Genomic DNA, 50051 nt, shown 5'->3' with positions numbered 1-50051 from the left:
GGCATCCTGCCCTGACGCCAAACTGGCCGGCGTCCCTGCCGGCCACCCTTCGGGCTATTCCTCCACCCACCCGCCGCGCCATAGGGGAAGGGAGGTCAAAAGCCGGAGCGAAAAGCCAAGAGCCAAGAGCGGAATCGTCTCCGTAGGAACGCACCTTGTGAGGAAGTGCTTCTGGCGATGACCTCCACGCTATCGCACACGGTGCGGTGCTACAGAGCGAAATGCGGGATTTGCGAAGCGATGTGTCGCGCAGCGGCACGAGCCGTCACCCATACCCCTGTGAGGCGGTGAGGGGTGGACGAATAGGCCCGCAGGGGGATCGACAGGGATGTCGATCCCTTTTCGTCCGGGCAGGAGCCCGGTCGAAAAGCCCGGCCGCCGCTCACGGACTGGGCGGGCCGCAGGCCCGGCCAGCGCCGAGTGGGGTGCCATTTCTCTTGGCATTGCCACCATCTCGGTGGTTACTTCTCTTTGGGCAAGCAAAGAGAAGTGACCCGGCCTCCGGCAGGAGGGCGGAAGCCCGCCGCAGGCGAGCCGGATCGCGATCAGGTCAATTCAGAAGCGAAGGGCAAAGTCGCTGGATCCCAGCTTTCGCTGGGATGACGGTGAGGGTGATGGCGCCATCGTAAACATTGAGCGAGTTTCGCGCTCCGGCGCGCTTCAGAGCCTTATTTCTTGGCCCACCGAAACATGCTCATCGAACAGACCCGCGCGGAACCGATGAACCGCAAGCTCATCACTCCCGCAACAACAACCGGTAAGCCGGATTCTCACTCTCATCCCGATACGGATAACCCAGCGTCTGCAGGAACGCCTGGAACAGCGCGCGCTCGTCCGTCGGCACCTGGATGCCGACCAGGATGCGGCCGTAGTCGGCGCCCTGGTTGCGGTAGTGGAACAGGCTGATGTTCCAGTCCGGGTGCATGTGGCCAAGGAAGCGCGTGAGCGCGCCAGGGCGCTCGGGAAATTCGAAGCGGTACAGCAGCTCATCCTTCGCCAATGGCGAACGCCCGCCGATCATGTGGCGCAGGTGCAGCTTCGCCAGTTCGTCGTCAGTGAGGTCAAGCACGCCGAAGCCGTGGGCGTGGAGCGCCTCGATCAGCGTCTCCCGCTCGTCGCGTCGGCTGGTTTGCACGCCCACGAAGATGTGCGCCTCGGCGGCATTGCCGATGCGGTAGTTGAATTCGGTGATGCTGCGCTGGTCGAGCGCGGTGCAGAAGCGACGGAAGCTGCCGCGCTCTTCCGGGATGGTGACGGCGAATACCGCCTCGCGCTGCTCGCCCACCTCGGCCCGCTCGGCCACGAAGCGCAGCCGGTCGAAGTTGAGGTTGGCGCCGGAAACCACGGCGACCATCGGCGCCTGCTGCGCGCCATGCGTGGCCACATACTGTTTGAGGCCGGCCAGCGCCATCGCGCCGGCAGGCTCGGGCACGCTGCGCGTGTCCTGGAACACGTCGCGGATCGCGGCGCAGATCGCGTCGGTGTCGACCCGCACCATCGCATCCACGTGGCGCTGGCACAGTGCGAAGGTGAGATCGCCGACGCGCTTGACGGCCGTGCCATCAGAGAACAGGCCGACCTCGGCGAGGTTGACGGGCTCTCCGGCATCCAGCGACTGCGCCATCGCGTCGGAGTCGGCGGTCTGCACGCCGATCACCTTCACCTCGGGGCGCAGCGCTTTCACGTAGCCGGCGACGCCAGCGAGCAGGCCGCCTCCGCCCACCGGCACGAAGATCGCGTGCAGCGGCCCCGGGTGCTGGCGAAGGATTTCCATCGCCACGGTCGCCTGTCCGGCGATCACCGCCGGATCATCGAACGGGTGGACGAAGGTGTAGCCATGTTCGGCCTGAAGTCGCGCGGCCGCGGCCTGGGCGTCGCTGTACGAATCGCCGGCCAACACCACTTCCACCTGCGCGCCGCCGAAGCGTCGCACCGCATCCACCTTCACTTGCGGCGCGGTCACCGGCATCACGATCACCGCGCGGATACCAAGGCGCGCGGCGGCCAGCGCCACGCCCTGCGCGTGGTTGCCGGCGGACGCGGCGATCACACCTCGCGCACGCTGCCCCGCATCCAGTGACGCCATGCGGTTGTAGGCGCCGCGCAGCTTGAACGAGAACACCGGTTGTTGGTCTTCACGCTTGAGCAGCACCGGCTGGCCTAGCCGGGCGGACAACAACGTCGCCGGTTCCAGCGCCGTCTCGCGCGCCACGTCGTACACGCGGGCGCTCAAGGTCTGCCGCAGCAGCTGGTGTTCGCTGAGATCCGCCTCGGGCGCGATGGGCTGCATCAGCGCGTTCATGGTGCGACGGTGGCCGGATGGCTGACTTCGATCACGTCGACCAGCTTGCGGGTCTGCTTGATGATCTGCTCCACCGTGTCATCGGCACCGTGCATCACCAGGGTGAGCTGGGACACCGCCGGATCGCGCGTGGCGGCCACGGTGAGCGAGTCGATGTTGCAATGGCGCGCCGCGAACAGGCCGGCGACCCTCATCAGGGCCCCGGATTCGTTTTGCAGCAGGATGGAAAGCGTGTGTTTCATGATGAGGCTCCGTAACTACCCCTATCCGTCATTCCAGCGAACCCCAAAAAGGGGGCAAGCGCTGGAATCCAGTGCCTTGTGGGCCAGAAGTCGATGGGACGGCGGTTTAGAACATGTTTGACGTGGGGTCCGCAGCCTTCTCCGGAGCCACACGTGACGGAATGAAATCGCCGGTGATCATCTGCGCGTAGGTCGCGCCCGGTCCCACCATCGGATACACGCCGGCATCCGTGTCGATCATCACTTCCAGGAAGGCGGGACCTTCGAAGCCGAGGAAGTCGGCGATGGTGGCCGCCAGGTCCTCCTTGCGCTCCAGCCGGCGCGCCCACTCGAAGCCATCGGCCTGCGCGGCCTTGATGAAGTCCTTCTTGTGCAGGCTCTTGTCCGAAGAGGCGAAGCGGCCGCGGAAAAACAGCTTTTGCCACTGGCGCACCATGCCGTCGCCGATGTTGTTGAGCACCACCACCTTCACCGGCAGGCCATAGGTGGTGACGGTCTCCAGCTCACCCAGGTTCATGCGGATGCTGGCGTCGCCGTCGATGTCGATGACGACCGCGTCGCGCCGCGCGAACTGCGCGCCGATCGCGGCGGGCAGGCCGAAGCCCATGGTGCCCATCGAGCCCGACGTGAGCCAATGCCGAGGCTCGCGGAAATCGAAGTACTGCGCCGCCCACATCTGGTGCTGGCCCACGCCGGTGCTGATCACCGCGCGGCCTTGCGTGTGGTGGTTGATCGCCTCGATCACGGCCTGCGGTTGGATCAGCGGGCTCTCGCGGTCGTAGTTCAGCGCATGGGTGTGCTTGAGCGCCGAGATGTGCGCATGCCAGTCGGCGTAACGCCCTTCGGCGGAAAAATGCAGGTTGTGGCGCACGCCGTATTGATGCAGGCGCGACAGCGTGCGGTCGAGGTCGCCGTGATGGTGCCAGTGCACCGACTTGACCTTGCCAATCTCCGCCGGATCGATGTCGATCTGCGCGATGAAGCGCGCGTTCGGTGCGAAACGGTCGGCCACGCCGGCGACGCGATCGTCGAAGCGCGCGCCGAGCGCGAGCAGGAAATCGCAGTCTTCGACCGCGTAGTTGGCATAGGCGGTGCCATGCATGCCCAACATGTGCAGCGCGAGCGGCTCCGTGGTGTCGACCGCGCCCAGTCCCATCAGCGTGGTGGTGACCGGCAGGCCGAACTGCTGCACGAAGGCGCGCAGCGTAGCCGAAGCCTCGCCGGCGATGATACCGCCGCCGGCGTAGATCAGCGGGCGCCTGGCCTTGGACAACGCCTCGAAGAATGCCGCGCACTGCTCGTCATCGACGCGCGCGTTCTGGATCGCGTGCTGGCGAGCACGATAGCCGGGGATCGGCAGCGTGCCTTCACCGGCAAAGGTGAGCGAGGTGTTCTGCACGTCCTTTGGGATGTCGACCACCACCGGACCGGGCCGGCCGCTGCGGGCGATCTCGAAGGCGGTGCGCAGGGTGATCTCAAGCCGCTCCGGGTCGGTGAGCAGGAACACGTGCTTGGCGCACGGGCTCATGATGTTGCTGACCGGCGCTTCCTGGAACGCATCGCTGCCGAGTGCGCCGGTCGGCACCTGACCGCAGATCACCACCATCGGCACCGAGTCGGACATGGCGTCGCGCACCGGCGTGACCATGTTGGTGGCGCCGGGTCCGGAGGTGACGATCGCCACGCCCACCTTGCCCGAGGCGCGCGCATAGCCGGCAGCCATGAAGCCAGCGCCCTGCTCGTTGGCGGGCACGATCAGCGGCATCGGCTCGCCGCCGATCGGCGAGAGATGGGTGGCGTTGTAGCGGAATACCGCGTCGTACACCGGCAGGATGGCGCCGCCCGAATAGCCGAACAGCACGTCCACGCCTTCGTCGGCCAGTACCTGCACGACGACTTCCGCGCCGCTCATGGTCTGACCGGCCAGCGGATGGGTGGAGGCCGGCGTCGGCGTGTCCTTTTGCAGTGGCAGGTTCACGGTGTCGCGTTTCCTAGGGTTCGCCGTGGTGGCGGCGGTATGAACAGCGCGTTGGCAAAACTCCCTCCCTTGGCCGGCAAGGGAGGGACGATGTGGGGTGTTGCGTGCCTTCGGAAAAAAGCGCCCCTCGTTGGTGATGCAGGCACTGGTGAGCAAAGCGGTAGCTTCTTGCTCGTCATCCCCGCGAAAGCGGGGATCCAGTGCCTTTGAAATTCACCGGGATGTCGAAAGTCGCTGGATCCCAGCTTTCGCTGGGATGACGGCATCGTTCGACGTCTCGGTATTCCCGTATCAGCCCACCTTCTTGAGCGGCTCGGCGGCCTTCGGCGCATTCGCCTGCAGCCACGGCATGCGCGCGCGCAACTTGGCGCCAACCTGCTCTATCGGGTGCTCGAGATCGGCCTGCTTGAACTTCTGATAGTTGGGCAGGCCAGCCTTGTGCTCGGCGATCCAGTTGCGGGCGAAGGTGCCGTCCTGGATGTCCTTGAGCACGTCCTTCATGCGCGCCTTGGTGCCGGCGTCGATCACGCGCGGGCCGCTGACGTAGTCGCCGTACTGGGCGGTCTCGGAGACGAACTCCAGCATGCGCGAGATGCCGCCTTCGTAGAACAGGTCCACGATCAGCTTCAGCTCGTGCAGCACTTCGTAGTACGCGATCTCCGGCTGGTAGCCGGCTTCCACCAGCGTCTCGAAGCCGGCCTGCACCAGCGAGCTCGCGCCGCCGCACAGCACCGCCTGTTCGCCGAAGAGGTCGGTCTCGGTCTCTTCCTTGAAGTCGGTCTTGATCAGCAGCGCGCGGCCACCGCCGATGCCGTCGGCATAGGCTTTGGCCTTGGCTTCGGCCTGGCCGCTGACGTCCTGGTGGATCGCCCAGATGCTCGGCACGCCGCGGCCGATTTCATACTCACGGCGCACCAGCGCGCCCGGGCCCTTCGGCGCCACCAGGATCACGTCGATGTCGGTGCGCGGATCGATCTGCTTGAAGTGCACGTTGAAGCCATGCGCGAACAGCAGGGCGGCGCCCGGCTTGATGTTCGGAGCGATGTGTTCGCTGTACAGCGCCGGCTGCACCATGTCGGGGGTCAGCACGGCGACCAGGTCGGCGTCCTTCACCGCCTCGCCCGGCTCGGCGACGTTGAAGCCCTCGGCGCGGGCCTTCTCCCACGAGGGGCCGCCCTTGCGCAGGCCGACCACGACGTCGAGACCGGAGTCGCGCAGGTTGAGGGCGTGGGCGCGTCCCTGGCTGCCGTAGCCCAGGACGGCGATGCGGGCATTGGCCAGCGTGTCGTTGGTGGTGCTCATGCGGTGACTCCTGCGTTCGTGTCTTCGTTGACGTGTTGAGAAGAGGTGGATGCGGACGTGATGCGTGAAGCGGACGGGTGCGTGGTGGCGCCGTCGGAGGCTGAGCCAACCAGCAACGCGTACTTGGCCAGCGCGCCACGGGTGACCTTCGGCGCCGGCGGCTGCCAGCCGGCGCGGCGCGAGGCCAGGTCGGCGGTGGTGCTGATCTGGCGCGTGTCGGCGTCGATGCGGATGGGGTCGCCTTCGCGCAGCAGCGCGATCGGGCCGCCGCGCGCCGCTTCCGGCGCAATGTGGCCCACCATGTAGCCGTGCGTGGCGCCGGAGAAGCGGCCATCGGTGATCAGCGCGACGTCGTCGCCCAGGCCGCGGCCGACCAGCGCCGCGGTGACGCCGAGCATTTCGCGCATGCCCGGACCGCCTGCGGGGCCTTCGTTGCGGATGACGATGACGTCACCCTTCTCGATGCCGCCGCCCTGCACCGCGGCGAAAGCCTGTTCCTCGCTCTCGAACACGCGGGCGCGGCCTTCGAAGTGGTTGGCGCCCTTGCCGGCCAGTTTGAGGATGCAGCCCTCCGGCGCGAGGTTGCCGTACAGGATCGAATAACCGCCGCGCGGCTTGAGTGGCTGCGTCACCGGATGCACCACATACTGCTGCTCGGCGCGCGGGGCGACCGCGGCTTCCTCGAACAGGTTGCGACCGGTGATGGTGGGCGCGTCGTCCAGCATGCCGGCGGCGATCAGTTCCTGAGCCACGCGTGCGCTGCCGCCGGCGCCGAACAATTCGACCGCCGTGTAACGGCCACCCGGCAACAGGTCGGCGATCACCGGCGTGTGCTTCGATGCCGGCTCGAAATCTTCCAGCGTCCACGGCGTGCCGGCTTCACGGGCGATCGCCAGCAGATGCAGTACGGCGTTGGTGGAGCCGGCGGTCGCGGCCACCATGCGCGCGGCGTTGCGGAACGCGGTGGGCGTGAGCATCGAACGCGGCGTGCGGCCTTCTTTCAGGCATTCCATCACCAGCTGACCGCAGCGGCGCGCCGCGGCGGTCTTGGCCGGGTGGGTGGCGGGGATGTCGTTGAAGCCCATCGGGGAAAGACCGAGCGTGGACAACACCATCGCCATCGTGTTGGCGGTGAACTGGCCGCCACAGGCGCCGGCGCCCGGGCAGGCATCGCGCTCCACCGAGGTCAGCTCGGCATCGTCGATCTTGCCCGCGCCGTACGCGCCCACCGCCTCGAACACCTGCTGGATGGTGATCGGGTGGTTATCGTGGGTGCCATGGGCAATGGTGCCGCCGTACAGCGCGACGCTGGGGATATCCAGGCGCGCCATCGCCATCGCGGCGGCAGGAATGGTCTTGTCGCAGCCGCACAGCACGACCATCGCATCGAGGCAGTGGCCGTCGACGGCGAGCTCGATCGAATCGGCGATCACCTCGCGACTGATCAGCGAGGCGCGCATGCCCGGCGTGCCCATGGCGATGCCGTCGGTCACCGCGATGGTGTTGAACTCGATCGGCGTGCCGCCGGCGGCGCGAATGCCTTCAGCGGCGTGCTCGGCCAGCTCGCGCAGGTTGAGGTTGCACGGGCTCACGTTGGACCACGTGTGCACGATCGCCACCAGCGGCTTGGTGATGGCGGCATCGTCCAGCCCGGTGGCGCGCAGCATGGCGCGCGCCGGGGCGCGATCGGGGCCGGTCTTGATCAGGTCGCTACGCATAGATTTCCCAGTGCTCATCCGCAGGCCCGCCCCCAGCGAAGAAAGGCGGCTGCATTGCAGGCGTGTTCGTCGAGTGCGACCAGCACGGCGTCCAGCACCTCCTTGGTGCCGGCCTTGCCGCCGATGTCGCGCGTGTGGGGGCCGTGCTCGATCACATCGGCCACAGCCGCTTCGATGGCGGCCGCTTCCTGCTCCAGGCCCAGCGAATGACGCAGCAGCATGGCGGCGGAGAGGATCGCGCCCAGCGGATTGGCCACGCCCTGGCCGGCGATGTCCGGCGCCGAACCGTGGATGGGCTCGTACAGGCCACCCTTGCCTTCGCCCAGCGAGGCCGAGGGCAGCAGGCCCAGCGAACCGGCCAGCGCGGCGGCTTCGTCTGTGAGGATGTCGCCGAACAGGTTCTCGGTGACGACCACGTCGTAGCGGCCCGGCTGGGTCAGCAGCAGCATCGCCATCGAGTCGACCAGCTGGTGCTCCAGCTTCACGTCCGGGAATTCCGCGGCGACGCGCGTCACCGTGCTGCGCCACAGGCGCGAGGTTTCCAGCACGTTGGCCTTGTCCACCGAGGTGACGTGCTTGCGGCGCTCACGCGCCAGCTGGAACGCACGACGCACCACGCGCTCGACCTCGGCCACGGTGTACTTGCACTCGTCGGTGGCGGTGTCGATGGTGCGGGTCTTGGCGCCGAAATACGCGCCGCCGGTGAGTTCGCGCACGAACAGCACATCGACGTTCTTGAGCTTCTCGTTCTTCAGCGGTGACAGCTCGGCCAGCGCCTCGTGCACCTGCAGCGGGCGCAGGTTGGCGTACACGCCCAGCGCCGCGCGCAGCGCCAGCAGGCCCTGTTCCGGGCGCACCGGTGCATTCGGGTCGGACCACTTGGGGCCGCCTACCGCGCCCAGCAGCACCGCGTCGGCAGCCTTGCAGGCCTCGAGCGAGGCGGCCGGCAGCGGTTCGCCGGTGGCATCGATGGCGCAGCCGCCGATCTGATGCTCCTCGAAGTGGAAATGGTGATCGAAGTGCGCGGCGACAGCGTCCAACACGGAGACCGCGGCAGCGGTGACCTCCGGGCCAACGCCATCACCGGGCAGGGTGACGATATGCGCTCTCATGCGGCTCTCTCCACGCGTTGTTCGTAAGCGGTGATGGCATCACCGTGTTGTTGCAGGTAGCCCAGCTGGTCGACGCCGTTCAGCAGGCAATGACGGGCGAACGGCTCCAGCTGGAAACGGATGCGGCCACCGTCGGGCAGCGCGATGTACTGCTCGCGCACGTCGATGCTCAGCTCGATGCCAGGGTTGGCGAGCAGCCAGCGGTGCTCGGCTTCGTCCAGCACGATCGCCAGCAGGCCGTTCTTCAGCGCGTTGTTGCGGAAGATGTCCGCGATCTCGCTGCACAGCACCGCGTGGATGCCGTAGTCCAGCAGCGCCCACGGCGCATGCTCGCGCGAGGAGCCGCAACCGAAGTTGCGGCCCGCGACGAGGATCGAGCAACCCTTGGCCTTGGGCTGGTTCAACGGAAACGCCGGGTTGTCGCTGCCGTCGGCCTGGTAGCGCCAGTCGTTGAAGCACAGCTTGCCCAGGCCCGCGCGCTCGGTGGTGGTGAGGAAGCGCGCCGGGATGATGCGGTCGGTGTCGATGTTCTCGTCGGCCAGGACGGCGGTGCGGGAGTGGATGCGGGTGACGGGGCGCATGTCAGAAAACCTCCGAAGGACAACAACCGAACAGCGCGTACGCATTGGCTCCCTCTCCCCTCCGGGGAGAGGGTTGGGGTGAGGGGTGGGTGCTAGTCGTAACGTCGGATGAAGCGAGGCTTTCGCAAGATTGACCCCTCACCTCGGTCCTCTCCCCGGAGGGGAGAGGAGGAAAAGCGCGCACCTTCATGCCGCAACCTCCGTCAAGTACTCACGTGGATCCGCAATGCGCCCTGCCACGGCGGATGCGGCGGCGGTGGCTGGGCTCGCCAGCACCGTGCGTGCGCCCTTGCCCTGGCGGCCTTCGAAGTTGCGGTTGGAGGTGCTCACCACCAGCTGGCCCGGCTGCGCCAGGTCGCCGTTCATGGCGATGCACATCGAGCAGCCCGGAACGCGCCATTCGGCCCCGGCGGCGGTGAAGACCTCGTGCAGCCCTTCGCGCTCGGCGTCGCGGCGCACCGCTTCGGAGCCCGGCACCACCAGCATGCGCACGCCCTCGGCGACGCGGCGGCCGCGCAGCACATGGGCGGCTTCGCGCAGGTCCGACAGGCGCGAGTTGGTGCAGCTGCCGACAAACACCACGTCCACCGCCATGCCCTGCATGGGCTTGCCGGCCTCGCTCTTCATGTAGTCGAGCGCGCGCTTCTCCACCGCGTTGCGTGCGGCCGGCACCGGCTTGTCCATGGCAATCGCCATGCCCGGGTGGGTGCCGTAGGTGACGGTGGGCCGCACCTTGCTGGCGTCGATGCGCACTTCGCGGTCATACGTGGCGCCGGCGTCGGTGCGCAGCGCGCGCCAGCGCTCGACCGCCGCATCCCACGCGCTGCCCTGTGGCGCGCGGGCGCGACCCTTGAGCCAGGCGAAGGTGGTGTCGTCCGGCGCGATCAGGCCCGCGCGGGCGCCAGCCTCGATCGACATGTTGCACACCGTCATGCGCTCTTCCATCGACATGGCTTCGATGGCGCCGCCGCGGTACTCGATGACATAGCCGGTGCCGCCGTCCACGCCGATCTCGCCGATGATGTGCAGGATCAGGTCCTTGGCGCCCACGCCCACCGGGAGCTGGCCGTCGACATGGATCGCCAGCGTCCTGGGCTTGCGCTGCAGCAGGCACTGTGTGGCCATCACATGACCCACCTCGGTGGTGCCGATGCCGAAGGCCAGCGCGCCGAAGGCGCCGTGGGTGGAGGTGTGGCTGTCGCCGCACACGATGGTCATGCCCGGCTGGGTGGCGCCCAGCTCCGGACCGATCACGTGCACGATGCCGCGATCATCGCTGTCCCAGCCGTGCAGTTCGACGCCGAACTCGCGGCAGTTCTTTTCCAGCTGCGACACCTGGGCTTTCGCCTCGGCGTTCGCGTACGGGCGTTCACCGTCGGCGCCAGCGGGCAGGGTGGGCGTGGAGTGATCCAGCGTCGCCAGCATGCGATCCGGACGGCGCAGCTTCAGGCCGCGTTCGCGCAGTTCGCTGAAGGCCTGCGGCGAGGTGACTTCGTGCACCAGGTGCAGGTCGATGTAGATGATCGCCGGCGTGTCGCTGGATTCAGCTGCAACGACATGAGCGTCCCACACCTTTTCGAACAGGGTCTTGGCCATTACGCAGCCTCCTGCGCGGTCTCGACCTGGACCGGCGTGAGCCATCCCCATTGATCTTCAGTCGTGCCGTCGAACAAGCCAAAGAAGGCCTTCTGCAGCGCGCGCGTCACGTCGCCCGGGCGGCCCGTGCCCACGGGCTTGCGGTCAACCGAGCGCACCGGGGTGATCTCGGCGGCGGTGCCGGTCATGAACACTTCGTCGGCGGTGTACAGCGCCTCGCGCGGCAGATCGCGCTCTTCCACGGTGATGCCCAGCTCGCCGGCCAGGGTGATCACGGACTCGCGCGTGATGCCAGCCAGGATGCCGGCGCTGCTCGGCGGCGTCAGCAGCTTGCCTTTCTTCACCAGGAACAGGTTCTCGCCGGCGCCTTCGCTGAGCAGGCCGTTATGGCCCAGCGCGATGCCTTCGGCGTAGCCGCCGCGGCGGGCTTCCAGTGCGATCAGCTGGCTCGACAGGTAGTTGCCGCCGGCCTTGGCCCAGCTCGGGAAGGTGTTCGGCGCCGGGCGATGCCAGGACGACACGCACACATCCGCGCCATGCTCCAGCGCGTCGCCCAAATAGGCGCCCCATTCCAGCGCCATGATCGCCACGTCCACCGGCGAATCGCCCTTGGGCAGCACGCCCAGGCCGCCGGCGCCGCGGAACACGATCGGGCGCACATAGGCCGACTTCATGCGGTTGGCGCGGATCACTTCCTGGCAGGCGGCGTTGATCTCGTCCTCGCTGTAGCCGATGTCGATCTCGTAGATCTTGGCCGACTCGAACAGGCGGCGGGTGTGATCGGCAAGGCGGAAATAGGCCGGACCCTGCGGCGTCGCGTACACGCGCTCGCCCTCGAACACCGAAGAACCGTAATGCAGCGCGTGGGTGCTCACGTGCACGGTGGCCTCGGTCCAGGGTTTGATCTGTCCGTTGTGCCAGAGGAAGGGCGTGGTCATCGGGTGCTCCTTGGAATCACAGGCTGGCGACAGCGGCCGGCTGCGGCGCCGGGGCTTGTCGCTCGATGCGGTTGACGATGGCGAGCGCGGCGTGCGCGGTCGCTTCGATGATGTCGGTGCTGACGCCGTTGCCGCGCCACTCGCGTTCGGCATGACGGGCGGTGAGCTTGGCCTGGCCCTGGGCGTCGCCGCCTTCGCTGACCGCGCGCACCTGGAACTGGGTGATGTCCAGGGTGGTGCCGGTGGCGCGTTCGATCGCGCGCAGCACGGCGTCAACGGGGCCATCGCCGATCGCGGCCTCGCCGACCTCGGTGCCGTTGTCGTGCACCAGCCTCACCGAGGCGGAGGCGCTGCTGCCCAGGTGCGAGTTGGTGTTGAGTTGCGAGATGCGCCAGGGACCGGTGGCTTCCGGATCCATGCCGAGCGCAATGGCTTCCAGGTCTTCGTCGTGCACTTCGCGCTTCTTGTCGGCCAGTGCCTTGAAGCGGGCGAAGATGCTGTCCATCGCCGCCTCGTCCGGCTCGTGGCCCAGCTGCTGCAGGCGCTGGCGCAGCGCGTGGCGGCCGGAATGCTTGCCCAGCACCAGCTTCGTCTCGCCCATGCCCACGTCCTGCGGACGCATGATTTCGTAGGTGCCTCGGTGCTTGAGCATGCCGTGCTGGTGGATGCCCGACTCGTGTGCGAACGCGTTCTCGCCCACCACGGCCTTGTTGCGCGCCACGGCCTGGCCGGTCAGCTGGGTCAGCAGGCGCGACGTCGGATAGAGCTTGCGCGCGTCGATGCCGGTGTCGACGCCGAAGAAGGCGCCGCGCACGCGCAGCGCCATCACCACTTCTTCCATCGAGGCATTGCCGGCGCGCTCGCCGATGCCGTTGATGGTGCACTCGACCTGGCGGGCGCCGGCGGCGACGCCAGCCAGGCTGTTGGCCACAGCCATGCCGAGGTCATCGTGGCAATGGGTGGAGAAGACCACCTGGTCCGCGCCGCGCACGTGCTTGCGCAGGTAGGCGATGCGTTCGCCCATCTCGGTCGGCGTGGTGTAGCCCACCGTGTCGGGCACGTTGACCGTAGTGGCGCCGGCGGCGATGGCCGCGCTGAACACCTCGACCAGATACTCCGGCTCGGTGCGCATGGCGTCCTCGGCGGAGAACTCCACCTCGTGGCACAGCCCCTTGGCGCGCTCGATCGCCGCGCAGGCGGTGTCGATCACCTGCTGCTTGCTCATGTTGAGCTTGTGCTCGCGATGCAGCGGGCTGGTGGACAGGAACAGGTGGATGCGCGAGCGCTGGGCGCCCTGCAGGGCGCGGGCGCAGGCATCGATGTCGCCGTCGTGGCAGCGGGCGAGGCCCGCCACGGTGGGACCCCGCAGCACGCGGGCGATCTCCGCCACGGAGGCGAAATCGTCCGGCGAGGCGTTGGGAAAGCCCGCCTCGAGAATGTCGACGCCAAGCGCTTCGAGCGCATGCGCCATGCGCAGCTTGGCGCGGCGGTCCATCGAAAAGCCGGGCGCCTGCTCGCCATCACGCAGCGTGGTGTCGAAAATGCGCACGCGTTCGGCGGCTACGTCGCCCACGTCGCTGTTCTCGCTGTTCGGGTTGTCCTGGGGGTTCATCGTTTGGCTCCGCTGGCACGCGCCGTTGGGCAACAAAAAACCCCGCATCCGTTACCGGGTGCGGGGTTCTTCGGTGGTATTCAGGTCAGTTTTGCTTTACCTGGACACACGCCCTCAGCCCGCACCTCCGTTGGTAATAAGGAGTACGAGTACAAGGGCAAGAAGGAGGTTGTCGCGAAGCCGCAGCGGTACCGTGACCGCCCTTGGGCGGATCGGTTCGGCGATGCGATCGTGGCTGTTGCGCTGCGACATGGGATCGACCGTAACGGGGGGTGCAATCCCTTGTCAACAGTTTCTTGTGAAATTTTTGCAATCGTGTGTTCGTGTGCGCATTTGGACGTCCAGAAGTCCAGATGCGCCGGGCCACGTGCGCTGGCGCATGGTCAGCCTGTTTGCGCGAGATCTTTCAGGTACAGCTCCAGGGTGCGCCGCAGCTGGGTTTGCGCGCTCTGGCGCAGGGCGGCGGGCTGCTCGTTCTGCAACGCGACCGCCGCCTTCATCAGTTGCTGCACGACCATGGCCGCGGGCCGCAGCTCGCCGGCGGCGAGGCCCGGCGCGTGGATCGCGAGGATGCGGCAGAGGTAGTCGCGCATCCGCTGACGTATGGTGCGCCCCAGCATCGGCGGCAGCGAGCCACCAGCCTCCACCAGTGTCGTGAACGAAGGATGCTGCCGGCGGTAGTCGGCGAACGTGCGGATGAGCCGGGTGGCAAGTTCCTGCGTGTCCCAGCCCGGGGCCTGCTCGACCAGCCGCTCCATCCGCGCATACAGCGCCTCGGCGTGGTCGGCCATCAGCGCCTCGGCCAGCGCCTCCTTGGTCGGAAAGAACTGGTACAGCGAGCCGATCGAGGCGCCCGCACGCGCCGCCACCTCGGTCATGGTGGTAGCGTCGTAGCCTCTTTCGACGAAGCAGTCCGAGGCTGCCGCGAGCAGCGCCGCAACCCGCTCATGACCACGGCGGCGCTGCGGCGGGCGACCGCCCTGGCTTGAAATACGTGAGGCCATCCTCATAAACTCCAATGTGAGGCTACCCTCACATATCTGATCCCTGCCAGGGTCTCGGCGGGGGCATCGAGGCCCGTCCCGTACCTGCGGCCTCCATGCTTTTACTTATCGCCGGGCGTCCGGGCAAGTCTTGCAGCGGCGCCGGCCCGAGAATGCCGGAGCACCACCATGGAAACGTTGGACCCCCGCAGCACCGCGCTGGTGCTGATCGACCTGCAGAAGGGCATCGCCCCGTTCGCCGCCGGCCCGCACACCGCGGGCGACGTGTTCAGCCGCGCCGGCCAGCTCGCCGCCCGCTTCCGCGAACTGGGCGCGCCGGTGGCGCTGGTGCGCGTGGGTTTCTCGCGCGATGGCGCGGACATGCTGCGTCCCCTCACCGACCAGCCAGCGCCCGCCGCGCGCGACTTGCCGCCCGACTGGATGACCTACGCCGACGAGCTTCATGCGGGCGAAGGCGACATTCACATCGTCAAGCGCCAGTGGGGCGCGTTCTACGGCACCGAACTGGAGCTGCAGCTTCGTCGGCGCGGCGTTACGCAGATCGTGCTGGGCGGCGTGTCGACCAACATCGGCGTCGAATCCACCGCGCGCCAGGCCTTCGAGCTGGGCTTCCATCAGGTACTGGTGGAAGACGCGATGAGTTCGTCGGACGCCTCGCATCACGCCTTTGCCGTGGAAAACATCTTCCCGCGCCTGGGTCGCGTGCGCTCGACCGCGCAGATCCTTGCGGCGCTGGGCTGAGCCCACGCGTTACCCGTTCGCCGTGATCCGGGCGTTTGCCGGGATGAGGGGATGAAAGCTGCGGCGCCGCGGGCGCCGCAGATCAGCCGGCTACGGCCCTCTCCGTCTCCGCCTGCGCACGCAGCCACGATTTCAGCGCGGCATCGCTGGCGGCGAGTGGCGCCGCGCTGGCCGGACGTTCCAGCATCGCCGCCAATGCGGGCGGCACCGCCACTTCGCGACCGATCAGCGGCTCCACCACGCTGTCGAACTTGGCCGGGTGCGCCGTGGCCACCACGGCCCAGGGCGCGCTGATCACGCCCATGCGGTCGAGCACGTGCACCGCAGTGGCGGTATGCGGGCAGAACAGTTCGCCGTGGTCGCGGGCATGCCGCACGATGGTGGCGCGGATGGTGTCGTCGTCCACGCTGGTGGCGTGCAACTGCATGCGCAGTTCGTAGTCGCGCGGGAAGGTCCAGCGCAGCCGTTCGAAGTTGCTGGGCGCGCCCACGTCCATCGCATTGGCCAGGGTGGGGATCGCCGGGCGTGGCGTGTAGGTGTCGCCGTCGAAGTAGTCGCTCAGCGTGGCGTTGGCGTTGCAGGCCAGCTGGATGTCGCCCACCGGCAGCCCCATCTCGCGCACCCACACGCAGGCCAGCGCATTGCCCAGGTTGCCGGTCGGCACGATGACGTTGAGCGGCGCGTCGTGTTTGCGCCATGCGCTCAACGCGGCATGTGCGTAGTAGCTCATCTGCGGCAGCAGCCGTCCCAGGCTGATGCTGTTGGCCGAGGACAGCGGTACCGCGGATTGCAGCGCCTTGTCGTTGAGCGCCGCCTTCACCATGCGCTGGCAGTCATCGAAGCTGCCCGCCACGCGCAAGGCCTGCACGTTGTCGCCGAAACAGCCCAGCTGGTGGGCCTGGCGCGGCGACACGCGACCGTCCGGGTAGAGGATCACCACGCGCACGCCCGGCTGCCGATGGAAGGCGGCAGCAACGGCGGCGCCGGTGTCGCCCGAGGTGGCGACCAGAATGGTCAGCGGGGCGTCCGCCTCAGGCCGCAGGCGCCGGAAGCAGGCGGCGAGGAAACGCGCGCCGATGTCCTTGAACGCCGCGCTGGGGCCATGGAACAGCTCCAGCACCGAGGCGCCCTCGCGATACGCGAGCGGCCGCAGTGGCACTGGGAAATCAAAGGCTTCGTGGCAAATGCCCGGCAGTTCCGCAGCGAGCGCGCTGCTGCGAAAGAAGGGGTCGAGCAGGGTGGTGGCGGTATCGGCCAATGAGCCGTTCGGGTCGAACGCAGCGGGTTCGCGCTGTGGCAGCGCCTCCGGCACGTACAAGCCCCCGTCTGGCGCCAGGCCTGCGGCAATCACCTGATCGATGCGTGCCCCATGGCTGGCGCTGCGGGTGCTGCGATAGTGCAAAGGCTCACTCATTCCACTTCCTCGTCGACCAGCGTCGCGGCCGGCCCATTGATGGGGGAGACCAGCGTGTCACTGGCGATACCTTCCTCGGCGAAAGCCGCGGCCATCGCGCTGGCGGCGCGTTCGGCGTCCTCGCGCCGCTCGTACCAGCCAAACACGCTGGGACCGCCGCCGGAGATACTGGCGCCCATGGCGGCATTATCCAGCGCCGCCTGTTTCACTCGTGAGAACCCCGGGACCAGCGGGGCACGGCGGGGTTCGACCAGTACGTCCTTGAGGCCCTCGCGCACCAGCGTGGCATCGCCGCGATGGCAGCCGGTAAGCACCAGCGCAAGATTGGCGTGTTGCGCCACCACCTCGGACAGGGCGAAGCCGTCCGCCAGCACGGCGCGCGAACGGCGGGTTTCCAGCACCACGTGCGGATGCACCAGGGCGCAATGCCAGGCTTCCGGGACCGGCAGGCGCAGCAGTCGATCGCGCGTGGCCAGCACCAGGCCGCCCAGCAGCATCGGGCCAAGGTTGTCGCCATGGCGGCTGCCGCTGGCGACGGTCTCGCCGTCGAGCGCGAAGCTGTACAGCGCCTCGCGCGGCAGCGGACGTTCCAGCAGTGCATTGGCGGCCACCAGCGCCGCCACGCACGAGGCCGCCGAGCCTCCCATGCCGGAGCCCAGCGCGATGCCCTTGTGCAGCTCCACCTCGAAGCCGTGCTGCAGGCCCAGAGCGCGACGCAGCGACAGCAGGGCGGCGCCGGCGGTGTTGCGGGCCGCGTCCATGGGGAGCTCGTGCGAGCTGCCGTGGATGGCGGCGATGCGCACCGTAGGCTCGTCAATGCGGCGCACCACGGCGCGGTCGCCGGCGCCCGCCACGCTGTGGCCAAGGATGTCGAAGCCCACCGCGACGTTGCCAACGCTGGCAAAAGCCATGGCTTGCGCGCTCAGCGCGCGCTGCGATGAGATCATGGGTTCGGACAGTTGCGCGTTCATCAGCGCACCTCCAGCGATTCGGCAATGCGCAGAAGATCGCCGAAAACCCCTGCCGCCGTCACCTCCGGACCGGCGCCAGGCCCCTGCACCAGCATCGGGTTGTCGCGATAGCGGTGGGTGGTGAACTGCACGATGTTGTCGGTCAGCCGCGAATGCGCGAACGGATGCGCCGCCGGCAGTATGGCCAGGCGCACGCTGGCATGGCCCTTGGCGTCGAGGCTGGCCACGTGGCGCAGCACGCAACCCTGTATCTGGGCCCGCGCCAGATGGGCGCTCATCGGCGCGTCGAGACTCTGGAGCTGTTCCATCGCTTCCTCCGCCGACAGCGAGGCCAGCGTCTTGGGCACCAGGCTTTGCACCGCCACGTCGTCCAGCGACAGCGACCAGCCCGCCTCGCGCGCCAGGATCACCAGCTTGCGCGCCACGTCCATGCCGGAAAGATCGTCGCGCGGATCGGGTTCGGTATAGCCCAGCGCATGCGCCTCGCGCACCAGCGCGGAGAACGGCCGGCTGCCGTCGTACCGATGACACAGCCAGGCCAGGGTGCCGGAGAACATGCCTTCCACCGCGAGCAGTTCGTCACCCGTGTCGAGCAGGTCGCGCAGCGTCTGCACCACTGGCAGGCCCGCACACACCGTGGCCTCGTAGCGGAAGCGCGCGCCGGTACGGCTGGCGGCGCGGATAGCCTGCAGGCGCGACAGGGAGCCGCTGCCGGCCTGCTTGTTGGGCGTCACCACATGGAGGCCCGCGGCCAGCCACTCGGCATAGCGCGAAGCCACTGCATCACTGGCGCTGCAGTCGATCAGCATGGCGTGGCGGCTGCCGTCGCCGCGCACGTGGGCGACGAATTCGTCGAGATTGCTGGGGCGCCAGGTCTGCGCGCCGCCGAAGCGCCCGTTGAGCTCGGGATCGTCGGCATCCAGCCACATGCGCCGACTCGCGGCGACGCCGCACAGCCGCAGATCGAGCCCGCCACGCGCCAGGCGCGGCCGCGCCGCGCGCAGCTGGTCGAGCAGGGCGCTGCCGACACGGCCCGGGCCGATCAGGCCCACGGCAAGCACGCGCTGGCGTGCGGTGACCGTCGGCAGCGCCACGGCATGTGGCGGCAGCGACGGCTGGTCTAGCGATGGCGATACGGCAAGATTCACGGTGGCCTCCAGTTCGGGGCCCGTGCTCGCGGAGGGGAGTCGGAGAATGCACCGGCCCGCCTCTTCGAGGGCGGGGCCGTTTGCGTTAGTGACTTATTCGCGCACGGACTCCCACCCCGACCCAGTGGTAATAGTGGTCGTGGTGGTGGTCATGGCGGAGATGGTGATGACGCTCGTATGCAGCGGCACGCGCCCGGTGTTCACCGGTGCGGAATACATGCGTGCTGGCGTGGCGATGAGCGACATGGACCTGACCTTAGGTGGATTGCTGCAGTGCAGTCAACAGGTACGTTTGAAACTTTTCGGCGGTGGGTCTGGACGTCCAAACGTCCACCTGCCATGGACAGGCGCCCTCAGTCGCGCCCACGCCGCTGCGGTTCGCCCTTCAGCCAGCACACCGTCAGCAGCAGCGCGAGCAGGAGCGCGACATAGGGCAGTTGCAGGCCGCTCGTGCGCAGCAGGGGCATGCCCACCGCCATCAGTACGACGAAGGCAACCAGCACCAGTGCGCCCTGCCAGGTAGTGGGAAGGCCCCAGCCCCAACCGACCCGTTTGGCGGGAAACCAATATGTGCGTTCTTTCTGCATGCAGGAGTTCCGGATGATGTGGCGCGGTGGAGTCCAGGCCGCCGCGCCGGGTTTGCCGGGATTGTCAGTGCGACAAGTCGATGGCGTAGGTGGCGGCGCCGTCGCCGTGGTCCTTCAGCTGGCGGATGCGGGTGAGCCCGGTCTCGCTCGCCACGGTCTGCTTGTCGGCCGCCCCCTTGAAGACCACCTCGCCACGCGTCTTGAGCGGGGCGAAGCGCCAGGAGGTTTCGGGCAGGTCCTTGGCATCAATGGTGTGCTTGTTCTGCAGCCACCGGGCGAGGATCTCGCGGGCGCCGTCGGGCGCCGACAGCACGATGTTCTTGCCGTCCAGACCCGGGAAGTTGCCGCCGCCGCTGGCGCGGTAGTTGTTGGTGGCGACGATGAACGGCTGGTCGGCGGTCACCGGCTTGCCCCGGTAGCGGAGCTGGCTGATGCGCTGGCCGGCCGGGCGGGACAGGTCGATCTCGTAGCTGATGTCGCCCTGGATCTGGTCGAAATTGAAGCCGGGATAGTGGTCGTCGATCAGCCACTGCTCGCCGTCTTTGTTCGGGTCGATGCGGTTGAAGCGCTCGGCCGATTTCTCCAGCCACGCCTTGAGGCCGGCGCCGTCGACCTTCACCGCAGCCAGGGTGTTCGGGTAGAAGTACAGGTCCGCCGCGCTGCGCAGGGTGAGTGGACCGGGCGCGACATCGGTGTAGTCGTCGGGGCCGCCGAAGCCGGTGCGGAAGGCGGCTGCAGCGGAAAGCACGGGCACTCCGGCCAGTTCCGGGCGCTGCTTCGGCAGCTCGGTCTGCACGTAGTCGCGCAGTGCGGCGTTGATCGGCGCCAGCGCGCTCATGTTGCCCTCGTCGGCGAAGTAGCTGCTCATGCGCACGCGGGTTTCGCCGATCGGGGTGTTCACGTAGTCCACGGCGGCGGCATGAGCCCCTGCCACCAGCGGCGCGATCGCGGGGTCCGCCGGCACGCAGTCATGCTTGGTCGGACAGATCGGACGCACTTCGCTGTGCGTCTGCCCGGCGTCGACCACCCAGCGTCCGTCGCGGCGCGCCAGGTCCAGGTCGATCACGCCCAGGTCCTTGCCGAAGAAGCCACCCATCACCGCCGGCTTGCCGCGCACGAAGCCGCGATCGGCATCCACCTCGGCCAGACCCCGGTAGTGGGGGCCGGGGAACTCGGTATGCGAATGGCCCAGCAGCACCACGTCGATGCCCGGCACGCCGGCCAGGTGCCAGCCGCCGTTCTCCATGTCGGAGGTGTATGGGGCAGTGCTGAGGCCGCCATGCAGGATGGCCACCACCAGGTCCGGGTGCTGCGCCTGCAATTCCGGCAGGTATTTCTGCGCGGCCTCGACCACCCCGGTGACGGTCACCTTGCCGGCCAGGTTCTGCTTGTCCCACTCCAGGATCGGCGGCGGAGTGAAGCCGATGATGCCGACCCTCAGAGGTACCCGGCGGGTGACCCCATCCGGCGCGGTAACCGCGATGTCCTTCTCCACCACCGTCCACGGCTTGAAGATCGGCGCGCCGTCGCGGGCACTGAACACGTTGGACAGCACCAGCGGGAAATGCGGACCGGCGCAGCGGTCGCTGCGGCCGCCGTCCACGTTCATCGGCGTGCCGGTCACCTGGGAGAGGAAGCCCAGGCCGTAGTTGAACTCGTGGTTGCCGGGGGCGCCGCCGTCGTAGCCCATGGCGTCCATGGCTCGGTACACGCCCAGTTCCTCGCTGCAGGCGATCGGCTTGACCTGGGCCTGGTAGTCGGCCAGCACGCTGCCCTGGATGGTGTCGCCGCTGTCGAACAGGAAGCTGTTGGTGAACTGCTGGCGCGCGCGTCGGATCAGGGTGGCGGTGCGCTCGTAGCCCATCGAGTCGTCATCGCGCTGCTTGTAATAGTCGTAGCTGAGCACGTTGGCGTGCACGTCCGTGGTTTCCAGGATGGCCACCTGGGCATGGCTGCCGTCAGGGAGGACGGCGGGCCTGGGCGCCTGGCTGGCGCAGCCGGCCAGCATGGCGGCCGTGAGCATGGCCAGGGAGCGGGAGCGAGGGGGCATCGGGCAAGCGTTCCGTACTGGGAGGGGGGAGCGGCGCAACCTAGCAGATCACCGCGTCTCAGTAACGGCGAAACGGTGGCTGAACCGCATGGCAGCGCCATTTGGCCGTTGCCGCCGGTTGTGCATATGACGCTGTCAAGACCGTAGAATTGCGACCCGATGACACCGGGCCGAACAGGGGGCCTTGACCGTTTATGCCGCGATTACCGTTTCGCTTCCTGCGGAAGACTGCGCCATGGCTGCTTGCCGCGGGCTTCTTCCTGTTCTGCGTGAGCATGACGGCTCTGCGAGAGCCGGCGTTGCTGCAGCAGGCCTTCGTGATCGCCCTGATGGTGTGCGCGTTCGGCATGCTGCTGTTCGCCTTCGCGCGGCCGGCCACGGCGCTGGTGGTGAGTGGCGGGTTGTTCCTCGGGCTCAACTTCCTGTCGGTCATGAAGCTGCGCTACCTCGATTCGCCGCTGATGCCGTCGGACTTCGTCTACTACGCCCGCAGCAGCCTGGTGGAGACGCTGGGGCACTATCCCCACCTGTGGATGCTGTCGCTGGCGGTCGGCGTGGTGACGCCGCTGTCACTCTGGGCCGTCTGGCGTTGGGACCGTCGACTGCTGGCGCACCTGAGTCGCAGCCGCGCGGTGTTCACCCGGGTGGGCGGAGTGGTGTTGTGGGCGCTGGCGTTCTGGGTGTGCCTGCTGCCGACCGGACCGTTCGCCGAAGTGCATGCGCGCAACACCTGGGAGAAGCTGTCCGACGACGCGCAGATCACCAACTTCTTCGTCAACTTCAGCGACTCGGACATCCAGTTGCCCGACCGCAGCGACGAAGCGGTGGCCGAACAGGAATGGGGCGCCACTGCGGCCGGTGAACCCGCGGCCATGCCGCGTCCGCCTGACACCTACCCGGATATCGTGCAGGTGCTGGAAGAGAGCACCTTCAACCCGGCCAACTTCACCCAGTGCAATATTCCCGAGTGCCGGGTGGGCATGTTCAAGTCCGACGCGCGCACCCGCGCCACCGGGCCGATGCGCGTGCACACCTTCGGCGGCGGCACGTGGGTAAGCGAGTTCGCCACGCTCACCGGCATGCCGCAGGACATCTTCGGCCCGGGTGGCATGTATGCGCCCTACGTGCTGGCGCCGCACGTGCAGGACAGCCTGCCGCGCCAGCTGCAGCGCCTTGGCTACCTGACGGTGGCGATCTATCCGACCAACGGCTCCTTCCTCAACGGGCGCAACGCATACACCGCGTACGGCTTCGACCAGTTCTATGACGCTGGCCAGCTCGGCCTGGAGGAATGGGAGGAAACCGACGCGCAGATGTTCGCCGCGGCCAAGCGCGTCTACGACAAGGTGAAGAAGCCGGGCCAGCCGGTCTTCGTCATGATCCTCACCCTCGCCCAGCACGGGCCGCACGACACGGACCCGATCTCGAAGCTGCCGGCGCCGTTCAACAAGGGCCTGCTCAAGGGGCTGCCGACACGCGAGTCGGTCAACTTCAACACCTACCTGTCGAACCTGCACAACTCCGACGTGGCGCTGCGCGGGCTCGAGCACGACTTCCTCGACCGCGAGCAGCCCACGGTGATCGTGCACTTCGGCGACCACCAGCCATCCTTCAGCGGCCTGATCCGCGAGATGCCGCGCACCTGGCCCGCCGGGCTGGAGTCGTACAAGGATTACCTCACCTACTACATGATCAAGAGCAACTTCCAGGGCGCGACGCTGCCGCGCTACCCGGTGCTCGACATCGCGCTGCTGCCCAGCATGGTGCTGCAGGCGGCGGACCTGCCGACCGATCCGTACTTCTCGGCGGCGATCGCGTTGCGCACGCGTTGCAATGGCCTGTACACGGACTGTGCGCAGCCGGAGCTGGTGAAGTCGTATCACGCGTGGATTTTTGATCGGTTGCATGTGTATCAGTGAGGGCGTGGTTGCTCCAGGACTTCGCGCAGCGATTCGTCACAGCGTTGGGACGGAGCGCTGCGTTCGCGATTCGCGCACGCCTTCCTAGATCGTCATCCCAGCGCAGGCTGGGATCCAGTGACTTTCGCTTTTGATTTGAGGGTGGTGCGAGCGTGCTCGCCTGCGGCGGGCTTCCGCAGCCCTGCCGGGCAGCGGGTTACTTCTCTTTGCGTGGCCAAAGAGAAGTAACCAAGAGAAAGGCCACCCCGATGGCGCGCCTTCCGGGCTAACGCCCTCCAGGTTCGCGGTCGGGTTCCGGGGTTTGTCGACAGGGCGTCCTGCCCTGACGACAAACTGGCTCGCATCCATGCGAGCCACCCTTCGGGCTATTCCTCCACCCGCCCGCCGCGCCATAGGGGAGGGGAGGTCAAAAGCCGAAGGCAAGAGCCAAGAGCGGAATCGTCTCCGGAGGAACGCACCTTGTGAGGAAACGCTTTTGGCGTTGACCTCCACGTTCGCGCACGGGGTGCGCTCATGCAAAGACTCGCTTGGGTTTGGCGATGCGATGTGCCGCGCAGCGGCACGAGCCTTCACCCCATCCCCTGTGAGGCGGTGAGGGGTGGACGCTCAGGCCCGCAGGGGATCGACAGGGATGTCGATCCCTTTTCGTCCGGGCAGGAGCCCGGTCGAAAAGCCCGGCCGCCGCTCACGAACTGGGCGGGCCGCAGGCCCGGCCAGCGCCGAGTGGGGTGCTCTTTCTTTTGGTTACTTTTCTTTGAGCAAGCAAAGAAAAGTGACCCGGTGGCCGGCAGGCCGACGGAAGCCCGCCGCAGGCGAGCCCGGTTGCGACACAGTCAATAAGGGCGGAAGGCACTGGATCCCAGCCTTCGCTGGGATGACGTTGAGGGAAGTCAAACGAAGACGGCTAGTGTCCGCTCGTCGTTCTGCTCGCCCCGCGCGTGTCCTGTTTTCTCAGCGACGACAACACACTCCTGTCTGCACACGTACCTCAGTACGCGTACCGCACCCCACCCACCCAAGTCTCCGCCACCACCAACCCCTCATCCACCACCGCGAAGTCGGCCTGCTGGCCCGCCACCAGGCGGCCATGCGTGCGATCCAGTCCCAGCCATGCCGCGGGGTACGCGCTGGCCATGCGCGAGGCTTCCGCCAGCGGCAGGCCCACCATGTTCACCAGATTGCGCACACCGGTGGCCATGTCCAGCGCGGAGCCAGCCAAAACACCCGCATCGCTCTGGCAAATGCCGTCGCGGGCGATGATGGTCTGGCCGTTGAGCACGTATTCCGGATTGTCCGAACCCACCGGCGGCATGGCGTCGGTGACGAGCACGCTCTTGCCGCGCGCCTTGGCGGCGATCGCCACGCGCAGCGCCACCGGATGCACGTGGTGGCCATCAGCAATGAGGCCGCACCAGCTGTGCGGATCGTCCAGCGCGGCGCCGACCACGCCCGGCTCGCGACTGCCGAGTGGGGTCATCGCGTTGTAGAGGTGGGTGAAGCCGCATACACCCGCATCCAGCGCGGCGCGGGTGGTGTTGTAGTTGGCGGCGGTATGGCCGGCCACCACCCGCACGCCTGCTTCGCTGAGCTGGCGGATGGTGTCCAGCGGCACTTCTTCCACCGCCAGCGTGAGCATCACCACGCCGCGGCGGTTGCGCGTGATCGCGGCGAGGTCCGCGGCGTCGGGCAGGCGGAACAGGCTGGCGTCGTGGATGCCCTTGCGCGCGGTGGCGAGGAACGGGCCTTCCAGGTGGATGCCGAGCACGCCAGGTACGCCCTGCTCGATGGCGGCATCGACGGCGTCGAGCGCCTTTTGCATCACCTCGGCGGTGTCGGTGATCAGCGTAGGCAGGAAGCCGGTGGTGCCGTACTTGCGGTGCGCCACGCTGATGGTCGCCAGCGCCTCCACCGTGGGTTCGGCGTTGAACAGCACGCCGCCGCCGCCGTTGACCTGCACGTCGATAAAGCCGGGGAGCAACAGTCGGCCCTGCAGATCGTGCGCCTGCGCGGCGGCCACGCGCGCGTCGTTGGCGTGGGTGATCGCCTCGATGCGCTCGCCGCGCACCAGCACCGCCAGCCCGTCGCGCGGGCCGTGGTCGGTGAGCACGCGTCCGTTGATGAGGGCGGTCAGCTGGCTGGTCATCACATCGTCTCCGTCACCTTGCGCAGATGCGGCGGGACATCCGGGTCGAAGCCGCGCGCCAGCGACAGCGCGCTGGCGGCGCGATAGAAGCTCTGCACGGCCAGCAGCGGCGCCACGATCGGCGCGATGTTGGCCGGTAGCGGCAGCGTGCCGGGGTCGGTGCTGCCCGGCGCCGCCACGAACACGCGCGCGCCACGCGCACGAAACTCGCGCGCCACGGCAAGGGTGTTTTCCAGCGTGCCGTCGTCCTGACCGAAGAACAGCACCGGGAAGCCGTCGCCGACGAGCGCCATCGGACCGTGTTTCACTTCCGCCGCGCTGAATGCCTCGGCGTGCAGGCCGCAGGTTTCCTTGAGCTTGAGCGCGGCTTCCAGCGCGGCGCCGAAGCCATAACCGCGACCCACCACGAACAGGTTGCGCGCATCGCGCAGGCCGTCGGTGAGCGCGCTCCAGTCGCCATCCCAGCCGCGACGCAGGTCGTCCGGCAGGCGGGCGATCACCTCGTGCAGGGTGGCGTCGTCGCTCCAGTGCGCGGTGAGCTGCAGGATCGCCGACAGCGTGGCGAGGTAGCTCTTGGTGGCGGCCACGCTCAGCTCCGGACCGGCGCGCAGCGGCACGAAGGTGTCGGCCATCTGCGCGAGCGGGGAGTCCTCCACGTTCACCAGCGCCACCACGTGGGCGCCGGCGTCCTTGGCGGCCTGTGCGCTGCGCAGCAGGTCGGGGCTCTTGCCCGATTGCGAGATGGCGACGAACAGCGCGCCATCCAGATGCAGGTCGGCGTCGTAGATGGAGGAGATCGACGGCGAGGCCGAGGCGGTGATCAGCCCCAGGCGCGTCTCGAACACATACTTCGCATAGGCGGCGGCATGGTCGGAGCTGCCGCGGGCGCAGGTGACGATGAAGCGGGGCGGCGTGGCCCGCAGCTGCTCGCCGAGCGTCCTGAGGATCTGCGCGTTCTCGCGCAGCTGGCGCTCGACCACGGCGGCCGCCTCGTGGGCCTCGCGGTACATCAGGGTGGAGCTGGCTTCCTTCATCGTCAGTCTCTTGGCATGCGTGTGGGCGCACACCGCAGGGGCGAGGCGGCGCCTCAGCCCTTGCGTGGCGTCGGGGTTTGCGGCGGCGCGGTGGAGCCGCGCACGACCAGTTCGGGGATAAAGCATTCGGCGTGCGGCAGCTCCACAGCGGCGCCGGCCTTGCGTTGCAGTTCGGCCATCAGCTGCAGCGCGGCATGACGGCCGATCTCGCTGGTGGACTGTCGGGCGGTGGTGAGCGCGGGCCAGGCCTGCTTGGAGAACGGGCTGTCCTCGAAGCCGGCGATGGAGAGATTCCACGGCACATCGAGTCCGCTGGAGCGGGCTGCGGCCAGCACGCCGGCGGCAATTTCATCGTTGCTGCCGAAGATTGCGGTCGGCGGATCCTTCAGCGCCAGCAGCTTGCGCGCGCCGCGGAAACCGTCGTCGAACGCGTAGCGGCCAGCCAGCACCAGACGCTTGTCCAGCGGCAGGCCGTAGTCCTTCAATGCGTCCGCATAACCCTGGTAGCGCTCTGGGCTGGAGCGGTGGTGCGGTTCGCCCCACAGGAAGCCGATGCGCTGGTGGCCCATCTGGATCAGGTGCTCGGTGATCGCATAGGCCGCGCTGCGGTCGTCCACGTAGACGCAAGGCGCGCCGTCGTGGGGATCCTCACGCGAGGAGATGATGCGCACGAAGCTGATGTCGTTGGCGCTGAGCTTGGCGATCAGCTCCGGCTCTTCCGACATCGGCGGGGCCAGCACCAGGCCGGCCAGGCGGTTGCGCTCGACCAATGCGCACAGCTCATTGGCCAGGTCGGGCGAGGTGGAATCGCAGGGATGGATCAGCAGGCCGTAGCCGCGTTCGCGGCAGGCCGACAGCACGCCATCCTGCATGCTGATGACGTAGTGCGCGTTCGGGTTGTCGTAGACCAGGCCGATCGCATAGGCATGCGTGCTGCGCAGGCCGCGCGCGGAAAGGTTGGGCTGGTAGCCCAGCGCCTCGATGGCGCGTTCGACTTTCTCGCGGGTGTCCGCACGCACCGAGGCCTCGTGGTTGATCACGCGGGACACGGTCTTCAGCGAAACGCCTGAGCGTTTGGCGACGTCCTTGATGGTGGGGGTGCGCAACGTGGGAACTCCGGCAGAACTAAAAGAGGCATCGTAGCCCAGAGGGGTATGGCCCGGCGGGTGGCGAGGCGCCGCCCGCCACCGCTCAGCGCGCGTGCTGGCCGACGCGATGGCCCCTCATGCCGTAGTAGAGGATGTACAGGTAGCAGGGCACCATCAGCGCCATGAATACCAGCTGGAAGTTGAAGTGCTGTTTCAGGTGCACGAACAGCTGCGGCACGATGGCGCCACCGGCGATGGCCATGATCATCAGCGCCGAGCCGCGCTCGGTCAGTCGGCCCAGTCCATGGATCGCCAGTGGGAAGATCGCCGGCCACATCATCGCGTTGGCGAAACCCAGCGCGGCCACGAAACCCACGGAAGTGTGGCCGCTGGTGACGTAGGCGCCCACGGTGAACAGCACGCCGAGCACCGCCGACACCGCAAGGTAGCTCTGCTGCGAGATGAAGCGCGGAATCAGCACCAGTCCGCCCAGGTAGCCGGCAAGCATCGCGATCAGGGTGAACGAGGTGAAGTGCTTGGTCTCTTCCAGTGGCAGGCCGAAGCCCTGGCCATAGGTGCCGATGGCGTCGCCCGCCATCACTTCCACGCCCACGTAGAGGAACAGGCACAGCACGCCAAGCCACAGGTGCGGGAAGCTGAAGATGCCGCCCTTGGCGTGGCCGATGCCGCTTTCGGCGTTGGCGCCGGCCGGCTTGATCTCCGGCAGCGGCGAGCGGATTACCCAGATCGCCAGCAGCACCAGCAGGCCGGCCATGATCATGTACGGCATGTGGATCTTGGCGGCGAACGCATTGAGCAGGACTTCCTTCGCCTCGGGCGTGGGCGCGGCTTTCACCTGCTGGTCGAAGCTGTCGATGCCTGACAGCACCAGCGCGCCGAACACGAACGGCGCCAGTGCGCCGGCGATCTTGTTGCAGATGCCCATGAAGGCGATGCGCTGTGCGGCGCTGTCGATGGGGCCGAGGATGCTGATGTAAGGGTTGGAAGCGGTCTGCAGCAGCGCGAGGCCCGCGCCGATCACGAACAGCCCGACCAGCGCCGGATAGAAGATGCGCATGCTGACGAACTGGCCGAACAGCACCGCACCGATCGCCATCACGAACAGGCCCAGACCCATGCCCTTCTTCATGCCCGTGCGGCGAAGCACGCTCGACGACGGAATGGCCAGGAAGAAGTAGGAGAAGTAGAACACCAGCGGCACCAGGAACGCGGACACGTCATCCACGTTGAAGGCGAGCTTGACGAAGGTGATCAGCGGGCCGTTGAGCCAGGTGACGAAGCCGAAGATGAAGAACAGCACGCCGATGATCAGCATCGGCACCATGCTGGATGGGCGTGTCTCGCTGGAGGCGAGCGTTGTGGCAGACATGGTGGTGGCAGCTCCCCGCGGATGACCAGTGACCGACGAGCCAAAGCGGCCCGATTCCCCCGAATGTCCTTTTATCGACTCAAACTAGTAACGTTGTCAAATACTGGCAGCAAATGTGCCCGCGCATGGTGACCGGCCGGGGCGCGGAAAATGGCCCGAAGATGGGCCGCCCAGGACCGGATCCAGGCTCTCGCCCAGCATTGATATTTGTAAAAAATCCATTGATAACATGGTTTTGCATTGCACCATGAAGGCGCTTGAGTTCGGCTGCAGTGGCAGCCCTGATACTCGCCAAACCCTTGTTGCGTAGGTCATTGTCAGTCGATGACAACGTTGTCCTGAATGTTGTCGCGGAGCGCGAAAATGGGCCTGTTCTGCCGGACGGGCTGTTCTCGCTGTCGCCCTGGGCGATGGTGACTGGCGGGACCGCGGTGGGGAGGCCCACCCCATTATTTCTACTACTACGACTCGTTCGGCGGGAAGGGTGGGTGGGTGCACGAGCGGGTCGAGCCCGCTGGTTGGACCGGATCGCCGAGTTGCCCGGAGGGGATCGGTCACAGGCCTGGTCGTCCAGGATGGTCGTAATCCGGAGCTCGGTATTGGGCGAACGTGCGCGCCGCAGCCGGACTGGCGGCCGTTGTGTCCCGGCTGCCCCGGCGATCAGGGGCGCCGGCTCCTTCCGTCATCCCCGCACGAGGGGTGAGAGGGTCAACCTTCCTTTCCCGGCGGCCCACGCGCGCCATGCGCAGGCGCTGTCCCTACCGTCACGCCGGTGTCCAGCAACGTTGTCACGACAGATGTCCGCAAGGGTCAAAATTGGTCTGTTCGAGCCCCTTCAAAGGGCCCGAAAATTCCTTAAATCGGTCTAAATTGACCGTCCAAATGGCCCCAATTTTGGTCACTTGTGGCGCAGTGCAAAAAGCCTGCTATACGGCCATTCATTCCTTGTTTCATGCAGCATAAAGCTCATGTGATGAGCTGGTGGCGAGCCTTGTTGCTGCTCTGCACCACGACTCAACCGGGGGGTAGGACAGGTTCCTAGTTGACAACGTTGTCAACCGTTACCAGACTCCGGCCAAAACCTGATCACGTTTCACAACAACGTGACATCGCAATGACGAGGGCATCGCAGTGGGGCAAAGGGGCGTTCACGAGGTGCGTGGGTCTTCACCCCAAGAGGCCGTGTTCCTGGCGGCCGACGTCGGCGGGACGCATGCGCGCATCGGTCTGGTGAGCGAGCGTCCGGACGGACCCTGTCCGGTCACGGTGCTGCAGTACCACCGCTATGCCTGCGCGGACTGGCCGAGCCTGACCGCGGTGCTGCGCGACTTCGTCAGCCAGCTCGATCGTTCGGTGCATGTCAGTCGCTGTGCCGTGGCCAGCGCGGGTTACGTGCTTGGCGACGCGATCGTCAACGACAACCTGCCCTGGCCGGTGTCCATCCGCGACATCCGCGACACCCTGGGCATCCAACAGCTGGCGGTGGTCAACGACTTCGAGGCGGTGGCGTATGCCACGCAATTCCTGAGCCGGGCGGACACCACCCCGGTGATCGAGAGCGAAGCGCCGTCGGCGGTGGGCCCCGTGCTGGTGATGGGGCCGGGCACCGGGCTGGGATCGGCCGTGCTGTTGCCGGGTCATCCGCACGCCACCGTGCTGGCCACCGAGGCCGGGCAGATCGCGCTGGCGCCAGGCAACGAACGCGAGATCGAGATCCTGCGCTTCCTTGCGCGCGACCGCGCCTATGTATCGTTCGAGCACGCCCTGTCGGGGCCGGGCCTGCTCAACCTCTACCGCGCGGTGTGCGCGCTGCGCGACCGCTCGCCGCAATTGACCGTGCCGAGCGAAGTGACGCAGGCGGCGCTCGCGCACAGCGATGCCGCCGCGGTCGAAGCACTCGAAGTGTTCTGCGGCCTTCTCGGCAGTTTCGTCGGCGACCTCGTGTTGCTGTACGGCGCACGCGGGGGCGTGTTTCTAGCCGGGGGCATCCTGCCGCAGATCCGAGACGTCCTGCTGGCCAGCAGTTTCCGCCAGCGCTTCTTCAACAAGGGCGTGATGCGCGCCTTCCTGCAACAGGTCCCAGTTCGACTGATGGAGCACGGCCAGCACGGGGTGATCGGTGCGGCCGGTTTGTACCTGGATGGTCAGCATGCAAGACCAGGGGAGAACGCTGTACCGCAGTAATCACCGTTGCAACCAACCGGGCGTGAGCCCAGCCAGCCAAGCCGCAGCCGGAAGACCTACGAGCATCCGCTGCCGTAAAGCCTTAGAGGGGAGGAAACCATGTCAAACCGCAAGACTCTACTAGCAGCCAGCATCATCGCCGGCTTGTGCCTGTCCGGCTCCGTGTACGCCGACAATGCACCGGCCACCGCATCCGCGCCCGCAACGACGCCCGCGCCGGCCGCGCAGCCTGCCACGGCCGCCGATAGCCAGGACAACACCCAGAGCCAGGCCGACCGAGCCAAGGCCAAGCAGCTGGGCACCGTCACTGTCGTCGGCATCCGCGACTCGGAAGCCGAGTCGCTGAACCTGAAGAAGTCCGCCGACAACATCGTTGAAGTGATCACGGCCGAAGACATCGGCAAGCTGCCGGCCAAGAACGTGGCCGACACCTTGGCGCGCTTGCCCGGCGTGAACATCAGCTCCTCGAGCGCCAGCGAAGGCGGCTTCGACGAGAACGACCGCGTCAGCCTCCGCGGCACCAACCCGAGCATGACCCAGACCCTGGTCAACGGCCACACCGTGGGCACCGGCGACTGGTTCGTGCTGAGCCAGGTGCAGACCGTGGGCCGCAGCGTGAGCTACAGCCTGCTGCCGTCCGAAGTGGTTGACCAGGTGGTGGTGCACAAGTCGTCCGAGGCCAAGCAGCAGGAAGGCGGCAGCGCCGGCACGGTCGACATCATCACCCGCAAGCCGCTCGAGTTCGCCAACCCGATCACCGCACAGGCCTCGATCGGCGCCGTCTATTCCGACCTGCCGGGCGACACCAAGCCGCAGTTCAACGGCCTGTTCAACTGGAAGAACAGCGACAACACCTTTGGCGCGATGCTGCAGGGCTTCTATGAAGAGCGCAGCCTGCAGCGCAACGGCCAGGAATTCGTGGGCGGCTTCAACCAGATCCAGGCCACCGATCCGGTCGCCAAGGCGCATCCGGATCTCGCCGGCGTGTACTACCCGAACCTGATCGGCCAGACCCTGTTCACCCAGACGCGCAAGCGCGAGGGCGGCATGATCGACCTCGAGTGGAAGCCGCTCGACAACCTGACGCTGAACCTGGACAGCTTCTACTCCAACCTCAAGGCCGACAACTTCAACCGCAACTACATGTTGTGGTCGAGCCAGTTCGTGCCGGGTGGCGTGGGCCTGCAGAGCTACACAGTCGGCGGCAACGTGCTCAAGTCGGCGACCTTCGCTCCGGTGACGGCCAGCACCACCACGCCGTACGGCGTGTATGACCAGATCTCGCGTCCGGGCGCCTCGTCCTCCTCCGCGTACACCACGTTGGATGCCGAGTGGCGCGCCAACGATCATCTGACCTTCACCGGCATGATCGGCACCACCAAGGGCAAGGGCAACAGCGACAACCAGAACGTCAGCGAGCTGGGCTTTGCCGGCAACGCCGGCGCCAGCTGGGACATGAATGGCACCGGCCGGCCGTCCAACTGGTCGATCGGCGGCGACAACGCCAGTCCGTCGGGCATCATCCCGTCGGCCGGCTGGATCTTCGGCGACCAGGACATCCACGTGGTGGACAAGGAGAACTTCTACCAGGCTGACGGTGAGTACGCGTTCGACAGTTCGCCGATCTTCCTGAACACGCTGGACTTCGGCCTGCGCTACTCCGACCACACCCGCGAGAACAAGACCGACATCGGTCAGGGCCCGACCGGCGACTGGACCAACCCGGCCAACTACCCGACCACCTGGTCGAGCTATCCGAGCAGCTTCAACAGCGACCTGGGCGTCAATGGCCCGGCCCCGCTGTGGTACTACAGCGAAGGCGCGCTGGCTGCGTTCAATGCCCAGTTCGCCAACCGCGATCCGGTGACCCGCTTCAACTGGCAGAACATCTACCGGGTCAACGAGAAGGACACGGCGGCATACATGCAGGCGAACTTCGCCGGCGATCGCTGGAGCGGCAACTTCGGCGTGCGTTATGTCTACACCAAGGAAGACATCACGTATAACTCCGGCTCCCAGTCGTCGTACTCCATCGCCGGCCCGATCACCGGTTCGGCCTTCGGTCCGTACTACATCAACAACTACAACAACAGCTACGATCGTTTCCTGCCGAGCGCGAACCTGCGGTTCAACCTCACGGACGACCTGCTGGCCCGCTTCGCCGCTTCGCAGACCATGACCCGCCCGGACTACTCCGCGCTGGCCGGTTCGTACTCGCTGGATGACCTGACCCACACCGGCAGTGGCGGCAACCCGCAGCTGAAGCCGCTGGTCTCCACCAACTTCGACCTGTCGATGGAGTGGTACTTCGCTCCGCGTGGCCTGGTGTCGGCCGGCGTCTACAACATGGCGCTCAGCAACTACGTCAACTTCGGCAACGAGAGCCTGTTGTTCAAGGACCAGCAGGCCAGCAACACGGCCGGTCATGACGTGTTCTCGACCTACCTGGTCAGCGTGCCGACCAACGTCAACGGCAACGTCAAGGGCGTGGAGCTGAACTACATCCAGCCGATCGGCGAGAACTGGGGTGTGCAGACCAACTACACCTACGCCCAGGGTCATGCGGACAACGACAAGCCGCTGCAGGGCACCTCGAAGAACACCTACAACCTGTCGGCTTTCTTCGAAAACGCGGACTGGAATGCTCGCATCAGCTACACCTACCGCTCGTCGTTCTTCGACGGCGTGAGCCGTACCGACACGTACTACCAGGCAGGCATCGGCAACCTGGCGTTCTCCGCGGGCTACAACATCAACAGCTGGATGTCGGTGCACTTCGACGCGATGAACCTCAACAACCCGACGCTCAAGTACTACACCTTGAGCCCGATCTACGGAAAGCAGCCGGATGCGTTCTACGTCAACGGTCGCCAGTACTACCTGACCCTGAACTTCAAGATGTAATTGAGGCTACCTCCCCGCCCAACGGGCCCGGCGTTTTGCCGGGCCCGATTTTTGTCCGGGGATGCGCAAGAGCTCCACATCCAGTCGGGAGAGCGATGGCATGAGGCGAGGACGCCCCTTGGTGTTGGTGCTGCTGGTCCTGTTGGCCAACAGCGCACAGGCGCTCGGCGTGAAGGTGCTGGTGGACCAGGTCGGTTACGACACCCACGCGCCCAAGCAGGCGGTGGTGATGGATCCATCGGGCGATCGAAACTTTCGCGTCATCGACACCGACACCGGCAAAGTGGCCTGGAAAGGCGAGCTGGGTCAGGCCGGTACGGTCGCCCGCTGGGGCGATGACACCTATGCGATAGCGGATTTCAGTGGCCTGGTGACGCCGGGTCGTTACGTGGTGACGCTGGGCGAGGGCGGGCGCGAGTCGCGTTCCTGGCCGTTCGAGGTGCAGGACAACGTGCTCGAGCGCCACACCCTGTCCGACGTTGTTTATTACTTCAAGGGCCAGCGTTCGAGCGGCCTGCTCGACAAGGCGGATCGACAACTGGCGCGGCCGGATGGTCAGCCGGGCACGCTCGATCTCCATGGTGGCTGGTACGACGCGACCGGCGACTACGGCATCCACCTGTCGCACCAGAATCTCACCAGCTACTTCAATACCCAGCAGTTGCCGCTGGCGGCCTGGAGCCTGCTGCGAAGCTGGCAGCAGCTGGAGGCGCGGCAGGACGGCAACTTCCACGAATATCAGCGCCGTCTGCTCGACGAAGGCTTGTTTGGAGCCGACTTCCTGGTGCGCGACAAGCGCCCGGATGGCTCGTTCTACCAATCCATCGACGCCACCGGTCCGGGCAAGCTGCCGCAGGATCGCCACATCGGCGATCCGAACTGGCGCACGCAGATCAAGTTGAAGCCGGGCGACCACACCGAACAGGTGACGCAGCCAGCCCATGGCCCGCATGCCTACGAGGCGAGCTTCCGCGCCGGCGGCGGCATGGCGATCGCCGCGCTGGCCGTGGCCGCAAGCACCGGTGTGGACGGAGAATTCCGCGACGCGGATTATCTCAAGGCCGCCGAGGATGCCTACCGTTTTCTCGATGCGCACAACCGCGAGCTGATCAACGACGGCAAGGAAAACATCGTCGACGACTATTGCGCGCTGCTGGCGGCTGTCGAGCTGTATGGCGCCACCCATGACGACACCTGGCGCCGCGCGGCGGACAAGCGTGCTGATCGACTGATGGCGCGCCTGGTCACCCATGGCGGTTACCGCGATTACTGGCGCGCGGACGACGGCACGCGGCCGTTCTTCCATCCGACCGACGCCGGCCTGCCCGTGGTGGCGCTGGTGGAATATGCCGGCATCGCCGACGCCGGCCGCCAGGCCAAGCTGCGCGCTGTGGTGCGTCGCTCACTGGAAGCGGAGCTGGCGCTCACCGGTCAGGTCGGCAACCCGTTCGGATATGCGCGCCAGCTGGTGCGTGGCGGAGACGGCAAGGTACGCGCGGCATTCTTCTTCCCCCACGACACCGAGGCGGCGCCGTGGTGGCAGGGTGAGAACGCGCGGCTGGCTTCGCTCGCCGCGGCGGCGCGGGCGGCAGCGCCGCTGTATGCCGACGACGCGGCGTTCCGCAGCAAGTTGCAAGCCTATGCGTGGAACCAGCTGCACTGGATTCTTGGACGCAATCCCTACGACAGCAGCATGCTGATGGGCAGTGGCCAGAACAACGCTGGCTACATGTTCTTCGACTCCTACGAGTACACCAACGCGCCGGGCGCCATCATCAACGGCATCACCTCGGGCCTGACCGACGAGGAAGGCATCGCCTTCAATCTCGGCTATGCCCAGACTGGCAAGGACGATGACTGGCGCTGGACCGAACAGTGGCTGCCACACGATGCGTGGTATCTGTTTGCCATCAGCCTTCCCCACGATTGACGTCTGACCACGAGGGACCGATGAGAACCACACGCCGCATCCTGTGCCTTGCCCTGTTCGGCATCGCCACGCTTGCCCACGGCGCCGGCGCAAGCCAGCCGCCGCTGATCCCGATGCCCGCACAGGTGAGCCAGGTCGGCGAGGCGTTCACGGTGACGGCAAAGACGCCGATCGTGGTGGATGCCGGTGACAGCGAAGCGCGGCGCACGGCGGACTATCTCGCCGCACTCACCGAGCGCACGCGCCACCTGCCGCTGGTGGTGACGCAGGACGCCGTGCAAGGGCCCGCCATCATTCTCAAGCGCGACCCGCAGGCGCCGGTGAAGGAGGCGGAGGGCTACACCCTCGACGTCACGCCGCAGGGCATCCGCGTGCTGGCGCGCGACGAGGCGGGCCTGTTCTATGGCGCCGTCACCGCGTGGCAGCTGATGACGCCGGCGCAGGGCAGCGGCGATGTGCGCGTGGAAGGCGTGCACATCAGCGACCAGCCGCGTTTCGCCTGGCGCGGCATGATGCTGGACTCCGCACGCCACTTCCAGACGCCGGACGAAGTGCGCACGCTGATCGACCAGATGGCGCAGCACAAGCTCAACGTGCTGCACTGGCACCTCACCGATGACCAGGGCTGGCGCATCGAGATCAAGCGCTATCCCGAGCTGACCCGCATCGGCGCCTGGCGCACGCCGCCCGACGTCGGGCAGGGTGGCGAGCCGGGGCGTTATGGCGGCTACTACACGCAGGATCAGATCCGCGAGATCGTCGCCTACGCCCACGACCGCCACATCACGGTGGTTCCCGAGATCGACATGCCGGGCCATGCGCAGGCGGCGGTCGCCTCGTATCCCGAACTGGGCGTCACTGGCAGGCGTCCGCCCGTTTCGCCCGACTGGGGCGTGCATCCGTATCTCTACAACGTCGACGACCACACTGTGCGCGTGCTGCAGGACGTGCTCGACGAGGTGATGGCGCTGTTCCCGTCCACCTATATCCACGTGGGCGGCGACGAGGCGGTGAAGGACCAGTGGCAGGCATCCGCCGCCGTGCAGGCGCGCATGCATGCGCTTGGCCTGAAGAACGAGAACCAGCTGCAGAGCTGGTTCATCGGCCAGATGGGCCAGTACCTCGCCGCTCACGGCCGTCGGCTGATCGGCTGGGATGAAATCCTGGAAGGCGGCCTGCCGGCCAGCGCCACCGTGATGTCATGGCGCGGCACCCAGGGCGCCATCGATGCGGCCAAGCAGGGTCACGACGTGGTGCTGTCGCCGGCGCCGCAGTTGTACCTGGACCAGATGCAGAGCGATCGCGCCGACGAGACCACCGGCCGCCTCCCGTCGATGTCGTTGCAGAGCTATTACGACTTCGAGGCGGTGCCCAAGGTGCTCACCGCCGACCAGGCGAAACACGTGCTCGGCATGCAGGCCAACATGTGGACCGAGCACATGCCCACGCTGCGCCACATCGAGCACGCGGTGTTCCCGCGCATGGATGCGCTGGCCGAGGCCGCGTGGACGCCGGCCACCGGCCGTGAGTGGCACGATTTCCTCAATCGCCTGCCGGCTCAGCTGGCGCGCTACCGCGTGCAGGACATCGGCTATGCCGACAGCGCGTTCGCCGCATCCGTCGACGTTGACCGCAACGCCGCCATCCGCGGCGGCAAGGCGCAGGTGACACTGTCCAACCAGGCCCGCTACGGCAACCTGCACTACACCATCGATGGCAGCGAGCCGGGCGCCAGCTCGCCGCTGTATGTCCATCCGTTCACGGTGAAGCTCCCCACCACGATCAGCGCGGTGGCGATCGGCGCCGATGGCACGCCGCTGGCGGCGCCGCGACAGCGCGTGCTGGACGTGCCCGCGCTACGCACCCGCAGCACCGGTGAGCTGGACAACTGCCCGGGCAGCGATTTCCGCCTGCGCGTGCAGCCCACGCCTGACGCGACCAGCCTCGCCCCGACGTATCTGATCAACGTGTTCGATAACTGTCGCCTCTACCGTGCGGCGGATCTCGACGGCATTGCGGCGATCCGCGTGGATGTCGCGCGCCTGCCGCGCAATTACCAGCTGGCGCACGAGGCCAAGCTGGTGGTGGCGCACAAGGCCGGCACGCCGCAGGGCGAGCTGGTGGTTCGTCTGGACAACTGCAAGGGCAAGACCCTCGGCACGCTGCCGCTGCCCGAAGGCGGGCCGCTGAGCTTCACGCTGCGGGGCGCCCTGGTCAGGCAGGCCGGCGTGCATGACCTCTGCCTGGTATTCACCTCGCCGATCACCGGGCCGCTGTATGGCATAGGCGATGCCTCAGTGCTGCCGGCCAGCGAGGGTAGCCAGTGAAGGCAGCGTTGCGACGCCTTGCGTCCGTCGACGCATTGCGTGGCTGCACCGTTGCGTTGATGTTGTTGGTGAATGACCCCGGCGACTGGGGCCACGTCTACTGGCCGCTCGAGCACGCTGAATGGAACGGATGCACGCCCACCGACCTGGTGTTTCCGTTCTTCCTGTTCGTGGTGGGCGTGTCGATCGCGCTGGCGATTGGGCCGCGGCTGGAGCAAGGCGCCGACCGCGGCGCGCTTGCCCGGGCTGCGCTCAAGCGCGGGCTGCGCATCCTGCTGCTGGGCGTGGCGATCAACGTGCTGGCCTGGCTGATCATGCCCGGCGCCCACCTGCGCTTGCCCGGCGTGTTGCAGCGCATCGCCGTGTGCTTCGCCGGCGCGGCGCTGTTCGCCATCTACACGAAACCGCGTACGCAGTGGCTGGCCATCGCCGTGTGCCTGCTCGGCTACTGGGCTCTGTTGCTGCTCGGCGGCACGCTGGACCCATTCGTCAACATCGTCAGCCGAAGCGACTTCGCAGTGTTCGGGCGGACGGTGTATCTGATCGATCCGGTGACAGGCCTGGGCCATGATCCCGAAGGCCTGCTTGGCTGCATACCGTCACTGGCCACGAGCCTGCTCGGATTGCGCGCTGGGCAATGGCTGCGTGACGAGAAAATGCGGCCGCTGCTGGCGGCGGGAGTGGCGTCATTGGTGCTGGGCATTGCGTGGTCGCTGCTGCTGCCACTGAACAAGAATCTGTGGACTTCATCGTTCGTGCTGTGGACGGCGGGTTGGGCGATGCTGGCGCTGGCCTTGTTCCACCTGCTGATCGACCGACGAGGCTGGCCCGCGATCGGTCGCCGCTTTGGCGTGAATGCGGTGGCGGCTTATGCAGGCTCGGAGCTGATGCAGATCCTGCTGCCCGGCCTTGGCATCCAGGATCCCCTGTACCAGCGCGCCTTCGCCAGCCGGATCACTCCGCTGGCGGGCCCCTACGTGACGTCGCTCGCCTTCGCGCTCGTGTTCGTCGGCGTGTGGTGGCTGATCGTGTTTGCGATGGATCGGCGACAGCTCTACATCAAGCTGTAGCGAGCAGGCGGCAGGCCGACGGTTCAACCCGATCCACTGATCAGACGTCGCGCGGCACAAGGCGCCGTGCGGCGACGCTAGCCGAAGATGGCGCCCTCGTCCGCGTGGCGATCCGGCTGGGTCGCCACGCGCACGCGATTGCCGCCGCCTTTCTTCACCTGGTACATCGCGTCGTCGGCGGCGCGGGTGAGCTCGCGTGCATCCTCGCCGTGTAAAGGGAAGGTGGCGATGCCGATGCTGATGGAGACATGCAGGCTTCGCTCGGCCAGCGGGAATGGCTCGTTCAGCGCCACCCGCAATTTCTCCGCCACGGCCACGCTGTCGGCAGGGGCCTGCATGTGTTCCAGCAGCACCACGAACTCGTCGCCGCCCACGCGTCCGACCACATCGCCTTCGCGCAGCTGGCTGCGAATGCGCTGCGCGACGGCGCACAGGAGTTGGTCACCGACGTGGTGTCCGTACTGGTCGTTCACCTGCTTGAACTTGTCGAGGTCGATGTAAAGCAGGGCCAGGTTGCCGCCGAAGCGCGTGGCGTTATCCAGCGCAGCCTCGAACTGCTGGTAGAACAGGTCGCGGTTCGCCAGGTCGGTGAGTGGATCGTGCCGTGCAATGTGGTGAAGCCGTGCTTCGGCGCGCTTGCGCTCGATCGCCGCGGCCACCTGGGTTGACACGAACTGCAGCAGCTCCTGGTCGGCCTCGGTGTAGCGGGTGGCGTCCGAGTAACTCTGGACCACCAGCGCGCCAATCACATTGCCCTGGGTCACCAGCGGCACGCCCAGCCAGTGCAACGCATCGGCGCCATGCAGCGGACGTGAGGGGTCGGCAAGCTGAGCAGGCGTCAGCAACAACGGTTGGCCGGTCCGGATCAGTTCCGACGCGAGCGTGCCGGAGTCCAGGCTCTGCGGGGGCGGCGCGTCGTCGCGCTCATCCACGAAGTAGGGAAAACTCACCTCATGGCGCCGTGCGTCGTAGAGCGCCACGAAAAAGTTCTCGGCGGGAAGCAGCCGCCCGATGATGTGGTGGATCTCCTCGTACAGCGCCGGCAGGTTGTCCGCGGCGTGGGCAGCCTCGGAGATCGCATGGAGGGCGGAGGTCATCGCCTCGGCGCGCTTGAGCGACGTGATGTCGCGTGCCACCGCGATGCGCACGCGGTCTTGTTCCGACCAGCGCGCCGACCACATGATGTGAACGACCCGACCGTCCTTGCGGATGTAACGGTTCTGGAAATGCGGCTGCGGATGCCCGTCCATGATGGCGGCCACCGTCTGCATGGTGAGGTCCCGATCCTCCGGGTGCACCAGTTCGATCATGCGCCGCCCGAGCACCTCCGACGGCGGGTAGCCGAAGATGCGCTCATAGGCAGCGTTGACGAAAAGGTAACGCCCCTCGACGTCGACCACGCAGATCGCGTCCCACAGCAGGTCCATGATCTTTTCGAGCGAGCTGAATTTCTGGCTGTCCATCGGGCGTTTCGCTCAGCAGTGCTCGGCCGGAACCGGCTGGGGGTATTCCATGGACAGGCAAGATGCGTGCCGTTGCTGCGACAGGGCATGCAGCCATCCGCGGCCGGCGTGGCCTGGGGCGGGAAGGGCAGCGGCGCGATGGGCCATCATGGGACAGGCGCGGAGCGTCGGGCGACGTGGCAACGGAAGGCGCCACTATAGGCCTTCCGGACGGCTGATGTGTCGGGGGCAGTCGCCCCGCAGTCCGGACATCTTGTACTGGCCCTTAGCCTCCGGTAACTATCGAAGCCGGGTCGATAGGCTCCACCCTACGCCCAGGTCCCTATGCTCGGGCCACACCAATACAAGGAAAATCATGAAGCCATGGACAATGGTCGCGCTGACCCTGGTGTTGGGTGCAGCGTGTCGAGCGCAGGAACCCACACCGCCGCTGGTGAGCGACCCGGTCTATACCCGTCCAGCACGTCTCGTCGATATTGGTGGCGGCCAACGCCTGAATCTGTACTGCCTGGGGTCCGGGTCGCCAGCCGTCATCATGGATGCCGGCATGGGTGATTCCACGATTTCCTGGGCGTTGGTGCAGCCAGCCCTGGCGCACAGCACGAAGGTGTGCTCGTTCGATCGCGCGGGCCTTGGCTTCAGTGATGCAGCGCGCCGGCCGAGCACGCCACGCAACCAGTCCGAGGACCTTCACCGCCTGCTGGCCGCCGCCGGTATCAGGCCGCCGTATGTGCTGGTGGGCCACTCCCTGGCAGGCATGAACGTGAGGGTGTTTGCGGACATGTATCGCGCGGACGTCGCTGGAATGGTCATTGTCGAGGGATCACACGAGGACCAGTCGACACGAGGTTGGGCGATTGGCGTGCCTGGGCAGAAAGACCGATACGACGCCTATCTGAAAGATGCGCACGCCTGCGTCGCGGAGGCCGAGAAGGGGCTGGTGATGGGCACCCCCGCATATGAAAAATGCGTCGGCGTTCCGGACGCACGCGTGAGTCCGGACATCAACCGGGCGCAACAGGCCTACGCGGTGAGCCCGCGATGGCAGGCGGCCGTAGCGTCGGAGCGCGAGAACGTGTTCTACGAAAGCGCCGCCGAGGCCCGGGGCACACGCAAGGACTTCGGCGACATGCCGATCATCGTGCTGACCCATTCGCCGTTCGCCAAGCGCAGTGACGAGACGCAGGACGAGCGCAACCAGCGCACCTTGCTGTGGGAGGACCTACACCTCCAGGTCGCCGCGATGTCATCGCGCGGCATCAACGTCATCGTGCCCAACAGCACGCACTACATCCAGTACGACAAACCCCAGGTGGTCATCGACGCGGTGCGGCAGGTCGTGTCGGAATCGCGCGATCGGTGACCTATAGGGTCAGGTACAGGTCGTCGGGCGGCTTGGCGCCACCCTGACCTCTGGCGGTGGCGCGCCGATCCATGCGGCGCGATCATGCCCGGGCACTTCCGCAGAAGGACCATTCGTATGAAAGGTTTTCGCGTTGTGTTCCTCGCCGTCGCTGCCCTGCTGGTGATGGCCTCCGGCATCGCCGTCCATGCCTCGCAAGACGCCCCCAAGAATCAACAGGGGGCGGCCAATCTCTCCGGTCTGCATGATTTCGACTTCCTGGTGGGTGACTGGAAAGGCCACCACCGCAAGCTCAAGGACAAGCTCGCCAATAGCCACGAGTGGGAAGAGTTCGACGGCGCCCTGAGCATGCGCAAGCTGATGGACGGCTATGCGAATGTCGACGACAACGTGTTCAACACGCCCGAGGGCGCTTATCGCGGCGTGGGGCTGCGCTCCTACGACCCCAAGACCGGCCAGTGGGCGATCTGGTGGCTCGACGGCCGCAACCCGTTCGGCGAACTGGACCCGCCAGTGAAGGGTCATTTCGATCACGGCGTGGGCACCTTCTATTCGACCGACACCTTGCGCGGCAAACCGATACGCGTGCGCTTCGTGTGGTCCGGGATCACGCCCACCAAGGCGCATTGGGAGCAGGCCTACTCCGCCGACGACGGCAAGACCTGGGAGGTCAACTGGATCATGGACTTCACTCGCGTGGCGCCGTAGCGAGCGACGCACGGGGCGAGCAGGGCGGACCCACCGAGGGATGGATCGTCAGTGGAAGGAAACGCACGGGTGCGCCGCGTGGCGGGCTAGCGAGCAACACATCGCATGGGAGAGCGCACATGGATCCGATCAAACGGCGCGCAAGAATCGCGGGCTGGCTCTACCTGCTGCTTGCCGTCTCCGCGCCGATACGCCTCATCTACCTTCCCAACACGCTGTTCGTCCACGGCGACGCCGAGGCCACCGCCGCCAACATCGCAGCCCACGAGGGGTTGTTTCGCCTCGGCATCGTCACGGACCTGTTTACCGGGACCATCAGCCTCTTCCTCACCTTGTCGCTGTTTCGACTGTTCAAGGGCGTGGACATGACCCTGGCGGTGCTGATGACCGTGCTCGGTCTGATGGACACGCCGCTGTACTTCTTCAACGTGCTCAACGACGTGACCACCTTGCTGCTGGTGCAGGGTGGCGACTACCTCGCCGCATTCACTGAGCCGCAGCGCGCATCGCTGGCCATGCTCCACCTGCGCATGCATGGCCAGGTCGTCGGCTATTCCCAGATCTTCTGGGGATTATGGTTGTTCCCGCTGGCCATCCTGGTGATCCGCAGTGGCTTCATCGCCCGCTTCATCGGCTATTGGCTGATCCTCAATGGCTTTGCCTATCTGGCTATCAGCCTCACTGGCCTGCTGTGGCCCAGTCATGAGGATCTGGTTTCCAGCATTGCGTTCCCCGCCCAACTGGGTGAGATCGCCCTGGTGCTGTGGCTGGTCATTGTGGGCGCGCGCGTGCGGGCGTCCAGCGCTTGAGTCGCCGCCTCATTGCGAACGGGCAACACCATCGCCGATGCCAAGGCACAACCTCAGGGAAGTGATGACGGCATGCCTCGCAAGCTTGGCGGCATCCTTTTTGGCCTTCGGCTGGACGGGAGGCGTCGTTGAGGGAGCGTGCGCCATCCTGCGCAGCAGGCGCCGATCGCTGATGTAGCCGTGCAGGCAGAGCAGCTCAAACCATGGCGAGGGCATGGCCCGCTCCCGCGTTGGCTTCGCGTGGTGTATCCACGGTGTCGCCGGAAAAGGTGGTGGCCATCATCGAAGGACGCGCGCACATTCGCCGGTACCAGGCGGACAGCCGCGGCCGCCCCGCCAGGAAGTCATGAACATGGCGAAATTCGATCCAGCTCAGTGCCGTGGCGAGGGCGACGTCGCCGATGTCCAGCGTGTCGTGCGCCTGGACGTTGGCTTCCAGGTAGTCACAGGCCGCGATGACCTTCTGCAGATGGCCTTCAAGCAGTGGCGGCCATCTCATCGCCTCAGGACGACGTTCGGCCTCCCAGCGGACGGCGATTCCGGCATCAGCCAATCCCGTGGCGATGGCCTGGTGGCGCAATGCGCGATATCGAGGCGATAACTCGGAAGGAATCAGCTTCGGTCGATCGTGAAGCCCGTCCAGGTACTCACAGATCACATTCGAATCGAACAGGACGGTCCCGTCGTCGCAGATCAACACGGGCACCTTGCCCAGCGGGTTGAGTGCGAACACATCCTCGTTGCGCTGCACCGGGCTCGTTTCGTGGTGGATCACTTCCATGCGATCGGCCAGCCCCACTTCGTGGGCCAACACGAGGACCTTTCGCGCGTACGGCGAATGCGACTGGTACAGAAGCTTCATGACTGGAAGGCTCAGGGTGACAGGTGCAGGCTATGCTAGAGCCCGGTCGCGCGGCCTTTCCGCGACTTAGAATCGTTTGGCGAACATTTTTCCCGTTGACAGAGGAATTCGCGCGCAAATGAACAGCGAACTGGACAAGACAGACCGGCGCATCCTGGCCGTGCTCCAGAAGGATGCGCGCCGCCCCGCCGAGCTGATTGGATCGGACATCGGGCTCTCCGCGTCCGCCGTGCAACGACGCATCGTGCGTATGCGCGAGGAGGGCATCATCGTCGCCGAGGTCGCCGTGGTCGACCCCAAGCGGGCGGGATTGCCGTTGACGATGATCGTGGACGTCGAGGTCGAGCGCGAACGCCCGGAGCTTCTGGCGAGCCTCAAGCAGTGGATCGCCACCGAGCCACGCATACAGGAGGCCTGGTATGTCACCGGCGCCGGCGACTATGTGCTAATCGTCGTGGCGCGCGACGTCGACGACTTCGAAGCCCTGATGCAACGCCTGGTGGCGGACAATGCCAACGTCCGTCGCTTCCAGACCAGGGTCGCCCTGAGCACGCTCAAGCGCGGCATGCTGGTGCCGTTGGATCTGCCGTCTGAGTCGCGCACGACCAGGCCGGATGCACCCGGAGACGACAAGACCACTCTGCCCAAGGCGGGCAAACAGCGTCGGGATCAAGGGGCCAGGAAGGACACCCGCCACCGATCGGGGAAGGCAGCCAGATAGAGGGCTCCGTCAGGCACGGTGGCACGTTCAGGGACAAATACGGCCACGGCGCCACAGACTTCAGGCGAACCGCCGCACAGACGACTCTTCGATACGAGTGTGTGGCGCCTGGAAACCAACGAACTTGAGGTCCGCGGAATGAGCATGAAGAAAGTAGCTCGGTTTCCGAACCTGCTGATCGCGGCCGCCATGACCTTGGCGATCAACTCGCCCGTCGTCGCGAGTGCGACGCAGGGTGACGCCCCACCGCCGATCGATCAGTCGTTCACCACGTTCTGGCGGGCAGCCAAGGGCAAGCCTTTCGCCGAACAGGAGAAGCTCTGGGACAAGTTCATCGAGGCGCCTCGAGAGGCCGTGTACCAGTCGGTCGTCTGGGAGGTCCGCAACCAGCCGGACTGGCGCCAGCAGAAGGACCTGGCCTTGAGTGCTCGATTCCAGGAGTACCAACGCATCGGCCAGGACATACCTGAAGGAGTCCACGCCATCAGTGACGCGCTGAACGTACAGACGAAACAGTTCGCCAGGTATTTCGGCGCGTCGGGGCAGCCGAAGGTGATGGTGGTGCTTGCCCCCAATTTCGACGCCAAGAGCGGCGTTCTGCCGAATGGCGAGCCGGTGCTTGCGTTGGCCGTCGACACCTTGCTTCTTGAGAAGGCTTCCCTGGATATCGTGTTGCCACACGAACTCTTTCACCTGTGGGATGCCGAACACGCCGGCATTACGGACGACGGCGTGATGCCAGGAACCCATCTGACCCTCCCCCTCTTTGAAGAGGGCCTCGCAACTTACGTCAGCTCGATAGTCTCACCGGGTCACACGGATGGTGAGTACCTCCTTCAGCGCGATCTGGGTGCGCTTCCGGATGGGAAATTGCCTGAGGCGGCAAAGCGCTTCCTGCAGGAAGCGGACGAACTGACCATTGACCCGACCAAGCACGCGACCTCGAAAACGTTCGCGCGCTGGTTCGAAGGTGGAAGAACGCAGTTTCAAGCCGACCTGCCCAATCGCTCGGGTTACTGGTTGGGACTGCACGCCATACGCCTCCTGGCGCGACAGCATCCACTGGCGGAAATGGCCTCATGGCCACCGGCCAAAGCAGAGCAGGAAACCCGCGCCGCACTCGTCGTATTGGCTCAGGGCCGGCAGGCTTCATTGCATTGACCTGGGCGTCACCGGTTCCACCTCCGTGAAGACGGCGTCGCATGATTTGCCTGAGCCGCGAAGGGGCGAGTCAATCGACAAATGGACGGCCCTGCATCGACGGCGGCACGGACCACCGGGTGTCCCGGCAGGCGCCGAGAGGCGCCCGCCACGTGAGTACGTGTCGGGACCATCCGCTCAGCGTAACGATTAGTGCTTTGCGCGCGCCGCGGGTTGGGCGGGAGCCGTCGCCGGGGTCTCCTCCGGTGGCGGCTTGAGTGTGATCGCCAGCTCCTCGAGAGCGGTGATCTCCTCGTTCAGCGCATCGTGCAATTCGCCTTGGCGCGTCATCAGCGTTTCGATCAAGCTGGCGTGCTTCAGCTTCCTGAGTTCGCCATCAAACAGCAGCCACTGCGCCGTCAGGGTCTCGACGTTGTTCTTCGCGTAGTGGCGCATCTCCTTGAGCTGCGCAACGACGTCGTTGACGTGTTCGAACGGAGTCTTGGTATCCACGGACATGGCGGCACCTCACTTTTCGACCGTCCACCACGATAGGCCCGCAAAGCTTGCTGTTGCCGAAACGGCGTGATTGGTGGGTCGGGAGTTTCCTGAATCCGCGCCGAGATCCGCTCGTTGGGTGCGGCCGGTTGCCTCGTAACTTACCGCGCATGGGCCGTAGAGGCCTGATTCGGCTTTATTGATTTCCACGGGGTCAATCCGTGCGGTCATTCCCCAAGTGTTTAATTTGCAGGTGACGCCAACCCCAAGGAGATACATTTTCCCAGCAAATCAAATCCACCTTCGACCCGAAACGCATGCCTTCGATGGTGAGTCGGTGCATAGGAGCACCCAGCGAAGGGAACGATGCGGCCCGATGGCCTGGCCCGAGTAGGCCCGAGTACGTTAGGACGGTCGAGTGGACGCGGGCTTCCGAACCGGAGCCGACAAAGCAAGGGGACTTCAAATGATCGCCCAACGGAATCGATCACCATATCGATGGCGGACTGCCGTGCGGCAGCATCTCCCGTGGTTCCTGCTTGACCTTGGTGTTGCTGAAAAGGGCCAAGACTGCGAACGGGCGGGTGGAACGCATGCCTGGTACAACCAGGACGAGTTCAGCAGCGCTTGCTACCGCTGTAAAGTCGTTCGAGTCGGCCGCCTGTGGAGTGAGGCAGGCCACCCGAAGGACGACGCATAGCTACATGGCGGGATCAAAGCATTCTTAGGGTCCGCTTCCGGCCCACAGCTGACATTACGAAGAGCTTCCCGTCCTGCCAACGAGCGTAGAGGTCGATTTGCCTATTCCACTCATCCTTGGGCTTATGGGTGCCGCCAGTTGGGTGGTGACGATGTCTGTGGCCGGTGCGTTTTGGAAGTCCATCGTCGAGGCAGACCCGAGCTATGCCGCCCAGCTCTATTCACCACCGTTTGATCAGGTGTTCTATCGCCTCGGCCCGGTAAATTCGTGGGTGTTGTTTCGAAGCCGAGCCCCGGTCGCCGTGATGGGACGCGTCAGGGCGCTTCGGGTGGTTGTGGTCGTTAATATGTGCCTGGCAGCTGGTTTTGCGGGCAGCCTTCTCTGCCAGATGGCGCGGTAAGGTCCGCTCCCGACCCGAAGCAGACATAATCGCCTAGTTGGATTTCTAGATACTTTTTGCTATGACGGGCGTGATTCGACCTATATCCAGCGTTGAAGCAACGGTCTTGGAGAACGTTCTCCGGGTTGGAGCCGTCGGTGTCTTGTCGCCGGAAGCCGTCGCCCCGATAAGGCGGCTATCGGTGACAGCAACGTGCAAGTGCGGCTGCGCGACTGTATGGTTCGGCCCAAAGGGTGAGGCCACTAATGGCAGTATTGCTGCCGAGGCGTGTGGTACATGGAACGGTGCGACGATTGATGTAATCGTCTGGTGTGCTGACGGGAAGATCGTTGGACTTGAAGTGGTCGGTGCAGGCGCTGTTGGGCTTCCCGATCCGGCCTCGGTGAGACCATTAGAGCAGTGGTTCCAAGCGACGTAGAGGCGGACTCTTCAAGGGGGATTGGTGCGCGAGGTCATTGAGGACGCGGTTGGAGCAACCGCCAGATTCATCTTCAAAGTGATTATCTGGGACTTCGTGCTCTTCCAATTGGGCCGGGTTGTGATGCTCGCGCTCACTCTAGGCCGCTATCCGACCCGCAAGGATTGCGCGCAATCCCACGGCCAAATCCAATGGGTAGGAATTGCAACGCTTGTTGTTTTATGGGTGGCGGTTGCCGCGTTCAACAACCTGCGTCGCTAGGCGTTTTCGTAAGGTCCGCTCGCGACCCGAAGCGGACAGCGAAGAATCCAAAGATAATCGCCAGGGTGTATTGAACTAGTTCTAAGGGGAAATATGGATCAGGGGAATCGGACGTTCGCTCACGAGCCGCTCGCGCGTGCAGAAGTTGAGCAGGAAGAACGTAAGCAAATTTGGCGCATGGCAACGTTTGCTGTGTCGCTTGGCGTGGCAGCGATCCTCGCGTACCTGGGCCACAACGATGTCCTGCACAGACACAGTTACCAGTTGGCCCTGATTGTTCCTCTGGGCCTCTATGTCCGCTTTCTTACCGCATATACGCAGCAAAAGAAGGCTATTCAACCTCTAAGCCTGTCGGAATTGAGAGCAGTCGAAGACCTGGCGCAGGCAAACCCCGCGATCAGTAACGCCTTCGCACGCTGGCGATCCGAAGGGGCAGTGCTGCGGCAGCGAGATCTTGCTGCCTGCAAAGCCGATGGCGGCAAGTCCGGCCGGGAAGCCAAGCTCAGCGACCTGAAGTGGGACAAGCCGAACTAGAGCAGCGTGAGCGCAACTGTCCGCTACCGACACAGAGCGGACCTAAGCTCTCCAGGGAACTGTGAGCGACGGTCCAATTGTGCGTGCCGCGGCGTTAATCCGTGTTCGCAGCAAGCAGTGCAGATCATCCCGAGGGGGAGATGAGCTTGAAAACACCGGACGAATTTGCGGAAGCGATGAACGCAAGGGGAGCACTTTCTTCTGGAGACATCAACGGTTCCCAAGCCACCCCTGGCACGGGGGGCAAACACTACAGCCCGCGCCCCCAATCGCGCCTGCTGAACACTCTGGCGCTCCTGGTCTGCGGTGGCGTGGCACTGTGGGGGGCGTGGCGGGGTCTGGGCAACCATCATCCGCTGCTGGCTGGCCTCTTCGCTTTAGGCGCCGTGGTCGCCATCACCGGCCTGGCGTATGTGGCCACGGTCCGCGTTGTTATTGATGACCGAACGTTTGTACGTACTTGGCTCCTGGGCCGACGGGTCATCGTGTTGGAGGACATCGCCCAGCTTGGCCTCGTCCAATACAAGGGCACGGTGTCACTGCTCGTTCGGAGAAGTCGGTGGCGCCAACTGTCGCTGAGCAGTGATACGTTCGACTGGCAAGATGTGCGCTGTATGCACCGCGACATTCTACTGGCCCTGGGCTTGGACACCGAGCCTATGTGGCCGACGGCCCCACGCTGGCTTGGCATGCTGGACGTGGCTGCGGTGCTCAGCTACCGGCGCTTTCAGGCGGAGATGCAAGGAAGCGATGGCGGGCCGGCTCTGCACTAACGAAGCCCAAGAAGGGACACGGCCGCGTTCGGATCGAAGACCGAATCGTAAGGTCCGTATATGGACTCCTCCCCTATGCAAAGCCCCCCGTGCTCTGACGTCCGCGTCGACTGCAC

General features: G+C 66.1%; 40 protein-coding genes. 16 read left to right on the top strand and 24 right to left on the bottom strand.

The features are described from left to right. Positions 1-736 precede the first annotated feature (736 nt). From ilvA to DVT68_RS19400, 11 genes are all read right to left on the bottom strand, one after another. On the bottom strand, positions 737-2290 hold the full coding sequence (gene ilvA / locus DVT68_RS19450; protein WP_114826919.1) for a threonine ammonia-lyase, biosynthetic: 1554 nt from the start codon (positions 2288-2290) through the stop codon (positions 737-739). Positions 2291-2298: 8 nt separating this feature from the next. Further along, a complete protein-coding gene (gene ilvN, locus DVT68_RS19445) occupies positions 2299-2544 on the bottom strand; it encodes an acetolactate synthase small subunit (protein ID WP_114826874.1) in 246 nt (81 codons plus the stop codon). Between the two features lie 106 nt (positions 2545-2650). After that, positions 2651-4456: a biosynthetic-type acetolactate synthase large subunit gene (ilvB, locus tag DVT68_RS19440; protein WP_233523571.1), complete on the bottom strand. Its 1806-nt coding sequence runs from the start codon at positions 4454-4456 to the stop codon at positions 2651-2653. A gap of 357 nt (positions 4457-4813) precedes the next feature. Continuing rightward, complete coding sequence (ilvC, locus tag DVT68_RS19435; protein ID WP_114826872.1) at positions 4814-5824, bottom strand: ketol-acid reductoisomerase; 1011 nt, start codon at positions 5822-5824, stop codon at positions 4814-4816. Further along, on the bottom strand, positions 5821-7542 hold the full coding sequence (gene ilvD / locus DVT68_RS19430) for a dihydroxy-acid dehydratase (RefSeq protein ID WP_114826871.1): 1722 nt from the start codon (positions 7540-7542) through the stop codon (positions 5821-5823). The genes ilvC and ilvD overlap by 4 nt, the downstream gene beginning before the upstream one ends. A gap of 14 nt (positions 7543-7556) precedes the next feature. Beyond that, positions 7557-8654 (bottom strand): 3-isopropylmalate dehydrogenase, encoded by a 1098-nt coding sequence (leuB, locus tag DVT68_RS19425; protein WP_114826870.1) that lies wholly within the window; start codon positions 8652-8654, stop codon positions 7557-7559. Further along, entirely contained in the window at positions 8651-9235 is a 585-nt protein-coding gene (gene leuD / locus DVT68_RS19420) for a 3-isopropylmalate dehydratase small subunit (protein ID WP_114826869.1), read from the bottom strand. Before leuD ends, leuB begins: the two co-directional genes overlap by 4 nt. Before the next feature lie 186 nt (positions 9236-9421). Beyond that, complete coding sequence (gene leuC, locus DVT68_RS19415; RefSeq protein ID WP_114826868.1) at positions 9422-10831, bottom strand: 3-isopropylmalate dehydratase large subunit; 1410 nt, start codon at positions 10829-10831, stop codon at positions 9422-9424. Then, positions 10831-11769, bottom strand: a complete 939-nt coding sequence (locus DVT68_RS19410; RefSeq protein WP_114826867.1) for a branched-chain amino acid transaminase — start codon at positions 11767-11769, stop codon at positions 10831-10833. The genes leuC and DVT68_RS19410 overlap by 1 nt, the downstream gene beginning before the upstream one ends. A gap of 16 nt (positions 11770-11785) precedes the next feature. Next, positions 11786-13381 (bottom strand): 2-isopropylmalate synthase, encoded by a 1596-nt coding sequence (locus tag DVT68_RS19405; RefSeq protein ID WP_114826866.1) that lies wholly within the window; start codon positions 13379-13381, stop codon positions 11786-11788. A 383-nt stretch (positions 13382-13764) separates the two neighbouring features. Continuing rightward, positions 13765-14385: a TetR/AcrR family transcriptional regulator gene (locus DVT68_RS19400; RefSeq protein WP_199536149.1), complete on the bottom strand. Its 621-nt coding sequence runs from the start codon at positions 14383-14385 to the stop codon at positions 13765-13767. 168 nt (positions 14386-14553) lie between these two features. Between DVT68_RS19400 and DVT68_RS19395 the strand changes: the two genes are divergently transcribed. After that, positions 14554-15126 (top strand): hydrolase, encoded by a 573-nt coding sequence (locus DVT68_RS19395; protein ID WP_114826864.1) that lies wholly within the window; start codon positions 14554-14556, stop codon positions 15124-15126. 82 nt (positions 15127-15208) lie between these two features. On the opposite strand, the gene thrC is transcribed toward DVT68_RS19395, so the two are convergent. The 6 genes from thrC to DVT68_RS19370 form a co-directional block, all read right to left on the bottom strand. Further along, positions 15209-16540, bottom strand: coding sequence for a threonine synthase (gene thrC / locus DVT68_RS19390; RefSeq protein ID WP_114826863.1), 1332 nt, complete (start codon positions 16538-16540; stop codon positions 15209-15211). Then, positions 16537-17511, bottom strand: a complete 975-nt coding sequence (locus DVT68_RS19385) for a homoserine kinase (protein ID WP_114826862.1) — start codon at positions 17509-17511, stop codon at positions 16537-16539. Before DVT68_RS19385 ends, thrC begins: the two co-directional genes overlap by 4 nt. Then, positions 17511-18605: a homoserine dehydrogenase family protein gene (locus DVT68_RS19380; RefSeq protein ID WP_114826918.1), complete on the bottom strand. Its 1095-nt coding sequence runs from the start codon at positions 18603-18605 to the stop codon at positions 17511-17513. The genes DVT68_RS19385 and DVT68_RS19380 overlap by 1 nt, the downstream gene beginning before the upstream one ends. A gap of 147 nt (positions 18606-18752) precedes the next feature. Next, on the bottom strand, positions 18753-18905 hold the full coding sequence (locus DVT68_RS20510) for a hypothetical protein (RefSeq protein WP_158543552.1): 153 nt from the start codon (positions 18903-18905) through the stop codon (positions 18753-18755). 107 nt (positions 18906-19012) lie between these two features. Next, the gene (locus tag DVT68_RS19375) at positions 19013-19246 is read right to left on the bottom strand and encodes a hypothetical protein (protein WP_114826861.1); all 234 of its coding nucleotides are present in this window, start codon (positions 19244-19246) and stop codon (positions 19013-19015) included. A 64-nt stretch (positions 19247-19310) separates the two neighbouring features. Continuing rightward, positions 19311-21296 carry a bifunctional 2',3'-cyclic-nucleotide 2'-phosphodiesterase/3'-nucleotidase gene (locus DVT68_RS19370; protein ID WP_114826860.1) on the bottom strand — a complete coding sequence of 662 codons (1986 nt, stop codon included), beginning with the start codon at positions 21294-21296 and terminating at the stop codon, positions 19311-19313. Positions 21297-21571: 275 nt separating this feature from the next. On the opposite strand from DVT68_RS19370, the gene DVT68_RS19365 reads away from it, so the two are divergent. Continuing rightward, the gene (locus DVT68_RS19365) at positions 21572-23215 is read left to right on the top strand and encodes an LTA synthase family protein (protein WP_325050453.1); all 1644 of its coding nucleotides are present in this window, start codon (positions 21572-21574) and stop codon (positions 23213-23215) included. Positions 23216-24203: 988 nt separating this feature from the next. Here DVT68_RS19365 and nagA read toward each other — a convergent pair. The 4 genes from nagA to DVT68_RS19345 form a co-directional block, all read right to left on the bottom strand. Then, positions 24204-25358: an N-acetylglucosamine-6-phosphate deacetylase gene (nagA, locus tag DVT68_RS19360; protein ID WP_114826858.1), complete on the bottom strand. Its 1155-nt coding sequence runs from the start codon at positions 25356-25358 to the stop codon at positions 24204-24206. Beyond that, positions 25358-26398, bottom strand: coding sequence for an SIS domain-containing protein (locus DVT68_RS19355; protein WP_199536153.1), 1041 nt, complete (start codon positions 26396-26398; stop codon positions 25358-25360). Before DVT68_RS19355 ends, nagA begins: the two co-directional genes overlap by 1 nt. A gap of 47 nt (positions 26399-26445) precedes the next feature. After that, positions 26446-27498: a LacI family DNA-binding transcriptional regulator gene (locus tag DVT68_RS19350; RefSeq protein WP_114826856.1), complete on the bottom strand. Its 1053-nt coding sequence runs from the start codon at positions 27496-27498 to the stop codon at positions 26446-26448. Between the two features lie 85 nt (positions 27499-27583). After that, a complete protein-coding gene (locus DVT68_RS19345; protein WP_114826855.1) occupies positions 27584-28870 on the bottom strand; it encodes a sugar MFS transporter in 1287 nt (428 codons plus the stop codon). A gap of 1131 nt (positions 28871-30001) precedes the next feature. Here DVT68_RS19345 and glk point away from each other — a divergent pair. The 5 genes from glk (at position 30002) to DVT68_RS19320 (ending at position 39285) form a co-directional block, all read left to right on the top strand. Next, positions 30002-31054, top strand: a complete 1053-nt coding sequence (glk, locus tag DVT68_RS19340; protein ID WP_114826854.1) for a glucokinase — start codon at positions 30002-30004, stop codon at positions 31052-31054. 99 nt (positions 31055-31153) lie between these two features. Next, positions 31154-33958 (top strand): TonB-dependent receptor, encoded by a 2805-nt coding sequence (locus DVT68_RS19335; protein WP_114826853.1) that lies wholly within the window; start codon positions 31154-31156, stop codon positions 33956-33958. 100 nt (positions 33959-34058) lie between these two features. Beyond that, entirely contained in the window at positions 34059-35888 is a 1830-nt protein-coding gene (locus tag DVT68_RS19330; protein ID WP_114826852.1) for a glycoside hydrolase family 9 protein, read from the top strand. Positions 35889-35908: 20 nt separating this feature from the next. Further along, positions 35909-38215, top strand: a complete 2307-nt coding sequence (locus DVT68_RS19325) for a family 20 glycosylhydrolase (protein WP_114826851.1) — start codon at positions 35909-35911, stop codon at positions 38213-38215. A gap of 8 nt (positions 38216-38223) precedes the next feature. Next, complete coding sequence (locus tag DVT68_RS19320; protein WP_114826917.1) at positions 38224-39285, top strand: acyltransferase family protein; 1062 nt, start codon at positions 38224-38226, stop codon at positions 39283-39285. A gap of 77 nt (positions 39286-39362) precedes the next feature. Here DVT68_RS19320 and DVT68_RS19315 read toward each other — a convergent pair whose 3' ends face one another. Beyond that, positions 39363-40748 (bottom strand): diguanylate cyclase domain-containing protein, encoded by a 1386-nt coding sequence (locus DVT68_RS19315; protein WP_114826850.1) that lies wholly within the window; start codon positions 40746-40748, stop codon positions 39363-39365. Between the two features lie 355 nt (positions 40749-41103). On the opposite strand from DVT68_RS19315, the gene DVT68_RS19310 reads away from it, so the two are divergent. From DVT68_RS19310 to DVT68_RS19300, 3 genes are all read left to right on the top strand, one after another. After that, entirely contained in the window at positions 41104-42111 is a 1008-nt protein-coding gene (locus DVT68_RS19310; RefSeq protein WP_158543551.1) for an alpha/beta fold hydrolase, read from the top strand. Positions 42112-42228: 117 nt separating this feature from the next. Next, entirely contained in the window at positions 42229-42819 is a 591-nt protein-coding gene (locus DVT68_RS19305) for a hypothetical protein (protein WP_199536148.1), read from the top strand. Positions 42820-42938: 119 nt separating this feature from the next. After that, positions 42939-43628 (top strand): DUF4386 domain-containing protein, encoded by a 690-nt coding sequence (locus DVT68_RS19300; RefSeq protein WP_114826849.1) that lies wholly within the window; start codon positions 42939-42941, stop codon positions 43626-43628. Between the two features lie 196 nt (positions 43629-43824). Here the strand turns inward: DVT68_RS19300 and DVT68_RS19290 are convergent, their stop codons facing one another. Continuing rightward, the gene (locus tag DVT68_RS19290; RefSeq protein WP_114826847.1) at positions 43825-44490 is read right to left on the bottom strand and encodes a glutathione S-transferase family protein; all 666 of its coding nucleotides are present in this window, start codon (positions 44488-44490) and stop codon (positions 43825-43827) included. Positions 44491-44608: 118 nt separating this feature from the next. On the opposite strand from DVT68_RS19290, the gene DVT68_RS19285 reads away from it, so the two are divergent. Next, on the top strand, positions 44609-45211 hold the full coding sequence (locus DVT68_RS19285) for an Lrp/AsnC family transcriptional regulator (protein WP_114826846.1): 603 nt from the start codon (positions 44609-44611) through the stop codon (positions 45209-45211). 144 nt (positions 45212-45355) lie between these two features. Continuing rightward, the gene (locus DVT68_RS19280) at positions 45356-46372 is read left to right on the top strand and encodes a hypothetical protein (protein ID WP_147281774.1); all 1017 of its coding nucleotides are present in this window, start codon (positions 45356-45358) and stop codon (positions 46370-46372) included. 189 nt (positions 46373-46561) lie between these two features. Here DVT68_RS19280 and DVT68_RS19275 read toward each other — a convergent pair whose 3' ends face one another. Further along, complete coding sequence (locus DVT68_RS19275; RefSeq protein ID WP_114826844.1) at positions 46562-46870, bottom strand: hypothetical protein; 309 nt, start codon at positions 46868-46870, stop codon at positions 46562-46564. A gap of 776 nt (positions 46871-47646) precedes the next feature. Between DVT68_RS19275 and DVT68_RS19270 the strand changes: the two genes are divergently transcribed. The 4 genes from DVT68_RS19270 to DVT68_RS19255 all read left to right on the top strand — a co-directional run bounded on the left by DVT68_RS19270 (position 47647) and on the right by DVT68_RS19255 (position 49935). Further along, positions 47647-47949, top strand: a complete 303-nt coding sequence (locus tag DVT68_RS19270; RefSeq protein WP_147281773.1) for a hypothetical protein — start codon at positions 47647-47649, stop codon at positions 47947-47949. 442 nt (positions 47950-48391) lie between these two features. Next, the gene (locus DVT68_RS19265) at positions 48392-48628 is read left to right on the top strand and encodes a hypothetical protein (RefSeq protein ID WP_114826842.1); all 237 of its coding nucleotides are present in this window, start codon (positions 48392-48394) and stop codon (positions 48626-48628) included. A gap of 93 nt (positions 48629-48721) precedes the next feature. Beyond that, a complete protein-coding gene (locus DVT68_RS19260) occupies positions 48722-49162 on the top strand; it encodes a hypothetical protein (protein WP_114826841.1) in 441 nt (146 codons plus the stop codon). A 146-nt stretch (positions 49163-49308) separates the two neighbouring features. Continuing rightward, positions 49309-49935, top strand: a complete 627-nt coding sequence (locus DVT68_RS19255; protein ID WP_147281772.1) for a hypothetical protein — start codon at positions 49309-49311, stop codon at positions 49933-49935. Positions 49936-50051 lie beyond the last annotated feature (116 nt).

The organism is Dyella solisilvae, assembly GCF_003351225.1.
In the GTDB taxonomy this organism is placed as follows: domain Bacteria; phylum Pseudomonadota; class Gammaproteobacteria; order Xanthomonadales; family Rhodanobacteraceae; genus Dyella; species Dyella solisilvae.
Note: the sequence above shows the minus strand (reverse complement) of the source record. Positions and strands in the feature narration are given on the sequence as shown.

What these genes read in the sequence shown, in the direction of transcription:
- DVT68_RS19300 (WP_114826849.1), top strand. Translation starts at nt 42,939, where the DNA reads ATGGATCCGATCAAACGGCGCGCAAGAATCGCGGGCTGGCTCTACCTG.
- DVT68_RS19400 (WP_199536149.1), bottom strand. Translation starts at nt 14,385, where the DNA reads ATGGCCTCACGTATTTCAAGCCAGGGCGGTCGCCCGCCGCAGCGCCGC.
- DVT68_RS19280 (WP_147281774.1), top strand. Translation starts at nt 45,356, where the DNA reads ATGAAGAAAGTAGCTCGGTTTCCGAACCTGCTGATCGCGGCCGCCATG.
- DVT68_RS19375 (WP_114826861.1), bottom strand. Translation starts at nt 19,246, where the DNA reads ATGCAGAAAGAACGCACATATTGGTTTCCCGCCAAACGGGTCGGTTGG.
- DVT68_RS19395 (WP_114826864.1), top strand. Translation starts at nt 14,554, where the DNA reads ATGGAAACGTTGGACCCCCGCAGCACCGCGCTGGTGCTGATCGACCTG.
- DVT68_RS19370 (WP_114826860.1), bottom strand. Translation starts at nt 21,296, where the DNA reads ATGCCCCCTCGCTCCCGCTCCCTGGCCATGCTCACGGCCGCCATGCTG.
- DVT68_RS19290 (WP_114826847.1), bottom strand. Translation starts at nt 44,490, where the DNA reads ATGAAGCTTCTGTACCAGTCGCATTCGCCGTACGCGCGAAAGGTCCTC.
- DVT68_RS19275 (WP_114826844.1), bottom strand. Translation starts at nt 46,870, where the DNA reads ATGTCCGTGGATACCAAGACTCCGTTCGAACACGTCAACGACGTCGTT.
- DVT68_RS19310 (WP_158543551.1), top strand. Translation starts at nt 41,104, where the DNA reads ATGAAGCCATGGACAATGGTCGCGCTGACCCTGGTGTTGGGTGCAGCG.
- ilvB (WP_233523571.1), bottom strand. Translation starts at nt 4,456, where the DNA reads ATGAGCGGCGCGGAAGTCGTCGTGCAGGTACTGGCCGACGAAGGCGTG.
- ilvA (WP_114826919.1), bottom strand. Translation starts at nt 2,290, where the DNA reads ATGCAGCCCATCGCGCCCGAGGCGGATCTCAGCGAACACCAGCTGCTG.
- DVT68_RS19305 (WP_199536148.1), top strand. Translation starts at nt 42,229, where the DNA reads ATGAAAGGTTTTCGCGTTGTGTTCCTCGCCGTCGCTGCCCTGCTGGTG.
- DVT68_RS19345 (WP_114826855.1), bottom strand. Translation starts at nt 28,870, where the DNA reads ATGTCTGCCACAACGCTCGCCTCCAGCGAGACACGCCCATCCAGCATG.
- DVT68_RS19330 (WP_114826852.1), top strand. Translation starts at nt 34,059, where the DNA reads ATGAGGCGAGGACGCCCCTTGGTGTTGGTGCTGCTGGTCCTGTTGGCC.
- DVT68_RS19285 (WP_114826846.1), top strand. Translation starts at nt 44,609, where the DNA reads ATGAACAGCGAACTGGACAAGACAGACCGGCGCATCCTGGCCGTGCTC.
- DVT68_RS20510 (WP_158543552.1), bottom strand. Translation starts at nt 18,905, where the DNA reads ATGTCGCTCATCGCCACGCCAGCACGCATGTATTCCGCACCGGTGAAC.
- DVT68_RS19405 (WP_114826866.1), bottom strand. Translation starts at nt 13,381, where the DNA reads ATGAACCCCCAGGACAACCCGAACAGCGAGAACAGCGACGTGGGCGAC.
- DVT68_RS19410 (WP_114826867.1), bottom strand. Translation starts at nt 11,769, where the DNA reads ATGACCACGCCCTTCCTCTGGCACAACGGACAGATCAAACCCTGGACC.
- leuC (WP_114826868.1), bottom strand. Translation starts at nt 10,831, where the DNA reads ATGGCCAAGACCCTGTTCGAAAAGGTGTGGGACGCTCATGTCGTTGCA.
- DVT68_RS19260 (WP_114826841.1), top strand. Translation starts at nt 48,722, where the DNA reads ATGGATCAGGGGAATCGGACGTTCGCTCACGAGCCGCTCGCGCGTGCA.
- ilvD (WP_114826871.1), bottom strand. Translation starts at nt 7,542, where the DNA reads ATGCGTAGCGACCTGATCAAGACCGGCCCCGATCGCGCCCCGGCGCGC.
- DVT68_RS19365 (WP_325050453.1), top strand. Translation starts at nt 21,572, where the DNA reads ATGACGGCTCTGCGAGAGCCGGCGTTGCTGCAGCAGGCCTTCGTGATC.
- DVT68_RS19325 (WP_114826851.1), top strand. Translation starts at nt 35,909, where the DNA reads ATGAGAACCACACGCCGCATCCTGTGCCTTGCCCTGTTCGGCATCGCC.
- ilvC (WP_114826872.1), bottom strand. Translation starts at nt 5,824, where the DNA reads ATGAGCACCACCAACGACACGCTGGCCAATGCCCGCATCGCCGTCCTG.
- nagA (WP_114826858.1), bottom strand. Translation starts at nt 25,358, where the DNA reads ATGACCAGCCAGCTGACCGCCCTCATCAACGGACGCGTGCTCACCGAC.
- ilvN (WP_114826874.1), bottom strand. Translation starts at nt 2,544, where the DNA reads ATGAAACACACGCTTTCCATCCTGCTGCAAAACGAATCCGGGGCCCTG.
- DVT68_RS19315 (WP_114826850.1), bottom strand. Translation starts at nt 40,748, where the DNA reads ATGGACAGCCAGAAATTCAGCTCGCTCGAAAAGATCATGGACCTGCTG.
- DVT68_RS19385 (WP_114826862.1), bottom strand. Translation starts at nt 17,511, where the DNA reads ATGAACGCGCAACTGTCCGAACCCATGATCTCATCGCAGCGCGCGCTG.
- thrC (WP_114826863.1), bottom strand. Translation starts at nt 16,540, where the DNA reads ATGAGTGAGCCTTTGCACTATCGCAGCACCCGCAGCGCCAGCCATGGG.
- leuB (WP_114826870.1), bottom strand. Translation starts at nt 8,654, where the DNA reads ATGAGAGCGCATATCGTCACCCTGCCCGGTGATGGCGTTGGCCCGGAG.
- leuD (WP_114826869.1), bottom strand. Translation starts at nt 9,235, where the DNA reads ATGCGCCCCGTCACCCGCATCCACTCCCGCACCGCCGTCCTGGCCGAC.
- DVT68_RS19335 (WP_114826853.1), top strand. Translation starts at nt 31,154, where the DNA reads ATGTCAAACCGCAAGACTCTACTAGCAGCCAGCATCATCGCCGGCTTG.